Annotated in this window: 58 protein-coding genes and 1 other RNA gene (2 of these 59 running past the window's edge); 28 read left to right on the plus strand and 31 right to left on the minus strand. The window is 60.8% G+C overall.

Features of this window, described 5'->3' with window-relative positions:
- On the plus strand, positions 1–880 hold the 3' portion of the coding sequence (locus D1222_RS13340; RefSeq protein ID WP_119454761.1) for a type II secretion system F family protein. It extends 113 nt beyond the left edge of the window; the window shows 880 of its 993 coding nt (coding positions 114–993); the start codon falls outside the window, past its left edge; the stop codon is at positions 878–880.
- A 97-nt stretch (positions 881–977) separates the two neighbouring features.
- Here the strand turns inward: D1222_RS13340 and D1222_RS13345 are convergent, their stop codons facing one another.
- Complete coding sequence (locus tag D1222_RS13345; RefSeq protein WP_119454762.1) at positions 978–1,889, minus strand: tetratricopeptide repeat protein; 912 nt, start codon at positions 1,887–1,889, stop codon at positions 978–980.
- Between the two features lie 118 nt (positions 1,890–2,007).
- Between D1222_RS13345 and D1222_RS13350 the strand changes: the two genes are divergently transcribed.
- Together D1222_RS13350 and D1222_RS13355 are read left to right on the plus strand one after the other, a co-directional pair.
- Positions 2,008–3,369, plus strand: coding sequence for a leucyl aminopeptidase family protein (locus D1222_RS13350; RefSeq protein ID WP_119454763.1), 1,362 nt, complete (start codon positions 2,008–2,010; stop codon positions 3,367–3,369).
- A 95-nt stretch (positions 3,370–3,464) separates the two neighbouring features.
- The gene (locus tag D1222_RS13355; RefSeq protein WP_119454764.1) at positions 3,465–5,426 is read left to right on the plus strand and encodes a DUF885 domain-containing protein; all 1,962 of its coding nucleotides are present in this window, start codon (positions 3,465–3,467) and stop codon (positions 5,424–5,426) included.
- 255 nt (positions 5,427–5,681) lie between these two features.
- Here the strand turns inward: D1222_RS13355 and D1222_RS13360 are convergent, their stop codons facing one another.
- From D1222_RS13360 to D1222_RS13370, 3 genes are all read right to left on the minus strand, one after another.
- The gene (locus D1222_RS13360; RefSeq protein WP_119454765.1) at positions 5,682–6,377 is read right to left on the minus strand and encodes a class I SAM-dependent methyltransferase; all 696 of its coding nucleotides are present in this window, start codon (positions 6,375–6,377) and stop codon (positions 5,682–5,684) included.
- Positions 6,374–6,772, minus strand: coding sequence for a MerC domain-containing protein (locus D1222_RS13365; RefSeq protein WP_119454766.1), 399 nt, complete (start codon positions 6,770–6,772; stop codon positions 6,374–6,376). The genes D1222_RS13360 and D1222_RS13365 overlap by 4 nt, the downstream gene beginning before the upstream one ends.
- Before the next feature lie 110 nt (positions 6,773–6,882).
- On the minus strand, positions 6,883–7,797 hold the full coding sequence (locus D1222_RS13370; protein WP_119454767.1) for a LysR family transcriptional regulator: 915 nt from the start codon (positions 7,795–7,797) through the stop codon (positions 6,883–6,885).
- A 198-nt stretch (positions 7,798–7,995) separates the two neighbouring features.
- Between D1222_RS13370 and D1222_RS13375 the strand changes: the two genes are divergently transcribed.
- On the plus strand, positions 7,996–8,511 hold the full coding sequence (locus D1222_RS13375) for a hypothetical protein (RefSeq protein WP_233348765.1): 516 nt from the start codon (positions 7,996–7,998) through the stop codon (positions 8,509–8,511).
- 23 nt (positions 8,512–8,534) lie between these two features.
- Complete coding sequence (locus tag D1222_RS13380; protein ID WP_182482021.1) at positions 8,535–8,963, plus strand: YHS domain-containing (seleno)protein; 429 nt, start codon at positions 8,535–8,537, stop codon at positions 8,961–8,963.
- A 185-nt stretch (positions 8,964–9,148) separates the two neighbouring features.
- Here D1222_RS13380 and D1222_RS13385 read toward each other — a convergent pair whose 3' ends face one another.
- Together D1222_RS13385 and nudC are read right to left on the minus strand one after the other, a co-directional pair.
- Positions 9,149–9,307, minus strand: coding sequence for a YqaE/Pmp3 family membrane protein (locus D1222_RS13385; RefSeq protein WP_119378831.1), 159 nt, complete (start codon positions 9,305–9,307; stop codon positions 9,149–9,151).
- Between the two features lie 345 nt (positions 9,308–9,652).
- The gene (nudC, locus tag D1222_RS13390) at positions 9,653–10,579 is read right to left on the minus strand and encodes an NAD(+) diphosphatase (RefSeq protein WP_119454769.1); all 927 of its coding nucleotides are present in this window, start codon (positions 10,577–10,579) and stop codon (positions 9,653–9,655) included.
- Between the two features lie 64 nt (positions 10,580–10,643).
- Here nudC and ffs point away from each other — a divergent pair.
- An RNA gene (gene ffs, locus D1222_RS13395) (signal recognition particle sRNA small type) lies at positions 10,644–10,740 on the plus strand.
- Here ffs and D1222_RS13400 read toward each other — a convergent pair.
- From D1222_RS13400 to D1222_RS13410, 3 genes are all read right to left on the minus strand, one after another.
- Positions 10,739–11,596 carry a putative phage abortive infection protein gene (locus D1222_RS13400; protein ID WP_119454770.1) on the minus strand — a complete coding sequence of 286 codons (858 nt, stop codon included), beginning with the start codon at positions 11,594–11,596 and terminating at the stop codon, positions 10,739–10,741. The genes ffs and D1222_RS13400 overlap by 2 nt on opposite strands.
- Before the next feature lie 786 nt (positions 11,597–12,382).
- Positions 12,383–12,928, minus strand: a complete 546-nt coding sequence (locus D1222_RS13405; protein WP_119454771.1) for a hypothetical protein — start codon at positions 12,926–12,928, stop codon at positions 12,383–12,385.
- A gap of 183 nt (positions 12,929–13,111) precedes the next feature.
- Entirely contained in the window at positions 13,112–14,557 is a 1,446-nt protein-coding gene (locus D1222_RS13410; RefSeq protein WP_182481988.1) for a tetratricopeptide repeat protein, read from the minus strand.
- A 190-nt stretch (positions 14,558–14,747) separates the two neighbouring features.
- Between D1222_RS13410 and D1222_RS13415 the strand changes: the two genes are divergently transcribed.
- Entirely contained in the window at positions 14,748–15,140 is a 393-nt protein-coding gene (locus D1222_RS13415) for a hypothetical protein (protein ID WP_147371879.1), read from the plus strand.
- A 307-nt stretch (positions 15,141–15,447) separates the two neighbouring features.
- Here the strand turns inward: D1222_RS13415 and D1222_RS13420 are convergent, their stop codons facing one another.
- Positions 15,448–16,941, minus strand: coding sequence for a cryptochrome/photolyase family protein (locus D1222_RS13420; RefSeq protein ID WP_119454774.1), 1,494 nt, complete (start codon positions 16,939–16,941; stop codon positions 15,448–15,450).
- A 101-nt stretch (positions 16,942–17,042) separates the two neighbouring features.
- Here D1222_RS13420 and D1222_RS13425 point away from each other — a divergent pair, with 101 nt between their 5' ends.
- The 3 genes from D1222_RS13425 to recR are packed head-to-tail and all read left to right on the plus strand — an operon-like array spanning position 17,043 to position 19,738.
- Positions 17,043–18,797: a DNA polymerase III subunit gamma/tau gene (locus D1222_RS13425; protein WP_119454775.1), complete on the plus strand. Its 1,755-nt coding sequence runs from the start codon at positions 17,043–17,045 to the stop codon at positions 18,795–18,797.
- An 11-nt stretch (positions 18,798–18,808) separates the two neighbouring features.
- On the plus strand, positions 18,809–19,132 hold the full coding sequence (locus D1222_RS13430) for a YbaB/EbfC family nucleoid-associated protein (protein WP_119378823.1): 324 nt from the start codon (positions 18,809–18,811) through the stop codon (positions 19,130–19,132).
- Between the two features lie 6 nt (positions 19,133–19,138).
- Entirely contained in the window at positions 19,139–19,738 is a 600-nt protein-coding gene (recR, locus tag D1222_RS13435) for a recombination mediator RecR (RefSeq protein WP_119454776.1), read from the plus strand.
- Between the two features lie 131 nt (positions 19,739–19,869).
- Here recR and D1222_RS13440 read toward each other — a convergent pair whose 3' ends face one another.
- The 3 genes from D1222_RS13440 to D1222_RS13450 form a co-directional block, all read right to left on the minus strand.
- Positions 19,870–20,490, minus strand: coding sequence for a glutathione S-transferase family protein (locus D1222_RS13440; RefSeq protein WP_119454777.1), 621 nt, complete (start codon positions 20,488–20,490; stop codon positions 19,870–19,872).
- A gap of 18 nt (positions 20,491–20,508) precedes the next feature.
- Positions 20,509–21,720 carry a PQQ-dependent sugar dehydrogenase gene (locus tag D1222_RS13445; protein ID WP_119454778.1) on the minus strand — a complete coding sequence of 404 codons (1,212 nt, stop codon included), beginning with the start codon at positions 21,718–21,720 and terminating at the stop codon, positions 20,509–20,511.
- A gap of 122 nt (positions 21,721–21,842) precedes the next feature.
- Positions 21,843–24,743, minus strand: coding sequence for a TonB-dependent receptor (locus D1222_RS13450; RefSeq protein WP_233348767.1), 2,901 nt, complete (start codon positions 24,741–24,743; stop codon positions 21,843–21,845).
- Between the two features lie 247 nt (positions 24,744–24,990).
- Between D1222_RS13450 and queC the strand changes: the two genes are divergently transcribed.
- Genes queC through D1222_RS13465 form a run of 3 tightly spaced genes read left to right on the plus strand, consistent with a single transcriptional unit; the run spans position 24,991 to position 26,728 of the window.
- Entirely contained in the window at positions 24,991–25,698 is a 708-nt protein-coding gene (queC, locus tag D1222_RS13455; RefSeq protein WP_119454780.1) for a 7-cyano-7-deazaguanine synthase QueC, read from the plus strand.
- Positions 25,677–26,348 carry a 7-carboxy-7-deazaguanine synthase gene (gene queE, locus D1222_RS13460; RefSeq protein WP_119454781.1) on the plus strand — a complete coding sequence of 224 codons (672 nt, stop codon included), beginning with the start codon at positions 25,677–25,679 and terminating at the stop codon, positions 26,346–26,348. Before queC ends, queE begins: the two co-directional genes overlap by 22 nt.
- On the plus strand, positions 26,303–26,728 hold the full coding sequence (locus tag D1222_RS13465; protein WP_182481989.1) for a 6-pyruvoyl trahydropterin synthase family protein: 426 nt from the start codon (positions 26,303–26,305) through the stop codon (positions 26,726–26,728). Before queE ends, D1222_RS13465 begins: the two co-directional genes overlap by 46 nt.
- A 3-nt stretch (positions 26,729–26,731) precedes the next feature.
- On the opposite strand, the gene D1222_RS13470 is transcribed toward D1222_RS13465, so the two are convergent.
- The 5 genes from D1222_RS13470 to D1222_RS13490 form a co-directional block, all read right to left on the minus strand.
- Positions 26,732–27,214 (minus strand): hypothetical protein, encoded by a 483-nt coding sequence (locus tag D1222_RS13470; RefSeq protein ID WP_119454783.1) that lies wholly within the window; start codon positions 27,212–27,214, stop codon positions 26,732–26,734.
- 116 nt (positions 27,215–27,330) lie between these two features.
- Entirely contained in the window at positions 27,331–28,029 is a 699-nt protein-coding gene (locus D1222_RS13475) for a pirin family protein (protein ID WP_119454784.1), read from the minus strand.
- Positions 28,030–28,155: 126 nt separating this feature from the next.
- Complete coding sequence (locus tag D1222_RS13480) at positions 28,156–29,073, minus strand: SDR family NAD(P)-dependent oxidoreductase (protein WP_119454785.1); 918 nt, start codon at positions 29,071–29,073, stop codon at positions 28,156–28,158.
- Between the two features lie 150 nt (positions 29,074–29,223).
- The gene (locus D1222_RS13485) at positions 29,224–30,138 is read right to left on the minus strand and encodes an oxygenase MpaB family protein (protein WP_119454786.1); all 915 of its coding nucleotides are present in this window, start codon (positions 30,136–30,138) and stop codon (positions 29,224–29,226) included.
- Positions 30,139–30,212: 74 nt separating this feature from the next.
- The gene (locus D1222_RS13490; protein ID WP_119454787.1) at positions 30,213–31,196 is read right to left on the minus strand and encodes an NAD(P)H-dependent flavin oxidoreductase; all 984 of its coding nucleotides are present in this window, start codon (positions 31,194–31,196) and stop codon (positions 30,213–30,215) included.
- Positions 31,197–31,375: 179 nt separating this feature from the next.
- Here D1222_RS13490 and D1222_RS13495 point away from each other — a divergent pair, with 179 nt between their 5' ends.
- Positions 31,376–31,714 carry a hypothetical protein gene (locus D1222_RS13495; RefSeq protein WP_119454788.1) on the plus strand — a complete coding sequence of 113 codons (339 nt, stop codon included), beginning with the start codon at positions 31,376–31,378 and terminating at the stop codon, positions 31,712–31,714.
- Between the two features lie 3 nt (positions 31,715–31,717).
- Here D1222_RS13495 and D1222_RS13500 read toward each other — a convergent pair whose 3' ends face one another.
- The 3 genes from D1222_RS13500 to D1222_RS13510 form a co-directional block, all read right to left on the minus strand.
- Positions 31,718–32,503 (minus strand): SDR family NAD(P)-dependent oxidoreductase, encoded by a 786-nt coding sequence (locus D1222_RS13500; RefSeq protein WP_119454789.1) that lies wholly within the window; start codon positions 32,501–32,503, stop codon positions 31,718–31,720.
- A 94-nt stretch (positions 32,504–32,597) separates the two neighbouring features.
- A complete protein-coding gene (locus tag D1222_RS13505) occupies positions 32,598–33,527 on the minus strand; it encodes an aspartyl protease family protein (RefSeq protein WP_119454790.1) in 930 nt (309 codons plus the stop codon).
- Between the two features lie 58 nt (positions 33,528–33,585).
- On the minus strand, positions 33,586–34,059 hold the full coding sequence (locus tag D1222_RS13510; RefSeq protein ID WP_119454791.1) for an NUDIX hydrolase: 474 nt from the start codon (positions 34,057–34,059) through the stop codon (positions 33,586–33,588).
- 50 nt (positions 34,060–34,109) lie between these two features.
- Between D1222_RS13510 and D1222_RS13515 the strand changes: the two genes are divergently transcribed.
- Entirely contained in the window at positions 34,110–35,138 is a 1,029-nt protein-coding gene (locus D1222_RS13515; RefSeq protein WP_119454792.1) for a patatin-like phospholipase family protein, read from the plus strand.
- Here D1222_RS13515 and rsmD read toward each other — a convergent pair.
- Positions 35,135–35,698, minus strand: a complete 564-nt coding sequence (gene rsmD, locus D1222_RS13520; protein ID WP_119455177.1) for a 16S rRNA (guanine(966)-N(2))-methyltransferase RsmD — start codon at positions 35,696–35,698, stop codon at positions 35,135–35,137. The two genes, D1222_RS13515 and rsmD, sit on opposite strands and share 4 nt — an antisense overlap.
- 51 nt (positions 35,699–35,749) lie before the next feature.
- Here rsmD and D1222_RS13525 point away from each other — a divergent pair, with 51 nt between their 5' ends.
- The 5 genes from D1222_RS13525 (at position 35,750) to D1222_RS13545 (ending at position 38,228) form a co-directional block, all read left to right on the plus strand.
- Positions 35,750–36,223, plus strand: a complete 474-nt coding sequence (locus D1222_RS13525) for a nucleoside deaminase (RefSeq protein ID WP_233348770.1) — start codon at positions 35,750–35,752, stop codon at positions 36,221–36,223.
- 60 nt (positions 36,224–36,283) lie between these two features.
- Positions 36,284–36,610, plus strand: coding sequence for a hypothetical protein (locus tag D1222_RS13530; protein ID WP_147371880.1), 327 nt, complete (start codon positions 36,284–36,286; stop codon positions 36,608–36,610).
- A gap of 60 nt (positions 36,611–36,670) precedes the next feature.
- Entirely contained in the window at positions 36,671–37,189 is a 519-nt protein-coding gene (locus D1222_RS13535) for a DUF2975 domain-containing protein (RefSeq protein WP_182481990.1), read from the plus strand.
- Entirely contained in the window at positions 37,173–37,430 is a 258-nt protein-coding gene (locus tag D1222_RS13540; protein ID WP_119454796.1) for a helix-turn-helix domain-containing protein, read from the plus strand. The genes D1222_RS13535 and D1222_RS13540 overlap by 17 nt, the downstream gene beginning before the upstream one ends.
- 165 nt (positions 37,431–37,595) lie before the next feature.
- On the plus strand, positions 37,596–38,228 hold the full coding sequence (locus tag D1222_RS13545; RefSeq protein WP_119454797.1) for a porin family protein: 633 nt from the start codon (positions 37,596–37,598) through the stop codon (positions 38,226–38,228).
- A 64-nt stretch (positions 38,229–38,292) separates the two neighbouring features.
- On the opposite strand, the gene D1222_RS13550 is transcribed toward D1222_RS13545, so the two are convergent.
- Entirely contained in the window at positions 38,293–39,039 is a 747-nt protein-coding gene (locus tag D1222_RS13550) for a sulfite exporter TauE/SafE family protein (RefSeq protein WP_119455178.1), read from the minus strand.
- A gap of 98 nt (positions 39,040–39,137) precedes the next feature.
- On the opposite strand from D1222_RS13550, the gene D1222_RS13555 reads away from it, so the two are divergent.
- Together D1222_RS13555 and D1222_RS13560 are read left to right on the plus strand one after the other, a co-directional pair.
- On the plus strand, positions 39,138–39,740 hold the full coding sequence (locus D1222_RS13555) for an NUDIX domain-containing protein (protein ID WP_119454798.1): 603 nt from the start codon (positions 39,138–39,140) through the stop codon (positions 39,738–39,740).
- A 76-nt stretch (positions 39,741–39,816) separates the two neighbouring features.
- The gene (locus tag D1222_RS13560; protein WP_119454799.1) at positions 39,817–40,503 is read left to right on the plus strand and encodes a hypothetical protein; all 687 of its coding nucleotides are present in this window, start codon (positions 39,817–39,819) and stop codon (positions 40,501–40,503) included.
- 71 nt (positions 40,504–40,574) lie between these two features.
- On the opposite strand, the gene D1222_RS13565 is transcribed toward D1222_RS13560, so the two are convergent.
- Together D1222_RS13565 and D1222_RS13570 are read right to left on the minus strand one after the other, a co-directional pair.
- The gene (locus D1222_RS13565; RefSeq protein WP_119454800.1) at positions 40,575–42,602 is read right to left on the minus strand and encodes a M56 family metallopeptidase; all 2,028 of its coding nucleotides are present in this window, start codon (positions 42,600–42,602) and stop codon (positions 40,575–40,577) included.
- The gene (locus D1222_RS13570; RefSeq protein ID WP_119454801.1) at positions 42,599–42,961 is read right to left on the minus strand and encodes a BlaI/MecI/CopY family transcriptional regulator; all 363 of its coding nucleotides are present in this window, start codon (positions 42,959–42,961) and stop codon (positions 42,599–42,601) included. Before D1222_RS13570 ends, D1222_RS13565 begins: the two co-directional genes overlap by 4 nt.
- Positions 42,962–43,135: 174 nt before the next feature.
- On the opposite strand from D1222_RS13570, the gene D1222_RS13575 reads away from it, so the two are divergent.
- The 4 genes from D1222_RS13575 (at position 43,136) to D1222_RS13590 (ending at position 47,039) form a co-directional block, all read left to right on the plus strand.
- The gene (locus tag D1222_RS13575; RefSeq protein WP_119455179.1) at positions 43,136–43,831 is read left to right on the plus strand and encodes a DUF2270 domain-containing protein; all 696 of its coding nucleotides are present in this window, start codon (positions 43,136–43,138) and stop codon (positions 43,829–43,831) included.
- A 267-nt stretch (positions 43,832–44,098) separates the two neighbouring features.
- Positions 44,099–45,388, plus strand: a complete 1,290-nt coding sequence (locus D1222_RS13580; protein ID WP_119455180.1) for a DEAD/DEAH box helicase — start codon at positions 44,099–44,101, stop codon at positions 45,386–45,388.
- Positions 45,389–45,509: 121 nt separating this feature from the next.
- A complete protein-coding gene (rpsD, locus tag D1222_RS13585) occupies positions 45,510–46,127 on the plus strand; it encodes a 30S ribosomal protein S4 (protein ID WP_119454802.1) in 618 nt (205 codons plus the stop codon).
- Between the two features lie 84 nt (positions 46,128–46,211).
- Positions 46,212–47,039 carry a PPK2 family polyphosphate kinase gene (locus tag D1222_RS13590; RefSeq protein ID WP_182481991.1) on the plus strand — a complete coding sequence of 276 codons (828 nt, stop codon included), beginning with the start codon at positions 46,212–46,214 and terminating at the stop codon, positions 47,037–47,039.
- A gap of 82 nt (positions 47,040–47,121) precedes the next feature.
- Here D1222_RS13590 and D1222_RS13595 read toward each other — a convergent pair whose 3' ends face one another.
- Positions 47,122–47,817, minus strand: coding sequence for a head GIN domain-containing protein (locus D1222_RS13595; RefSeq protein ID WP_119454804.1), 696 nt, complete (start codon positions 47,815–47,817; stop codon positions 47,122–47,124).
- A 107-nt stretch (positions 47,818–47,924) separates the two neighbouring features.
- Between D1222_RS13595 and D1222_RS13600 the strand changes: the two genes are divergently transcribed.
- Positions 47,925–48,308 (plus strand): hypothetical protein, encoded by a 384-nt coding sequence (locus D1222_RS13600; RefSeq protein ID WP_119454805.1) that lies wholly within the window; start codon positions 47,925–47,927, stop codon positions 48,306–48,308.
- A 77-nt stretch (positions 48,309–48,385) separates the two neighbouring features.
- Here D1222_RS13600 and rimO read toward each other — a convergent pair whose 3' ends face one another.
- Complete coding sequence (gene rimO / locus D1222_RS13605; RefSeq protein ID WP_119454806.1) at positions 48,386–49,741, minus strand: 30S ribosomal protein S12 methylthiotransferase RimO; 1,356 nt, start codon at positions 49,739–49,741, stop codon at positions 48,386–48,388.
- A gap of 61 nt (positions 49,742–49,802) precedes the next feature.
- Positions 49,803–50,984 carry an MFS transporter gene (locus D1222_RS13610; RefSeq protein WP_119454807.1) on the minus strand — a complete coding sequence of 394 codons (1,182 nt, stop codon included), beginning with the start codon at positions 50,982–50,984 and terminating at the stop codon, positions 49,803–49,805.
- A gap of 122 nt (positions 50,985–51,106) precedes the next feature.
- On the opposite strand from D1222_RS13610, the gene D1222_RS13615 reads away from it, so the two are divergent.
- On the plus strand, positions 51,107–52,009 hold the full coding sequence (locus D1222_RS13615; RefSeq protein WP_119454808.1) for a LysR family transcriptional regulator: 903 nt from the start codon (positions 51,107–51,109) through the stop codon (positions 52,007–52,009).
- Between the two features lie 35 nt (positions 52,010–52,044).
- Here D1222_RS13615 and D1222_RS13620 read toward each other — a convergent pair whose 3' ends face one another.
- The 3 genes from D1222_RS13620 to grxD form a co-directional block, all read right to left on the minus strand.
- Entirely contained in the window at positions 52,045–53,124 is a 1,080-nt protein-coding gene (locus D1222_RS13620) for an alpha/beta fold hydrolase (protein ID WP_119454809.1), read from the minus strand.
- A gap of 76 nt (positions 53,125–53,200) precedes the next feature.
- Complete coding sequence (locus tag D1222_RS13625; protein WP_119454810.1) at positions 53,201–54,037, minus strand: SDR family NAD(P)-dependent oxidoreductase; 837 nt, start codon at positions 54,035–54,037, stop codon at positions 53,201–53,203.
- 127 nt (positions 54,038–54,164) lie between these two features.
- Positions 54,165–54,424, minus strand: the 3' portion of a protein-coding gene (gene grxD / locus D1222_RS13630; protein WP_119454811.1) for a Grx4 family monothiol glutaredoxin. Its footprint extends 76 nt past the window's final position; the window shows 260 of its 336 coding nt (coding positions 77–336); the start codon falls outside the window, past its right edge; it ends in the stop codon at positions 54,165–54,167.

Genomic DNA, 54,424 nt, shown 5'->3' on the forward strand with positions numbered 1-54,424 from the left:
CAAGCTTGAAACGCGCCTCAAACAGGTGACCACGCAGCGCGAACGCCTGCGCCGCGCAAACCGTGATGCGCTGGAGCGCCGCGGCCTCAAGAAAGACAATTCCGGCAAGATCAGTGAGATCACCGGCAAACTGAACCTTCAGAAGATGCTGGAAGACCCGAATGTCGAGCAAAAGCTCGTCCAGGCCGGTCTGCGCGGGCCGCGCCCGCTCGCCATCTTCTACTTCTGCCGCTTCGTCCTGCCGATGGTGATGGCGCTGCTCGCCTTCGTCTACATCTTCCTCATCAACGATATGGGCCTCAACCCGCAGATGAAGATTGGCGCCGTGGTCTTTGGCGCGGCGGCGGGTTTCTACGCGCCGAACCTCTATGTCTCTAACATTGCCCAGAAGCGTCAGCAGTCGATCATGCAGGCCTTTCCGGACGCGCTCGACATGCTCCTCATCTGCGTCGAGTCCGGCATGTCAATTGAACTCGCCTTCGCAAAGGTCGGCGGTGAGATCGGCGCAGCCTCGCCGGACCTTGCCGAGGAATTCCAGCTGACCACTGCCGAACTTGCCTACCTGCAGGAACGGCGCACCGCCTACGAAAACCTCGCCAAGCGGACTGGCCATGAGGGCGTCAAATCTGTCTGTCTCGCGCTGATGCAGGCAGAACGCTACGGTACGCCGCTCGGCGACGCGCTGCGGACCATGGCCAAGGAAAACCGCGACATGCGGATGTCCGAAGCCGAGAAGAAAGCCGCCGCCCTGCCAGCCAAGCTGACTGTGCCGATGATCCTGTTCTTCCTGCCGGTGCTCTTTCTCGTCGTGCTCGGCCCGGCCTACATCAAATACTCAGAGATGCAGGCCCAGAACCAGATCAACACAGATGTGAGATAGCCGGCACAAGGCCGCGCCCCGTACCTGCGATCACATCAAAGCTTAATCTGAAGAGACAAGGATAGGCCGCTGCGGCCTATCTTGGGGCGTCACCCCCCTAGCGGCTGCTGAGGGATCCGCGAAGTTGCGGCACGCCGCGGCGCTCTGGCTCGCGCTGCTCTGGCGCCTGCTGGATCTGCGGGGCGGGGGTATCGGCCCCGTCCATCACCAGCGCCTCATAATTGCGCGCCGGCGCAAGCAGGCCGCGGATCGTTGTCACATTCGCTTCCATCGTCCGCGTTGGTGCATGCGGGTCAGCTGCGCGCATCGCGTCGAACTCGCCCTGCAGCCCGAGGATCAGCGCGAGGTTCTGGCGCACACGCCCGTCGGCATCCGGCAGGTCATAGGCCTTGCGCAGTTGCGCCTCAGCGCCTGCAAGATCACCCGTCAGCGCCAGCGACAGGCCATAATTGGCCAGCGTTGAGGCCCGCGCCGGATCAAGCTCCAGCGCACGCAGATAGGAGGTCTGCGCATCGCGGTGACGCTCCAGCCGGTCGAGCGCGAGACCAAGCGCGGCATGTGTCGTGGCGTCCTGCGGCGCGATCACGCTCGCCTGAAAGAAGGATTCTGCCGCTTCACCGACACGGCCTTCACTCATCAGCGCGCGGCCCATGATCAGCTGCAGCTCGGCCGATTGCGGATGGGCCGGAATGGCACCGGACAGCACGTCGATGGCCCGCTCATGGCTGCCAATCTCGCGCAGCACGCGGGTAAACTGGATCGTGGTTTCGAGGTTTGTCGGGTCCTTGCGGAATTCGCCAGCCCAGAAGTTCGCGCGTGTCAGCGCATCGGCGCGCTGGACCTCTGCAATCTCTTCAGGTGTCGCGGGCGCCAGCTCCTGCTCGAAGGCCGCCTGCAGCGCCGCTTCGGCGCTTGCCTTGCTGTCGCTCGCCCCGGTCGAGGCGCAAGCAGATGCCAGCAGCAGGACACAAAGAGAAACTGGATAAAGAGCTGCGCGTTGGACAGACATCGGGCAATCTCCCGCCAAACTGATTCACGCTGCCACCTTGCGCGTCCAAGCCTCAAGGATCAGTTAACTGAGATGTTGATTGCCTTAACCAGTTAGACCTTCGGAGTATCGATCACCCATGCACAAAGCGTTCACCGCCAGCGCCGACAGCCCCGCCCGCCTGCACCTCTTCCGGTCTGGCGAATGGAGTGAAGCCTCTGCCGGTCTCTCTGACGCCATCAAGGCGCAGGCCAAGGCACAGGGCTTCAAGGGCAGCAACGGCGATATGGTCATTGTCGCTAGCCCCGACGGTGAGATTGCTGACGTGCTTTTCGGCCTCGGCGAGACATCAGATGCGCTGGCTGTTGCGGCTCTCTCCGGCAAGCTGCCTGCAGGCGACTACAAGGTCGAACGTGATGGCGACATGCCAATGGCGAACATCGCGGCAGGCTGGGCCGATGGCGCCTATCGCTTCGACCGCTACCTGAAAGATAAGGCCAACCCGCCGCGCCTCGTTATCGGCGATGGCGGCGACGCCGAAGCGCTCGATCGCGAAGCTGACGCGATCGCGCTTCTCAGGGATCTCATCAACACCCCGGCTCAGGATATGGGGCCTGCAGGTATCGAAGCGGCGATCCGTATTCTTGCCGAACAGTTCGGCGCAGACCTCTCAGTCATCACCGGCGATGACCTCCTGAAGGAAAACTATCCCATGGTGCACGCGGTTGGCCGCGCCGCACCCGAAGCCCCGCGCTTCATGGAATTGTCCTGGGGCAATCCAGACCATCCAGAGCTTGCGCTCGTCGGCAAGGGCGTCGCCTTCGACACAGGCGGCCTCAATCTCAAACCCGGCGCTGGCATGAAGCTGATGAAAAAGGATATGGGCGGCTCTGCCCATGTCATCGCGCTTGCCAAGCTGGTGATGAGCTCGAACCTGCCAGTCCGCCTCAAGCTCTACGTCCCGGCCGTCGAAAATGCGATCGGCCGCGATGCTTTCCGCCCAAGCGATATCCTGCAGACCCGCAAGGGCCTCACCGTAGAGATCGACAATACCGACGCAGAAGGCCGCCTCATCCTGGGCGACGCCCTGGCGCGTGCCTGTGAGAGCGATCCGGACCTGCTCGTCGATTTCGCCACGCTGACGGGCGCAGCCCGGGTCGCCCTTGGGCCAGAGCTTGCGCCATTTTACACCGATGATGGCGACCTCGCAGACGCCATCAATGCCGGCGGCGCTGTCTCCGGTGACCCGGTCTGGCGCATGCCGCTCTGGGACCCGTATAAATCCATGCTGAAAAGCTCGGTTGCAGACATCCAGAATTCCGGCGGCCGCTTCGCAGGCTCCATTACCGCCGCCATCTTCCTCAAACAGTTTGTTGATGCGCGTCGCTGGGTCCATCTCGACGTCTGGGGCTGGCGCACACCGAAATATGGCCGTCCGGAAGGCGCCGCCGCGTGCGGCCTTCGCGCAATCTGGGCCATGCTGCGCACACGCTATGCCTGAAATGTGCGGGCAGGGGGGTGAATCGCCCTCCTGCCTTGCATAAGCGCAAAAATCCTGCTTCTTAGCGAAATTCGATAAGATCAGGAGTTTTCTTCATGCGCGTCAAGCTGTCAGCGACTGCCACCGCCCTTGCCCTCATCCTTGCTGCCTGTGGTGAAACCTCAGCGCCCCAGCAGGGCAACAATCCGGAAGCGGGCGCCGAAACGACGGAAACAGCCGCCGCGACAGACGCAGAGATCGAGGCTGAAACGGCCCGTCTCAATGCCTGGTTCGACGAGAAGTACGAAGAACAGGTCATGATGAGCCCGATCCGGCTCACCTTCCTTGGCCGCAAGGAACGCAATGACGAAATCGACGACATGTCCTATGAGGCCGCGCAGGAACAGCTCCAGTGGCGCCTCGACACGCTCGCCGAGATGGAAGCCAATTTCGACTATGACAAGCTGACACCAGAGGCGAAGAACTCCTGGGACATCTGGAAGTACCAGACCGAGCAGGCCGAAGAAGGCATGCAGTACTTCTATAACGGCTTCACCTTCGACCAGATGAATGGCGCGCAGAGCTTCCTGCCGACCGTCCTCATCCAGTTCCACCGCGTCGACAATGAAGCCGACATGGAAGCCTACATCTCGCGGATCAGCGAAGGCGCCCGCGCCGGCAACCAGCTTCTCGAAATCGCCAAGGAAAGCGCAAGCCGCGGCGTTGAAACCCCAGACTTCGCGCTTGAAGGCGTGATCGACCAGTCCCGCAAGGTCATCACCGGCGCGCCGTTCACCGATGGTGAGGCGTCCGATCTCTGGGCTGACGTCCAGATGGAAATCTCGAACCTTCAGGAAGTCGGCGAGATCGACGAAGCCCGCGCAGAAGAGCTGATGACCGCGGCTGAAACCGCGCTGACCGAAGACTTCCAGCCTGCCTATGAGAACCTCATCGCATGGGCTGAGGCAGAGCTTGAAGACGCCCCGGAAAACCCGACCGGCCTCACCTCACAGCCGGGCGGCGCAGAGTTTTACAACTACCGCCTCAAGGTCTCGACCACGACAGACCTCACCGCAGACGAGATCCACGAAATCGGCCTCGAAGAGGTTGAGCGCCTGCAGGGCGAAATGGAAGCGGTGAAGGAAGAGTTCGGCTTCGACGGCACGCTGCAGGAATTCTTCGTCTACCTGCGTGAGAACACCGACGAACGTGAACTCTATTATGAGAACAATGACGCGGGCGCTGACCAGTACATCGCCGATGCCACCGCTGCCATCGACAATATCGAAGGCCAGCTGCCGGAATATTTCGGCATCCTTCCGCAGGCCGATCTCATCGTGAAGCGCGTGGAGCCTTTCCGCGAGCAGGACGGCGCCGCCCAGCACTACTATCCGGGCACGCCAGACGGCTCGCGCCCCGGCACCTATTACGCTCACCTCTCCGACATGACCTCCATGCCGAAGCGTGAGCTTGAAGTGATCGCCTATCATGAGGGGCTTCCGGGCCACCACATGCAGATCTCCATCGCGCAGGAACTGCAGGACATCCCGCAATTTCGCACGCAGGCTGGCTTCACCGCCTATTCCGAAGGCTGGGGCCTCTATTCAGAGCGCCTCGCCAGCGAAATGCCGGGCACCTTCCAGACGCCTCAGTCTGAGTTTGGCCGTCTCGGCTCTGAGATCTGGCGCGCCATCCGCCTCGTCGTGGACACGGGCCTCCACTCCAAGGGTTGGACCGAGGAGGAAGCCTGGGAGTACTTCACCGAAAACGCTGCCGTCACCGACCAGCAGGCCCGCTCTGAAATCCAGCGTTACATCGTGATGCCGGGCCAGGCGACCGCCTACAAGATCGGCATGATCAAGATCCTCGAACTGCGCGAAATGGCACGCGAGGAGCTTGGCGATGATTTCGACATTCGCGGTTTCCACGACACCATCCTCGGCGGCGGCGCCCTCCCGCTTGAACTGCTCGAGCGCCGCGTCAACACCTGGATCGAAGACGTGAAGGCAGGCGAAGCCGCGACCCCGGAAACGACCGAGGTCGAGACCGAAGCCGAAACGATGGACGTCGAGCAGTAGGCTTCCGGTCCCATTTGCACTCCCTCTCCCTCATCCTGAGCGAAGTCGAAGGACGAGGGAGAGAGGCACATAGCAAAAGCCCCGCAGTCGCACCTGCGGGGCTTTTCTTCTGAGACTGCGGAGATCAGCACCCGGACCAGCCATCCCGTCACGCGTCACCCTCGACCGCAAAACGGTCTGAGGGATTATCTCCTGACCTCCAAGCACATGTACTGTCAGACATCCGGCGCTGAGCTCTCAGATAAACCGCGCTCATCAAGCGTACCCAACCCAGCCATGCCAGGTGAAGGCGGCATAGAACTGCTCAACCCGGCTGAAGCCTGCTTGCCTCAGAATATCGACATCCTCCTCGGGCGGCAGCATGACATCTGCCGCTGAAACCGCGGCTCTCGCCATCGCTACCTTCTCTGCCGGTGCGCCGGAGGACCGCGCGAAGGCGGCATACCGGTCCAGCCAGGCTTCGCGTCTTTCTGTCTCGCGCGGCAGACAGGCATGTGCCACCACGAAGGGCGCACCCGGTTTCAGCCTGTTGCGAACAGCCTCTTCTGTTCGATTGCGCTCATCTGGCGCAAGAAAATGAAGCGTCAGAAGGCATACAGCGCCGTCGAACGGCCCTGCGGTCGCGTCATCGATATAGCCCTCGATCAGCTGGACGCGGTTTGCATGCTCACCCAGCGTTTCACGGGCGAGCTTCAACATGGGCCCCGCCGGGTCCACGCCTTCAAACGACCAGCCAGGTTGACGATCGGCAAGCGCTTTCAATTCGAGACCCCCGCCGGCGCCCAGAACAAGAATCCTTGCATCGGCTGGCACGACCTCCTCGAGCAGGATCGCAACCATCCTGTGCAAGGCTTCAAGCCCCGGCGTGAATTGCTTCGGCCCGGAATGATAGGCCGCGACCGCTTCGGCGTTCTGGAAGGATTTCAGGAACGGGTTTTCTTCGCCGCTCATTTGGCTGCTCCAGTAGTCAGCGCTGCCTCATGCTGGCGGCGCCAGCGCCGGATATGAGCCGTCGCCAGCAGAAGGGCGCCCACCACGGTCAGCGGCGTTTCGAGGTCATGAAGCCCTTCAATGAATGCGGCGCCGATCAGTAACGCCAGCCCAATTCCAGCCAGCAGGATAAACGAGGTGCGCGCCCCCTCGTGAAACGGGCGGGTCATCGCAAATACGGTGATCGGCAAAGCCGACAGGGCGAAGATCTGGTGGACCCACTCCTGCTCGGCCCACAGTCCTGCCAGTGGCAAAGCGACAGCGAGCGCAGGCAGGGCGAGGCAGTGAACAAGGCAAAGCCCGGACAATGTGATGGCAGACGCGTCGAGCACGCGATTGGCGAGGGTAGAAGACATCAGCGCTCCTGAGTTTGCAGAAGCCGGCATTCACCAGCAGGGAGCGGACACTTAAATGTAATAGTATAACAAAACAAGGGGCGATATACGCCCCAGCCAATTTGCGCTGCTTATGCCGCCTCCGGCTCCTGCAACTCCTTGGCCTTCATCGCTTCGGCAATATGGTCCGCCAGAAGCCGGGCCTTGCCTTTCAGTTTGCCGCCCGACCAGACCACATTCAGCGGCAGGGCTTCGGCCTCCCACTCTGGCAACAGGCGCGCAAGCTGGCCCTCGCGCACTTTCTCACAGACCAGCCAGTCCGGCGCGAGGATATAGCCGAGCGCGTCCTGCGCGCACTGGATCAGCATGTCGCCAGACGAGGCGCGGAACCGGCCGGCCGCGCGCAGACTGTCGGTCTCCCCGCTCTCCTTGTGCGACAGCTCCCACATTGCGGCGCCCGCCTGCTGGCGAAGCGACAGCGCGTCATTCGGCTCCAGCTCGCTTGGCCGGGTCACGGTTTTCTGTTGCGCGATATAGATGGGCGAAGCCCAGAGCTTGCGGGGGCTGAGGGCGATCCGCTTTGCCATCAGGCTTGAATCGGCAAGCTGGCCCAGCCGGAAGGCAAGATCGACGCCCTCCTGCACGATGTCGGTATAGGAATCGTCGGAGATCACATCCAACGACAGGTCCGGATAGCGCCGCATGAAGCTCGCCAGCGCTGGCGCAATCACGACACGTGACAGCGAATGTGGCACGCTGATGCGCAGCTGGCCGACGGGCTCATTGTCGAGCCCGCGCACTTCGGCTTCTGCCGCCTCGAAAGACTCAAGGATCGACTTTGCCCGCGCATAGAAAGTCTGGCCTGCCTCGGTGAGGCTCAGCGCACGCGTCGTTCGCAGGAACAGGTCCGCGCCAAGCTGGGCTTCAAGGTCCTGGATGCGCCGCGACACCGTCGGCTGGCCAATCTCCAGGTCCGCGGCCGCCTTGGAGAAACTTCCCGTGTCGGCGACCCGTATGAAGAGCCGCATTGCGTCCAGCCTGTCCATCGCCGCTCGTCTCCGTCTTGCCCGCGCGTCCCTCCATATAGGCACATGCCTTCCGTAACGCGAGGGCCGGGCGGACCGCACCTATCACGGCGTGGTTCACCCTTTCGTGACGCGCCGTCACGCAGGCGTCATTCGCAGTTGAGAGACTTCGTCTATACCTCTTCGCCACCACAGACGGCAGGCCAAAGGGGGCGCACAATGCTGGACCGTATCAAATCACTCGCGCCGCACATTATCGCGGTCATCGCATCGCTCGTCTTCCTCGACAGCCTGCGCTTCAAATTCACCAATGCACCGGAAACGCAGGTCATCTTCGGCAAGCTCGACGCATGGGCAGAGAGCCTCGGGGCAGGGGGCCTCTTCGCCCAGACCGGCCTCTTCAGCCAGTATGTCATCGGCACCGCAGAACTCGCGGCCGCCGCGTGTCTCCTTCTCGGCATCATGCCAGCCCTCCGACGCCTTCAGGGCCTTGGCGCGCTCATCGCCTTTGCCGTGATGAGCGGCGCGGTGAACTTCCACCTCTGGACGCCGCTTGGCATCGACCCGAACAATGATGGCGGCGGGCTCTTCTTCATGGCCTGCGTCGTGCTCGCGACCTCGCTTCTCCTCATCTTCATCCGCCGCCGGGAAATCACCGCCATTGCGGGCGGTGTTGCCGCCGCCCTGACGGGCCCTGCGCCCTCCCTCACTACTTCGAAAGGTCCAACCCAATGATCAGACACGCCGCCGCCGCGCTCATGCTCGCCACAGCTGGCCTCGCCTTCGCTGCGCCCGCCCATGCCGACAAGGCGCCGGTCTATACCGGCACCTTCTCCAACACCGCCGTCGAAGGCCACGACCCGGTCGCCTATTTCACCGAAGGCCGCCCCGTCAAAGGCAGCCGCGATTTCCGGACCGAGTATCAGGGCGCAGAGTTCCGCTTTGCGAGCCAGGAAAACCTCGACACTTTCCTCGCCGATCCCGAAAAATACGCCCCACAATTCGGGGGTTACTGCGCCTGGGCCGTGTCCGAAGGCTACACCGCAAAAGGCGACGCAGACCACTGGGCGATCGTCGATGGAAAGCTCTACCTCAACTACAACAAAAATATTCAATCACGCTGGGAACAAGACTGGGCGGCGCACATTGTTAAGGCGAATACAAACTGGCCGGAGGTTCTGAAGTAACAAGGCAAAATTCCCTCCTCCCCTCACCCCGCCTTGTCACTTCCGGCTCGAAGACCCCGCACCTCCCCCTCAGTGCGGGGTCTTCCTCGTTTCAGCGTTCCGTTTTTAGCGCCCCCCTGACCACAAAAAGAAACGGCCAGACCCGGAGGTCTGACCGCTCGATCAATCGCTAAACTGGCGCCCCGCTACTTGCGCAGGATGACCCAGACAGCGTGGATGATGCCCGGCACATAGCCAAGCAGCGTCAGCAGGATGTTCAGCCAGAAGTGCAGGCCAAGACCCACCTGCAGGAACACGCCCAGCGGCGGGATCAGGATGGCCAGAAGAATACGGATTACGTCCATGATGGGGTCCCTCGTCTAAAAACAGACAAACGCCAGCTTCGGCATCTCGTTCCGGCGGGTCTCTCAAACCTCGAACGCCCCCTCCGCCCTGCCGGGCACCTCCCCCGCCGGCGGGGGAGGAAGGCACACCATCAGCGTTAGTCCTTCTTCCCCCGTTCACGGGGGAAGTGGCCCGCGTATGCGGGTCGAAGGGGGGGGCAGCCAGTTAGGGTGCAAAGACTGCCTCACGAGATCCCCGCCTGCGCGGGGATGAGCGGTCTAGGAAAGCACCCACGTTTGCGTCACGCCATCCTCCCCCGTGAACGGGGGAGGTGCCCGGCAGGGCGGAGGGGGCGAACCACCAACCTAACTCTCCCGCTCGGCCCATTCCTTCATGATGTGGTGCGCCACAGCAAAGGGCGGGGGCGCGAACATCTCGTCATGCTCGCCTGCCAGCACGCGGCGGATTTCGTCGCGCGAAAACCAGCGCGCGGTCTCCAGCTCATTCTTGTCGACGGCGATCTCATCGCTCTCGGCCGGCAGGATCAGCCCGATCATTAGCGAGGACGGAAACGGCCAGGGCTGGCAGAACAGATACTCTGTCTTGGCCGGGTCACAGTGGATGCCCGCCTCCTCATGCACCTCGCGCGCAGCCCCCTGTTCCAGCGTCTCGCCCGGCTCGATAAAGCCAGCGAGGCAACTCCACATCCCCTTCGGCCACATCTTCTGACGCCCCAGAAGGCACTTGTCGCCCTTCACGGCCAGCATGATGGCGACCGGGTCAGTGCGTGGGAAATGCTCAGCCGTGCATTCGGTGCAGGCCCGCTTCCAGCCAGCCTCGGCCCGCACGCTCTCTGCGCCGCAGCGCGAACAGAACCGATGCGAGCGGTGCCACTCAAACAGCGACCGCGCGGTAGAGGCGAGGTTGGCTTCCATCTCGCTCATCAGCGCCATCGCCTGGCGAAAATCGGTAAACTCCCCCGTCCCGGCGATCAGCGACGCCTCAACGTCAAAGTCCCCCGGCATCTCCACCGCGAAGACGGGCGTCCCGTTCTTGTCGAGGCCGAGAAACAGCGGCTCAGACCCGGGCGCGAGCTTTGCCACCTCAGGCCCCAGCCAGACAAGCCCGCCATCCCTGACCAGCAGAGGCAGGCCCCCCTGCATCAACAGGACAAGCACATCATCGCGCGCATAGGCAGACGCCAGCCAGTCAGCATCGGTGCGGTGATGGCCCGCCCGGTCAATCGGGCGCGCGCCCAGCGGGATGAAATCGGAATTGGTCGTATTAGCCATGCCGATATCCCTATCAGCATCCGCCCCCTTGTCACCCCGCTTTCAAAACGCGATATGGGGGTCAGGAGGCTGGCGGTGGACGAAGTCCTCGCCAACCGGGTCAGGTCGGGAACGAAGCAGCCCTAACGAGTTTCGCTTCGGGTCACTGTCCAGTCTCCGCTATTTTATTATCTTGTTGCGAAGCTTGATAACCTCGGCGTTGTCGCCAAATGCATTTTCAGAATACTGCGCGACGGCATCTTCAAATTTGATATACCGTAACGGAAGGTTGTCAAAAAACGCATACGTTTCCAGCAGTGGCTTGAATTTTTCAGCCCCGTTTGACGACAACCCATTGTATAAAAGAAGGTGAAGCTCTGCATTTGATAATTGAGCTCGAACTATATTTGTATAAAATTTTTTATCATCGATTTCTGATCGATCTACAAACTTAACGATGTTGTATAGTACTCTAAAATAGTGCCCCAAATCATCTTGGTGTTTTAGGTATACTTGATTGAAAACAGGTCCGTATTCAGATGACCTATTGTTTTGTCTATTGCTCATCGCCTTGGAGCTTAGTTCATTGGAGATGGTTCGAAACACATCTTTCCCGTGAATTTCATTTCGACCAACCAAGTCTAAATTAGATGTCAGGTCAGTGAACACTCTAAGTATTTGAAAAAAAGTGTTCTCAAATATTTGCTTTTTTGTTTCTCTATTTTGTAGAGATAGGCTTGCGGATTGCTCCTCAAATATCTTCTTCGTTCTTTTCAATTCTTCCTTTGCTAACCTGATTTCAGATCTTTGAAGTAGGATCGCATAGATTACGCCGGCTAGAGCAAGACCGGAAAATAGTGAGTTGGAGACTCCAAATACGTCTCCAAATGTTCCTCTGGCAGCAGAAAACTGTGGGACTAGCCCAATAATGAGATTGAGAGTCCACAAAATGAGTATTGTGACGACCGCGATGATCACGAGGCGAACTTGAGGAAGTGGCCCTATATCTGCTTCTTCGCTGTTTTCCTGATGCATCATGTCCTCCCTGATTATAGCCCTAGTTGATTTTGGTCGATTAGAGAAATTACTATCGCCCGAACGGCGGACCCCGCCATTCGGCCATAGCCAGCCAAAGACCGTCCGGTTTCAGGCGGTCAAGGCTGCCGCAGGCACCGCGCAGCGGCCCCGGCCTTGAGGGCCTGAAACAGGGCCGTCACTCGGCGTCTCAAATAAGAACCAACGTGCCGAAGACCCCTGCGCAGGCAGGGGTCCATAATGGTCCGTTTGAAGCGGGGTGCTTCGGTGCTGGTGGTGCACCATAGATACCTGCCTTCGCAGGTATCTCCGGTAAGTGGGCGCGTTGTTCTTGAGGGTCTGAAACAGGGCGGTCACTCGACATTTCAAAATGAGAACCAACGCTCCGAAGACCCCTGCGTGGTTCGACTTCGCTCACCATGCGGGCAGGGGTCCATAGTGGCCCGGTTGAGACGGGGTGCTCCGCTGCTGGTGAGCCACGCTACTGCCGTGGCCTTCTTCGCTAAAATCAGTCCACCGGACTGATTTCCGGGCGCTTCGAAGGGATACCTGCCCCTCATCCTGAGCGAAGTCGAAGGACGCAGGTATCTCCGGGAGGTGGGTAAAATACTGCGGCATTCCCCTCTCCTTGGGGAGAGGGGTAGGGGTGAGGGGGAGCTACGTTTGGGCAAAGTGGTTCCGTTTCAGTGATGCCATCACCTCGCATCACTGAAACGTAAGTGATTGGCCGAACACCCAGTCCCCCCTCATCCCCGGCCCTTCTCCCGAGGGAGAAGGGAGAAGCCCCCCCTACTGCGCCGCCGCGACCGGGTCGATCTTGTAGAGCCGGCACAGCGGATGTTCGGCGCCGTCGTAAAAATAGGCCGAGCCTTCCCAGCCCTGCTGCAGCGGCGCCGCGCAGACCGGGTGGGTGAGAAAACTCGCATCATCCTCACTGCCGCCGGCCGCTTCCCAGTCCGCAACGAGGCCCGGAAACGCCAGGCTAAAGTCCGCCCACCCGGCCCAATAGGCGCCTGACTTGAAAGCAACCGGGTCGACCTCTGTGCCATAGGAGGCATAGAGCCGGGCGAGGTCTTCGGCGTGGGCGTCGCAATCTGGCAGGTTCGGCGCGGTGAAATCGGCGGCCGCCGCCCACGCCTCGAAACAGGCCTGTGCCGGTTTATAGTCGCCATTCTGCTGCCAGCCGAGCATCGCAAAGGTCTGCTGGGCCCCGAGCCGATCGATCAGGTCGCGCGCGGCCCTGTCCGCTGCATTCTGGTCGGCTGCGGCCGGGGAAGCGGCGCATGCGGTGAGAAACAAGGCTGCAATCAGGGTAGAGGGCAGGGGGCTGGGCATGTGTTTTTTCTAAAGCGCTCCGCTCACCGCCCTCCTCCTTCGACAAGCTCAGGATGAGGGCGGGGGGCTCGGCACAATCTAAGCTCCGCTCATCCCCGCGCAGGCGGGGATCTCAGCCAGTCTGAGCGCAACCATAGCCTCACGAGATCCCCGCTTTCGCGGGGATGAGCGGATGTATCATTATCAACAATAAGGATTGCTCGCCGGACACGGCGCGGAATACGCCGTTCCGATGGAGTTCACTGCCCGCAGATACTGGTTGAAGTCCCGCATGCTGCCGGTGGAGCTCTGGCTGCTTGATGCGCTCGAATAGGATGAGCCGGAATAGCTGCTCGAACTCCCGCTATTCGCCGCATAGGCCTCTGCCCCAGCGGCCAGCCCGCCTACCACGGCGGTCAGCGTATTGCCGAGGAAATTGCCAAAGCCGGAGCTGCTTCGCTCGCGCGGCACGGCCGGCAGCGAGGCGTTGAACATCGGCATCCAGACATCGCAGGCAAACTGGTTGCCGCCCTGGATACAGCCGCGCGCGCCATACTTCATGATCCGGTCGCGGCTCGAGAGGCCGAAATAGGGATAGTAGTTGAAGAAGACGACGCCCGCGCAGGCATTGTAGTTCTCCTCATGGTCGCAGGCGGCGGCGTAGCTATTCTCCGCTTTCCTGAATAGCAGGCGCGGATAGATCTCCGGCGTGCGCTGGCTGCCCTCGGCGACCGCATGGGCAAAGTTGACGCAGGCTTCGTGCACATTGGCGTCGCAGGCTCTTTCCAGCGACATGGACGCATTGAAATAGTTGCGCGCCACACCGTCCGCGCCGAGCAGTTCATAGCGCCCGGCCAGCTCGCAGGCATAGACATCATCCCGGTGCCAGCAGAGGTCATAGGCCACGTCAAACGCCTGCCTGTGGCGGCCCTGACGCATCAGCGTGGTCGCAAATTCAATGTCGAGCGGGGGCAGGGAGGCAATGGCGCTCGCCGCCATCGGATGGCCCATGGATTGGGCCTTCTCATACCATTCGCGGGCAGAGAGGAGGTCGCCCTCCGGATTGAGGCCAAGCTCATCGAACTTGCCCATAGTGAGGAAGGCGTTCGGATGCCCAAGGTCTGCAGACAGGCGCAGCAGCCTGTGGCCATCCTCGAAATTGACGGGCACACCCTCGCCATTGAAGGCCATCTGCGCGGCGACGTAGGCTGCCGTTTCATTGCCCGCGCGCGCCGACATCACATAGGTCTCAAACGCCTTTTGCGGGTCTGCCGGATGGCCGGGCCAGCCCTCACGGTAAAGCGCGGCGAGGTTATAGAGCGCCGGCGGGAAGTTCTGCGCCGCCGCCACCTGCCAGAGAGCGACTGCCTTGTCATAGTCGGGCGTGACGGCTTTGCCCTGGCGATAATAGACGCCGAGATTGGTGTGCGCCTCAAGGCTCCCATAAGGGATAAGGCTCTCCCAGATCTGGCGCGCCTCCTCATATTGCCCGCTGGCATAGAGCGTCTTGGCGCGCTCATTCTGCAGGTATGTGACGCTGCCGGGCTCTGCCCACGGCGCTTCGGGCACTGGCGTGATGACCAAATTCTGGGCATGCGCCGCGCCGAAGAAGGACGCCGCCAGAAGCGCTGCCTTGACCAATCTGAGCATGAAGAGGCCTCCCACCACAAAAGCCTTGGAAAATTGTCCCGCCTGATTTTCACCCCGGCGGGGCGAATGTCCAGCGCCTACACCAGCATCCCTCTTAAACACCGTGGCTGCACCGCCAGTACACCGGCAGATGCACCGCCCTTGCACCGAATTTATCCGCCCCCCTGGCGGCCCGACTATGGTCGCCTCCATGGTCAAGCGCTCCTTCATCCTCAGCACGCTTGCGGTCCTGGAAGTCTGGCTCTGGCCGGTCTTCTTCTGGGACCTTTACCGGCTTGAGGCCTATCTGAAGGCGCGCCGCGCCGAAGGCGGCTCCGGCCTTGTCGGTTATGCGGTGGCCCGCAATGGGCGGATCTATATCACGCTGGATGTCCGCGAGGACGCAAAGGACCCATGCGACTGGACGGCCTACGCCGCCCGCACCCCATGGGAAAAGCTCGATCCCGACGCCCGCGCGCAAGCGCTGATGGCGCGTGCTGGCGAGGGCTTTGCCCTGTTCGTGTTGATGATGGGTATTGGCGGCGTTTTGGCAGGGCAGGGCGATGCCATCGCCGGCCTGCCACAGGTGATGCTCCCGCCTTAGCCTGCAATCCCAAACGCCCTCATCCTGAGCGAAGTCGGAGGACGCGGGCGTACGCGCTGACCTCAGGTGAAATCGATTGAAAAGCCGCACCCGACCGGGCCTGCGGCCGCTGGTGCTGGCAGACCTTTAAGCGAAACGCATTCCCCTCTCCCGATTGCGGGAGAGGGGGCAGGGGTGAGGGCGCCCAGGTAAGTGGTCGCTGCCAACCGTCGGCCAATCAGTGCCGTTTCAGCCCTCATCCCCGGCCCCCTCATGGTGAGCGAAGTCGAACCACTCCCGCAATCGGGAGAAGGGAGAAGAGAGAGTCCTACCCCAATCCCCGCAAGAAATTGGCCGCAGTCTTCAGATGCCGATCCCGCTTTTCGCCGTCCATCTTCTCGGCCATGGACACCATCATCGCCCAGCGTGGGTTGCCAGCCAGCTGCTCGCGGTTGCGCCAGATCCAGCGCCAGTAAAGGCCATCCCAGATATCGCACCAGTCGCCTATCTCATGGTTGCCCATCTTGCGGATATAGGCTGAGCCGGAGAAGTAAGGCTTCGTCGTGATGCGCCCGCCATCGGCATTCTGGCTCATCGCATAGGCGTTCGGCACCATGACCCAGTCATAGGAGTCAGCGAACATCTCCATGAACCATTTGTAGATATCGTCGGGGTCGATCTCGCAGATGAACATGAACCCGCCGAGCACCATCAACCGCTCGATATGGTGGCAGTATCCGGTCTTCAGGATGCGCTTGATGACATCGTCGATGGGGTCGATCCCCGTCTCGCCGGTCCAGAAGCTTTCCGGCAGGCGGCGCGTATGGCCCCAATGGTTGGTCGTGCGCATTGGCACGCCGATATCCTCATAGGTCGCGCGCATGAATTCCCGCCAGCCAATGACCTGACGGATAAAGCCCTCGGCCGAGTTCATCGGAATGTCTTTCGTCTCGATGAAGGCTTTCGCCGCATCCAGAACCAGCTGCGGGGTGAGCAGACCAATGTTCAGCATGGGCGTGATCGCCGAATGCCAAAGCAGGCTTTCGCCCTCCAGGATGGCGTCCTCATAAGGCCCGAACAGCTCGAACCGCTCATTCAGGAATGCGCCAAGCCAGCTCTCCGCATCCTCATGGCTGGTCGGCCAGTAGAGCTTGTCGAGGGAGCCATAATTATCGGGGAAGTCCTTTTCGACTGATTGCCGGGCCTCTTCCTCGATGTCGTCGGGTTCTCTTGGGGCAAGCTGGGGAACGCTGTCTCTCAGCTTTTTCGGCACCTTCTTGCGGTTCTCACCGTCAAAGCTCCACTGGTCGCCCTTTGGTTTGTCGCCATTCATGAGGACATCGAAATGACGGCGCTGGCGCTTGTAGAACTCGGCCTGGAACCAGGACTTGTTATCTTCCCGCCACGCCCGGTTCTCGCCCGGCGTATTGAGGAAGAGCGGTGTATTGATCAGGGTGAGGTCGAGGTCATGATCCTCGCAATAAGCCTTGAGGCGCTTTTCCAAGATGAAGTCAGACGGGTCGCAGGTGACGATCTCCTTGATCCCCGCCTTGGCAAGCCGTGCTATAAGAGGTTTCAGCAAAGGCTTGCCAGCCTCATAGCGGACATATTCAAATTCCGGCTTCAACCCTTCAAGCCGTTTGGCATAGCGCGCCATGCTTGCGCGGTGCAGCCAGAGCTTCTGCTTGTGAAAGGCCATGGGATATTGCCGGTCGCCGAAGAACAGTGTGTCCTCGACAAGGCAGATCCGGTCCGGGCGCTTGTCGAGCCCCGGATGGTGGTTGAACAGATGGTGCGGAAAGATCAGGAGTGCCTTGGTCATCGCAGGCTGGAGCTAGGTCGATCGGTTCACAGGCAAAGGCTGCAAAACCGCTGGCGCGCCATTGCCGAGATCCCCGAGTCCCTGCCATTAGTAAGTCACCGATGACTGATGAAACTGACCTTCCCGGCGACGATGAGCGCGATGACGCGACTTTCTCCATGTTTGCGGAGGAAGAAGCTGCCCCCGGTTCGGGTGGGCCGTCCTATCAGGTGCTGGCGCGCAAGTATCGCCCGAAGCTTTTCTCTGACCTGATCGGTCAGGAGGCGATGGTCCGCACGCTGCGCAACGCGTTCGAGCTTAATCGCATCGCCCACGCCTTCATGCTGACCGGCGTTCGCGGTGTCGGCAAGACGACGACGGCCCGGCTTCTGGCGCGCGCTTTCAATTATGAGGGTGAGGATCATCCAGGCCCGAGCCTCAAGCTCGACCCGACTGGTGAGCACTGCAAGGCGATCATGGAAAGCCGCCATCCCGATGTGCTGGAGCTTGATGCCGCTTCCCGCACGGGTGTGGCAGACATGCGCGACCTTCTCGACGGGGTGCGCTATTCGCCCGTCTCGGCGCGCTACAAGGTCTATATCATCGACGAAGTTCACATGCTCTCGACGGCGAGCTTCAATGCGCTTCTGAAGACGCTGGAAGAGCCGCCGCCGCATGTGAAGTTCATCTTCGCGACGACTGAAATCCGCAAAGTGCCCGTAACGGTGCTGTCGCGCTGTCAGCGCTTTGATCTCAAACGCCTCGATACGGGCGAGCTTGCCGCCCATCTCGGCAAGATCGCTGGCCGCGAAGGCGCGAAGATTTCCGAAGAGGGCATCACACTTATTGCGCGGGCCGCTGAAGGGTCCGTCCGTGACGGTCTTTCCATCCTCGATCAGGCCATCGTGCAGGGCCTCGATGGAGGCGAGATTACAGGCGCTGCGGTGCGCGACATGCTGGGCCTCGGCGACCGGCTTCGCCTGCTCGATGCGTTTGAATATGCGGTGACCGGTAAGGCGAGCGAGGCGGTGAGCGAGATCACTGACCAGATACAGATCGGCGCCGACCCGCTGATCCTGATGAAGGACCTGCTTGAGATCGCTGCTGATGTCGCGACGGTTCAGGCCATGGGCGATAACTATACGCTGCCCGGCCCGTCTGACTGGACGACGCGGACCCGTCAGATCGCCGATAGCGTCACCCCGGCGCAGGCCCAGCGCAACTGGCAGATACTGCTATCGGGCTATCGCGACACGCAAAGTGCGCCAGAGGCGGACGTCGCCCTGCGCATGGTGATCCTGCGTCTCGTGACGGCGGCGGGCCTGCCGTCGCCAGAAGATGCGGCCCGGATGATCGCCGAAGGCGGCGGCAGCGGCGGCTCCAGCGCGCGCGGTAAGGGCGGCAAGTCCGACCCGAATGTCGTGCCTGTGGGCGGCGACCCGGGCGCGCGCCTCTCAAAGTTCGAAGACGTGCTCGACCTTCTGGAAAAAGAGCGCGAGCCTGTCCTCTGGGGCGAGGCGAAGGCCTATATCCGCCCATCCGTTTTTGCCGATGGTACGATCAGCTGCGACCTGAAAGACGGCGCACCGGTCGATCTGCTGCGCCGGCTGACAGACTTCCTCGAGATTGCCACCGGCCATGAGTGGGACGTCAGCACCAAGCGCGGCGAGACGCCGGGCGAAACCATCAGCGAGCGCGAGGACCGGCTGAAGCGTGAGCGGATCGAAGCAGTAAAGGCCGACACGGATGTCGCCGCCGCGATCAGCGCCATTCCCGGCCTCACGATTCTGGACGTGCGCGGCAGCGATACACTTGAAGAGCCCGTCGCTGAGGACAATGTCGTCCCCTTGCGCGTTGCCAATCAAAGGAAAGGCTAGGTCCCGTGGGTATGAAAGACCTCTCAAAGATCATGCAGCAGGCCCAGGAGATGCAGGCCAAGATGCAGGAAGCCCAGCAGAAGATCGAACAGATCGAAGCTGAAGGCATTGCAGGCGCTGGCCTCGTCAAGGTTCGCCTGCGCGGCAAGGGCGAAATGGTCAGCCTCAGCATCGACCCGTCCCTTCTGGAAGACGAAGCCGAGATCATCGAAGACCTGGTCAAGGCGGCGCACGGCGATGCGCGCAAACGCCTCGACGAGGAAATGGAAAAGGCCATGAAGGAAGCCACATCCGGCTTTGGCGGCATGATGCCCGGCTTCAAGATGCCGTTCTAAGCTTCAATGAGCCAGAAGAGCGCCGGACCTGAAATCCTGAAAATGATCGAGCTGATCGGGAAGCTTCCCGGTCTAGGCCCGCGCTCGGCCCGGCGCGCGGCGCTGCACTTGTTGAAACGCAAGGACCAGCTGCTGATGCCACTCGCGGATGCGCTCGCCGAGGCCGGTAACCGGATCGAACAGTGCAAGACGTGCGGGAATTACGACACACTGCAGCCATGCGCCGTGTGCCAAAATACAGGCCGGGACGACAGCGTCATCTGCGTGGTTGAGGATGTGCCGGACCTCTGGGCGCTGGAGCGCGCGAGCGCCTTTCGCGGGCGCTATCATGTGCTTGGCGGCGTGCTCTCACCGCTCGACGGCGTGGAGCCTGAAGACCTGACCATCGGCATGCTGGTCGACCGGGTCAAAGGCGGCGAGGTCAAGGAAGTGATCTTCGCGCTAAGCGCCACGCTCGACGGGCAGATCACTGTCGACTATGTGCGCGACCAGCTGGAAGGCCTGGACGTGACCACCACGCGGCTCGCCCAGGGCGTGCCGCATGGCGGTGAGCTTGATCATCTGGATGAAGGTACGCTGGCAGCCGCAATGCGCTCGCGGCGTTAGGTGCCGTCCCACCCTAACCCTTCCCAGAGGGGAGGGAATACCGTTTCGCAGAGCTTTGAACTTGCGCCCCCCATTGTGAGCATCGCCCCCTCCCCGCGGGCGGGGAGGGTCGGGGTGGGGAACCGAGTGCGCTACTCGACAGCGCGTTCCTTGGCGCGCTTCCAAGCAGGGCGTTCCATGTTGCGCTGATAATAGGCCTGCAGGTTCTTGTAGGGGCCGAGCTCGCCAAGCCGCTCGGCCATGTTGCAGATATAGGTGACGCCGATATCTGGCGCCTGGAAGGTATCGCCGAGGATGAACTCACGGCCTTCAAGCTGCTTGTCGAGCAGGCCGAGATGGAGTGGCACCTCGCCATCGGCAAACGCCTTGTGAACCGGAGAAGGATTGTCGCCTTCGCGCGCCTGCAGCATCCGCATGAAGAGCGGCAGGAAGGCAGAGCCCTCCGGATAGTGCAGCCAGCGCTGGAATTCGGCCCAGGCCTGCTTGTCGCTGCGCGGCGGGGCGAGTTTGCCGTCCGGGTCGTAATGGTCGACGAGATAGGCAGCGATGGCGCCGGACTCGGTCATCATGACGCCGTCGATTTCGAGGGTCGGCGACTTGCCGAGCGGGGTGGCTTCTTTCAGGTCTTCCTGCGCACGGAAAGTCTGCGGATGGCGATGATAGACCTTCAGCTCGTAGTCGAGGCCAAGCTCTTCCAGCAGCCAGACAGTGAAGATCGAGCGCCCGATGCGCAGGTGGTGGAGAATGATCATAAAAGTGGCTCCTGTGGCCTATTCGTTTCGGTCGATGCGGTAGACGACGCCGTCCATATTGGCGGTCGCCGCATAGAGATTGCCGTCCGGGCCGATGGCGACATCGCGGAAGGGAATTTCGAGATCGGCCATGAGGTCGGCCTGACCGGTTACGTTGCCTTCCTCGTCCAGCATGATGTGGACGAGCTTCTGGCCGCGCGGGCCGTTCATGGCGCCGACGATGAGGTCGCCGTCCCACTCAGACCAGACATCGCCGCTGACAAGCGCCATGCCCGACGGGGCGATCGAAGGCACCCATTTGACGACAGGCTGCTCCATGCCGGGCGCTTCAGTGTCTTCGGTGATGATGGTGCCGTCATAGTTCACACCATAGGTGATGGCCGGCCAGCCATAATTATTGCCGGCTTCGATCCGGTTCAGCTCATCGCCGCCCTTCGGCCCGTGCTCATGCGCCCAGAGCGTCTCGCGGGCTTCATCCCAGACGAGGCCCTGCACGTTGCGATGGCCATAGCTCCAGACGCCCGGCATGCCGCCTTCGCCGTCGATGAAGGGATTATCCTCCGGGAAAGAGCCATCCGTGTTCAGGCGGACGATCGTGCCGTGATAGTTCTGGGGGTTCTGGGCTTCTTCCATATAGCGGAAGCCCTCGCCGAGCGTGATGATGAGCGTGCCATCGGGCAGGAAGGCAAGCCGCCCGCCATAATGGTGGGAGGTTTCGCGCGGCGCGCCGGTGAAGATTTCCTGCACATCGGTCAGCTCGCTCGCATCATCCGACAGGACGCCGGAGACGACGGCGGTGGTGTTCTCTTCGGCCGTGCCCTTGGCGAAAGCGAGGTAGAGCTTGCGATTGCTCGCGAAGTCCGGGTCGAGCGCCATGGCGAAATAGCCGCCTTGTGCATTCACATGCGCTTCGGGCGTCCCGGCGACAGGCTCTGGCAGAAGCTCGCCATCGCGAACCAGGCGAATGGCGCCGCTGCGTTCGGTGACGAGCATGGAGCCATCAGGCAGGAAGAGCATGTCCCACGGGAATTCGAGGCCTTCGGCAACCGGCGTCAGGCGGAAGCCATCTTCGCTAATGATGGCTTCGGGGGAGGCGTCGCCTGCCTCGGCGTTTTCGCTCTCAACCGCTGAACTGTCTGCGTCCTCGACCGGGGTTGTTGGCTCGCTGTCGGGCTGGGAACAGGCCGCTGCGAGGATGAGGGCGCTCGCCGTCAATGCCAGGAATTTCATGGTCTCTCCGATGACTGTCTGGGGCTTAATCTAGGCCCTCGGGCGGGCAACGCAAATGAGGGACGCAAAGAAAAAGGGCGGCCCTTTCGAGACCGCCCTTCCTGTTTGGGTTTCAGACCTGACTACCAGCTCTTGCGGAGACGGACACCGTAGAGGCGCGGCTCGGTCAGGAAGATGTTCGAGAACAGGCCGGAGCTGTCATCGGTGAGGTAGCGGCCGGTGATGACCTCCTCATCGGTGACGTTCTTGCCGAAGATCTCGAACTCGAGGCCTTTCTCGTCATTGAAGAAGACGAGCGCCAGGTTGAGGTTGTTCCAGCTTTCCAGCTCGTCACCCGTGGTGTTCCAGACGCGGCTGAAGCTGTCGCCCTGGTAGTAGTAGTCACCGCGGATACGGGCATCCCATGCCCCGCCGAAGATACCTTCGAAGGTGTATTCGGCACCGAGGCTGAACGTCGTTTCCGGCGCGCCTGGGATGGAGTTGCCGTCAAGGTCCTTCGCGTCACCATCGAATGGCGTGAGGCCACCAATGGTCCGGGTCACACCGTTGGAGTCGGTGTAAGTGACCGTTGGCACACCGAAGGCGCCTTCAGCGCCAGCGAACGCGCCGACACAGAGACCTGCGGTCGAGCCAGGTGCGAGGGCACCAGCCTGGATTGCGCCGAGGATGGTCGCGTAACCCTGCGCCGAGACAACACAGTTCGAATAGGTCTGTGCGTTCTTCAGCGTGATCAGGTCAGCGCGGCCATTGGTGCGGTCAAGCACGTCGATCGCGAAGGTGTCCTGGATCTCGGTGTCGAGAAGGCCGAGATTGGCATTGATGACGAAGGTCGATGCCGGGTTCCAGATCGTCTCGACTTCAAAACCTTGCAGCTTTGCGTCGATGTTGAAGTTCGCAGATGAGCGGTTCACGATCTGCGTGATCTGGTAGCCTTCATAGTTGTAGTAGAAGCCCGTCGCGTTCAGCTGCAGGGCACCTGAAGCAAGCGTGTTCTTCGTACCGATTTCGTAGGAGTCGATGAACTCCGGATCGAAGGTCTGCGGGAAGTTCGACGCACCGGCTGGTTGCGGTGGGTTGATGCCGCCGCCCTTATAGCCGCGCGAGTAGAAGCCGTAGATCAGCGTGTCATCGGTGAAGCTGAAATCAGGCTGCCAGTCGAGACCGATACGGCCGGTGGTTTCCTCGAAAGCGACATTGTAGGTGCCGTCGCCAGCATCATCATTGTCGTTGCCAGGAATTGGCTGCGGCGCGAGGTTGGCTGGCGCACCACCGGTCGGCACGAAGAGCGCCGTCGGGATGTTGTCCTGCTCCTTCTGGTCATCGGTATAGCGAAGGCCGATGGTCAGCTGAAGATCGTCCGTCAGGTCGAAATAGCCTTCACCGAAGACGGCGAAAGATTCGAGGCGGTAAGGTGACAGCGAGCGGAAGTAGTTACCGCCGAAGCCGCCGAAATTGCTGACCGGGCCAACCGAAGGACCGGCCGTATCGATTGGAACGATGCCGCCAAAGACGCCGCCGCCCGTTGCATTGTTGAACTGCGTCAGGGCTGTCAGCGTGTTCGAGAGAACGACGTAGCCAGCGGTCGGATCAGCTGGGTCGATGGCTTCAAAGTCGACCGAGATGGCGCCGAGATTGAAGTTGAAACGACCATCGAAGTCCGACTGGAGGCGAAGCTCGTGGGTGGTCTGCTCGCTGCCGCCGCCGGAGATGTCGAAGGTGCGGAAGGTATTCGACGCGCCAAGCTGAGGGTCATTCACGACGCCGCCCGGGAAGAGGGCGTTGTAAAGGTCAGCCGTCGGGCTGAGGCCCGGAGGAATCGCGGAAAGATCGTTGAAGGCAACGTTTGGCGCGATCTTGTTATAGTCCTCAACGGACACTGCCGAGGTCTCATTATAGCTGCCGAGATAGGTCAGCAGGAGAGAATCGGTGAGATCGAACTCAGCTTTCCAGGTGAAGAGTTCCTGGTCAGCCTTGTAGACCGGGTCGAAGGCCGACTCGATCTTGCGAAGATCCTGGATTAGAGGTGTGGTGAATGCGTCGCCGCTGAGGAGACCAGCAGCAATACCGAGGCCACCGCCGAGCGTACCGGCAGAGTTCACACGGTCTCTAGACTGGCTGAGGGAAGCCTCCTGACAGCCAAGGGTCGTGTAGATCTGGTCAGCACTGTTGATTGGGATGTTTGCAAAGCTCGTGAGGAACGGGTCCTTGTCACAGAGCTGCTTGCCGGAACGAAGACGCGAATCGTCTTCCTCGAAATAGTCGTAGGAGACCCAGCCGCGGAGGCGGTCGGTTGGCTCTACGGCGAGCGTGGCGCGGAAGCCGTAGAGATCACGGTCATCAATGTCGTTGCCGGTGATGACGTTGTCGACATAGCCGTCGCGCTGGAGGAGCGAGCCTGCAACGCGGAAAGCAGCCTTCTCACCGAGCGGGATGTTCAGCATGCCCTTGGCTTTGAAGGTGTTGTAGTTGCCGTAGGTGAGGTTCAGGTCAGCCTGGAATTCCTCGAAAACCGGCTTTGCGGTGATGACGTTGATCACGCCGCCCGTGGCGTTACGGCCGTAAAGCGTACCTTGCGGGCCGCGCAGGGTTTCGACGCGTTCTACGTCGTAGAATTCAGCCTCGAAGAGGCGGTTGGCGGTCAGCGGCACATCGTTCTGGTGGACACCCACGCCAGCGTCACCGGACTGGGCGACGAGGTCGGCGCCGATGCCGCGGATCTTGAAGTTGTACGAGCCGCCGAAGTTGCCCTTGGTGAACGAGACGTTCGGGATAGAGCGGACAAGGTCAGGGCCGCCGGTCAGCTGAAGCTTTTCGAGCGCTTCTTCATCGAAGGCCGACACTGCAATTGGAACGTCCTGAATGGATTCTTCAGTCTTCTGCGTGGTCACGAGAACCGTACCAAGCGTGCGGCGGACCTCAACGTCGCCGCCTTCCTGCGCGGCCGCGACCGGCGCAAGCATGCTGAGCGCGATCGCCGAGGCGCCGGCCAGCATCAGATACTTTTCGGGTGTCTTTTTAGTCATCTCAACTCCTCCCAGATGAGCGGCCATTCTGGTCGACCGTCTCATTGATTGCGTTTCCTCATGGGCCGACTTTTTTGTTTTTGGTCGTGCCCCACTGGATAGTTGATCGGTAGATGTGACAATTTGTCAACAACTTACTCGGCGTACGGGAAGTTGAATATTCGCCGTGTTTTTTAGGTAACTGGGGGCTGACCTTAAGGAAGGTTTAGCTTGGAGCGACATGGTGGCTCTGCTATCTGCCCGGGTTATGAGCCAGTCATCATCAGCACTTGTCCTGTTTTCCGGCGGACAGGATTCCACGACGTGTCTCGCGTCCGCCCTCAAGCGCTATCGTCACGTTGAAACCGTGGGATTCGATTATGGCCAGCGCCATCGCGTGGAGCTGGATGCGCGAGAGCATGTGCTGACCGCGATTCGTCAGGACTTTCCGCAATGGGCAGATCGGCTCGGCGAGGACCATCTGATCGACCTTGGCGTCCTCGGCCAGATTAGCGAAACCTCGCTCACCCGCGAGACCGAAATCACAGAGGATGAGGACGGCCTTCCATCGACATTCGTGCCGGGTCGCAATCTCATCTTCCTGACGCTTTCGGCCGCGCTGGCCTGGCGCCGCGGGATCGACGTGATCATCGGCGGCATGTGCGAGACGGACTATTCCGGCTATCCGGACTGCCGTCGCGACACGATCGATGCGCAGCAGAAGGCGCTGTCGCTGGGCATGGACCGGCAGTTCACCCTCAAGACACCGCTCATGTGGCTCGACAAGGCTGAGACATGGCAACTCGCCTATGACATAGGCGGCGACGCGCTTGTCGATCTTATCGTCGACAAGACCCATAGCTGTTATATGGGTGACCATCGCACCCGCCATGACTGGGGCTATGGATGCGGTGACTGTCCAGCCTGCGACCTGCGTGCCAAGGGCTATCGCAAATGGCGGGAGCGCCAGAAGTGAAAACCTATTCCGTGAAAGAGGCCTATGTGACCTTGCAGGGTGAGGGCGCACAGACCGGGCGTGCGGCTGTCTTCCTGCGCTTTGCTGGGTGCAATTTGTGGAGCGGCCTGGAGCGCGACCGCGACAGCGCGGTCTGCAAGTTCTGCGACACAGATTTTGTCGGCACGGACGGCGAAAATGGCGGCAAGTTCAAAGGCGCAGATGCGCTGGCCGATCATGTTGTTTCCGTGTGGCGGGAGAAAACCGGCGAAAGCGGCGCCCAAGGCTACGTCGTCTGTACGGGCGGCGAGCCGCTGCTGCAGCTGGACGAGGCGGCGATTGCTGCGCTGCATGCCCGCGGCTTTGAGGTTGGCGTAGAGACAAACGGGACCCTGCCTGCGCCATCAAGCCTCGACTGGGTCTGCGTGTCGCCCAAGGCGAATTCTGATATCGTGCAGCTTCGCGGCAATGAGCTGAAACTCGTCTATCCGCAGCCAGAGCTGGAGGCGCAGCCGGAGCGTTTTGCTGCGCTGCAGTTCGAACACTTCTTCCTTCAGCCCAAAGATGATAACAGGCAGGCCGAAAACATCGCGGCTGCGGCCGATTACTGTATGAAGCATCCGGAATGGCGACTGAGCTTACAAACCCACAAACTGATCGGGCTGCCCTGAGCCCGTCAGGCGAAGTGTTCGAGATCTCGAAGGCGGTGACCTTTGAGGCTGCGCATTTCATGGGCGGAAAGCCTGAAGGGCATCCGTATCGCAACCTGCATGGGCATTCCTTTCGCCTAGAAGCTGCTGTCAAAGGCCGCGTGAAGCCGGGTGAGGAATGGGTCGAGGATTTCAGCAAGCTGACCGAGGCGCTTAAGGCGACGGCAGAGAAGCTGGATCATTCGCTTCTGAACGAGATCGACGGTCTGTCAGTGCCGACGCTGGAGCGCATCTGCCTCTGGGCCGCGCGTGAGATCAAGGCAGAGCTTCCGGGCCTCAGCCGCATCACCCTGTCACGGCCGAGCCTCAATGAAAGCTGCACGCTGGAGCTTGGCCAGTAGCGCCTAGTCGAACGAGCCGGACAGCTCTTCTGCAAATTCCCGGGCAAAGCGGCGCGAGGCCCGTCCGGCATCACTCCAGACGCCGGCGGCGACGACCTGCGTGATGTCGTTTTCGAACCAGTCATATTCAAACTCACCAACCGGTGCGCCCGATGCGTCATAGGCAACGCCGTGAAGTTCCATGCCGCCCAGTGATTTGGAGCGCAGCATGTCGAGGCCCGGCCGGCGGCTCATCTGCTCCATGGTCGGGCGGTTCGGTTTCGCATCAATGATGGTCACGGTCACGCGGGCCGGATCAAGGTTTGCCTTGCCGAACTCGCGCTCAAGGTCGCCGCGAATGTCTTCGCTGAGCTTGTCGCCTTCTTTGACGCCATAATCGTCCTGAAGCTTCTCCTGAAACTCTGGCGAATAGGTGATCTGGATGTCGGTCGCCGCCGCGAACGGGGCGATCGCCAGTGCGGACAGGGCGATAAATGCGGTTTTCATGGGCTGACCTCCTTTGAAAGGTGCGCGCTGAGTATAACAGAAGAACGCGCCCGGCGAAGAAGGGGTTGCCGTGGAAGCTGCCACCCGCTCTCGCAGGCAGCAGCTTCTCGGGGGCTTTAGACAGTGTCGACGAACACAATCTCTGCGTCAGACACGCCGTTGATGGTGATCTTCTCGGGGCCAGTGATAGCGACGCCGTCGCGGGCATTGAGGCGGTCCTTGCCGTTGAGGTCGACCGACCCGTCTGCGAGGACGAGATAGCCATGGCGGCCTGCCGAAACGCTGTATTCCAGCGTCTCACCGGCCTTCACGGTTGCACCAAGCACCTTGGCGTCCTGACGGATTGGCAGAGCTTCGTCGCTCTCGTCGCCGCTCGCGAGGACAGCCCACGACCCCGACCGGTCCGCCTTCGGGAATTTACGCGCACCCCAGCCGGGTTCGCCGCCTGCCGTGGCTGGCTCGATCCAGATCTGGAAGAGGGTGGTTTCCTCATTTTCGGCATTCCATTCAGAATGCTGCACACCGCGCCCGGCACTCATCACCTGGACGTCACCGGCTTCGGTGCGGCCCTTATTGCCCAGGGAATCCTGGTGCGTGATCGCGCCAGAGCGGACATAGGTGATGATCTCCATGTCCCGGTGGCCATGCGGCGGGAAGCCGGTCTGGGGACGGATCTTGTCGTCGTTCCAGACGCGTAGCTTGCCGTGGCCCATGCGGGACGGGTCGTAATATTGCGAGAAAGAGAAATGATAATGGGCATCGAGCCACTCATTCCTGAATGCACCGAGCCCTGTGAAACGTCTGATATCGATCATGGGTCATCTCCGGTTTTGTGTTCCGGACACAGAAATGGCGCGGCATCGCTGCCGCGCCAATGGGGTGCTGGGCACATGACTTATGCAGCGTCCGAATGAATGGACGCTGCCAGGAAAGCCAGGGCCTTAGATTGGTTCGTATGGGAAGACCGTGGTCGTGGCGCCCATGTCCATGAAGCTACCCTTCATGCTCGGCAGACCCTGATCGAGCAGCGTCTCTGGAGTCCAGCCTTCGAGACGGGCAACTGATTTCACCGGACGTGGCTGGTCGAAAAGGATGACCTCATTGCCGCGAACCGAGAAGATCTGACCGGAGACGTCCTTGGACTTGTCGGCGCAAAGGGCGACAGCGAGCTGAGCGACCTGATCGGCGCGCATGCCGTTCTTCATGCGCTCAACGCGTTCCCGGCCTGCTTCATCCTTTACAGGGATGGAGGCGATCATGCGGGTCCATGCGAATGGCGCGATGACGTTGGAGCGAACATTCTTGCGCTCACCTTCCATGGCGATGATGCGCGACAGGCTGGCAATGCCGAGCTTGGCGGCGCCATAGTTTGCCTGGCCGATATTGCCGATGAGGCCGGTCGTCGAGGTGAAGAGGACGTAAGAGCCGTCTTCCTGGTCGCGGAACTCGTTAATCGACGCGCGGGTCACGTTGAACGAGCCGTGAAGGTGAACATCGATGACGGCTTTCCAGTCGTCTTCCGACATCTTGTGGAACATGCCGTCACGCAGGATGCCGGCCGGGTTCATGATGCCGTGCAGGCCGCCAAACTCATCCTTGGCCTGTTCGATCATGCCTTCGACGGCCTTATAGTCGGTCACGCTGTCGGAGTTCGAAACAGCTTCGCCGCCTGCTGCGCGGATTTCCTGAGCAACCTTCTCGGCCGGGCCGGCACTGCCAGCATCGTCGCCCGTAAGCGTGCCGCCAAGATCGTTGACGACGACTTTTGCGCCTGCCTTAGCTGCGAGCAGCGCACATTCCTTGCCGATGCCATTACCGCCACCGGTGACCAGGATCACTTTTCCGTCGAGTACGCCCATGAATTTCCTCCTCAATCGCTTTGTTCAAAAGGGTTGGATGCGTTCCAACACCCTCAGGCAAAACTTGGCAAGTCGATTGAGGGAGACCTATCGCCGCTGCAGGCAAAAAGGGTCAGGGCTGCAGCGGCGATTTCTCCCCCGGAGAGAGGCTTATTCGGCGGCGACCTGCGCGGCGCCATGTTCCGCCATGAGGCGAGCCTTGGCGCTCTCGCTTTTCCAGGCGAAATTCCATGGCAGACCGAGCCGGACGGCAGCGTCGGCAGGCGGGCTGCCTTTGACGGGCGTATGCTCTGCCACCCGGCCCATGGCTTTCACGGCAAGGGCTGAGACGGGGTTGAGGTTGTATTCCTTGCCGAGCTCCAGACGGTCGCGCACCGATGATGGCAGGATGGAGACAGAGGCATTCGCGAGGGCCCGGTGCAGCGCCTTTGGAACGTTGCGGGCGGCCTGCCCAGATTTGATGATGTCGAGGAACTCGGTGTTGATCGGGTGCGGTTCAAACCGGGGCAGGAGGCCAGCCAGCATGGCGTCGAAATCTTCGGGTTTGCGCAGCGGGCTCTCGACGCCGTAGAGGCGAGCGACGTCAACGCCTTCCTCGTAGAAGCGGCACTTTTCTTCATAGGAAAGCGGTTGCACGAAGCGGTCATAGGCTGTCAGGAAGCCGTAGCCAGCGGTCGCGCTGACCCAGTCGAGTAGCTCCACGTCCAGTGCCTTGTAGGCCTCACCGGATGGGGTCGTGCCCTCGACCTTGGCATGCATGTTGGTCACGCCCTGAATGATGCGACGTGCGGCGCTGGCCGGGCCGTACACACCGACCATGGCGGCCATGCCGGTCCGTTGAGAGCGGCCGATAGGGTCGGTCTTGAAGACCGAATGATCCCAGACACCAGAGCGGATACGGGCATCTGCGAATTCGAGAAGAACAGCAGCGACACCGCCAATGGCAAGCGCGATCGGGTTCTTGAAGACGCGCCAGGAAACGGAATCAGGTGCGGCATAGGCCGCTTCGCCCTCAGGCGTGGTGAAGTCTACTTTCCAGCCCAGATACGATTTCAGTTTCTGCATGGGTCCTGTCCTTCCGGCGATTGGCACCGTTCAAAATTAGAACGTGTACTAAATAATCGCCGGAAGGGTCAGGCTCAAGCTATCACTTCTGAGCGGTAGCCCGCGACTTTCGCGATGCTGGCATCGGCTTCGGCGATAATGCGCTCGACGATATCCTTTACAGGCAGGACGTCTTTCACGCCGCCTGCGGACTGGCCCATGGCGAAGCAGGACGTGTCCGCATTGAGCTTGGCTTCGTCAGTGATGCCGCCAATACCGCCGATCACGCCGGTCTTGTTGGAGTGGATTGCCTGATGCGGGAAGGGCTGGATGTCCTCCGGGCGGCTTTCCCAGTCGAGGATATAGTCATTGGTGCGGCAGCGCATCGGCTTGCCGGAATAACAGCGCGTGCGGGTCGTATCGGTATCGCCTGCGCCAACGACAGTCTGCTTGTAGAGGTTTGCCGCGTGCGCCTCTTCCGAAGCGATGAAGCGTGTGCCCATCCAGACGCCTACAGCGCCAAGGGCTAGAGACGCCGCAAGGCCGCGGCCGTCATAGATGCCGCCTGCGGCAATGACGGGAATGTCGACAGCTTCAACGGCTTGGGCGACCAGCGGCATGGTGCCGACAAGACCGGTATGGCCACCACCTTCGCCGCCTTGCAGGATGACGGCGTCACAGCCTGCCTGCTCGGCCTTGATGGCGTGCTTCACGGCGCCGCCAACGACCATGACTTTCAGGCCGGCCTTTTTCAGCTTCTCCATGATCGGCATGGGCACGCCAAGACCAGCAACGAAGCTGTCGGCGCCGCCATTGATGATGACATCGACGGATTCTTCGAGGCTTTCCGGCGAGGCGGCGAGAAGGTCTACGCCGAAAGGCTGGTCCGTCAGCTGGCGGACCTTCTTCATCTGTTCAGCGATGAAATCCGGCGTCGTGCCAGCCATGCCGAGGACGCCATAGCCACCGGCATTCGACATGGCGGCGGCAAGCTCGGCGTACGAGACGCCGCCCATGCCGGCGAGCATGATCGGGTATTTCACGCCCAGAAAATCGCAAAGCGGTGTGTGCAGGCTCATCGTATGTTCTCCCAAAGTATCTTGGGCGCCATCAATGCGCTCTCAGGCCGGTTTGTGAAGTCGTCTCGCGACGGCAGGATGAGAGTGTTAACGCCGCCGCCCGGAACCAATCGCCGCTTCACCGATTATTTACACAGATTAACCCGAGCAGCCGTGGCTCAGCGCCACAGGAGTTTAGAATGAACTTCAAGATCGTACTTCTCGCAGCGTCCGCGCTATTGATGGGCGCTTGCGGTAACACTGAGCAGGACGTCAACGACCAGGTCGGCGTCGAGAATAATTCGCCTGACTATGTCTATAGCGAAGACGGCACGACGTCTGAGACGCCTGACCTCATCGAAGGCGATGGCTCGGAAGAACTGAATGACAACACGGTTGTCGATACCCGTGTCGATGCTGGCCCAGCCAATATGAACACGGAAGGCGGCATGATGTCGGAAGACGACATCGATACGGACACGATGACGCCAGAGCAGGATGGTTCGCCCGAAACGATGGACGAAACCACCCCGCAATAAGGCCTAGAAGATGTTGTAACCGCCATCGATCAGGAACGTATCGCCTGAATGGTAGGACGAGGCATCCGAGGCAAGATACACAGCAACACCGCCAAAATCTTTCGGCTCGCCCCAGCGGCGGGCCGGAACGCGTGAGATCACCTTGGTCTGGAAGACTTCGGTGTTCTGTGCGGTTTCGGTCATGTCGGTGGCAATCCAGCCCGGCAGGATCGCATTGGCGCGCACGCCATAGCGCGCCGTTTCGACCGCAATCGCTTTCAGCATGGAGATTAGGCCGCCTTTGGTTGCTGCGTAGGCTTGGTTGCGTGCAGCACCAGAGATGGCTGCGAGCGAAGCCACACCGACGAGGGAGCCGCCCGGGTCACCGGCCTTCGCGCGCTCTGTGATGTGCTTGGTCGCTTCGCGAAGCGTCCAGAATGCGCCGTCGAGATTGACGGCCATGTTCTTGTTCCAGGTTTCGGTGGTCATTTCCATGAAGCTGGAAGCGCCAAAGCCGACGCCCGCATTTGCGATACATGTGTCCACGCGGCCAAATGCGTCGACGGTCGCTTTCATGGCATCGACGACAGCCGTTTCATCTGCGACGTCGACGCTCCAGGCTTTCACGTCGCCTGCGCCTAGTTTCGACAGTGCTTCCACTGCTTCCTTGTTCGCCGCTTCCTTGCGGCCCCAGATCGCGACATGTGCATTGGACGCGGCCAGCGCCTCTGCCATGCCATAGCCGATGCCGCGATTGCCGCCCGTGACGAGCGCAACTTTGCCGGTCAGATCAAAAGGTGCGTAGGCCATATTAGTCTCCCTGAATGTTTGACCGGCATAAAGCTGCAGAGCTTTGCCGGATGCAATCATGACGAGGGGGAAAGTTGTGAGCCGTTGACCGGGATTAGCGCGCCCGCAGCGATACGCCTGCGCCGGGGCGCCGTCCACGGTCGGGCAGGGCAAAGCGCGCAAGATCTTGGTCTCGGTCTATCTGCACGCGGAATGCCTTCAGGATATCGAGGCCGAGGATCATGACGGGTGTGTCTGACAGCCCGAAACGGTCCAGAAATTCCGGGTTCGAGACGATGACATTGAAGCGGTCGACTTCGAAGTCGCCAATTTCAAACCGGCGGCTGAACAGGACTTTCACAGGCGTGACGTTCCCGGTCGCCCCGACGAGTTCGATGTCGCGGACAGAGTGGCGTGCGCGGCTCGCGCCCTCAGCGAAGGCTGAATTCACGACCGAGACGCTGGCACCGGTATCGATGAGGGCGAGCCCTTTCGTGCCGTTCACGCTCACCTCGATAAAAGGCAGGCCGCCAATTCGTATAATTTCGAGCCGGGTGATGAGCGATCGACTGATATGCGCTGGTGCGCCGTCATAGACCCTCAGCTGCGACCTCTCAAAATCGAAGTCGAGCGTCCTGTGCGGCAAGCTGCTCGCCGGGATGACGTTGCCGGTCGAGGGGAACCTCACCTTGTTGTTGTAGGCGGCCTGAGCGGCGTTCACCCGGACTGGGCCGACGCTCATGCGGTCAACCTCGATCACCGGAAAGGTGCGCACGTCTCCAAGACCGATGATTTCGATCAATGCCGGGCTGGCGGGCGGGGCAATGCCGATAAGCGAAGCAGACTGGCTGTCGATAATGGGGAAGGTCGCGCCGGTGTCGACGATGGCGTCCACATCTTCGCGCCCGTCGAGGCGAAGCGTAACCACCATATGGCCGGACTCTGTGATCTGGAACGGGATGTTATCGCTGACAGAGGCGTGCGCGCCGAGCGGCGCGAGCGTCAGCGCGGCCAGTAAAGCTGCGATGGTGGAGGTGAGTTTCACCTCATGTCTCCCTCCTGCGCTCTCTGTGGCGGAGCGCTTCGATCAGGAGATTATGCCATCAATTGCCATTTTGAGGAAGCGAGGCCGCAAGCGCGACGCCCTCATTGATGATCCGGCTTGTCTCATCCCAGAGTTTGAGGCCCGGGATTTCGGCAAGATCAAAGAAGCGCGCCTCTGCTGCATCGTCGCCAGCGACCGGCTCGCCCGCCGTCCAGATGGCGAGGTAATCGCACAGGACATAGTGGCGGGTGATCAGCGTGCCTTCGCGGTTCCTGATGATGGCATCGACGACATCGAGAAGGCCCGCAATGCGCGCATCGACCCCGGTCTCTTCCTTCAGTTCGCGCAAGGCGGCGTCTTTCGCGGTTTCACCCGCCTCGATCCGTCCGCCGGGCAGCGACCACTCACCCGTCATCGGCGGCGTCCCGCGGCGGATCAGAAGGACCTGATCACCGCGCAGGCACACAATGCCCGCAGCTGGCTGGGGCCGGACGCCGTCGGCAAGTTTTGGTGAATTTTCTACGAATGGCATTGAGCAAACCTCAAGTGCAATTTAATCCAGGAACGCCTGGGGGACACAGTATGGCGCGCGCGTCGGGCAAAAAGCGGATAAGTCTCGCCCTGCAGGGCGGCGGATCGCATGGCGCCTTCACCTGGGGTGTACTGGACCGGTTGGCCGAAGAGGACAAGCTGGAGATCAGCGCAATCTCGGCGACATCGGCCGGCGCCATGAACGCTGTGGCCTATCTTTCAGGTCTGCGGAACAATGGACGCAAGGGCGCACGTGTCGCGCTGGAGAACTTCTGGAGCGACATTTCCAAGAAGGGGGCGCTGTTCCGGGCCGCGCCGTCCAATCCGATGGCGCAGGAACTGATCGGTAGCCCGTTCGGCTTCTGGTCGACAAATGTCGCCAAGGTCATGACGACCTTCTTCAGCCCGTACGACCTCAACCCGGCGAACATCAACCCGCTGCGCGATATCCTGAAAACCATTGATTTCGATGCGGTCAGGTCGAGCGGTGTCGATCTCCACGTCGCGGCGACCAATGTGCAGACCGGGCAGTTGAAGGACTTCAGCGGCCTGGAGCTGACCTGCGATGCGGTCCTTGCCTCGGCCTGCCTGCCGCAAGTCTTCCAGGCGGTCGAGATTGATGGCGTGCCCTATTGGGATGGAGGATATGTCGGCAATCCGAACCTGGAGCCGCTGCTGAAGCGGAAGGATACGCGCGACATCCTTCTGGTGACGCTGAACCCGATCAAACGGACCACGACGCCGCGAAGTGCGGCGGAGATCCAGGACCGGCTTAACGAGATTATCTTCAACACGTCGCTTCTGAACCAGCTTCGAAAAGGTGACGCCCAGGATGCGAAGCCTGCGCGCTGGTCACTTTTTGGGTCGCGTAGGCCGAGCGGCCCACTCATGCACGCCATTCAGGGCGATGATGTGCTGTCATTCCTGAGCCTCGACACGAAGTTCGACACGAGCTGGCAGTTCCTGACCGGTCTGCGGGACAAAGGGCGCAAGGCGGCGGCTGACTGGCTGAAGAAGTGCGAAGACAAGGTGGGCTATAGCTCCACTGTCGACATTGAGGACGTTTTCTTCAAGACCTAGGCGCCAAAGCGCAGCATGGTGATTTTTGCCTTGCCGGCTTCGCGCGTATCGACCTCTGTGAAGCCCGGATGCTCAAAGGTTTCGCGGGCCTCGGTCTCCACGACGACAAGTGCGTCAGGGGCAAGCCAGTTGCCGGTTTTGAGTGTCGCGAGGCATGGCTCGACCAGCCCTTTATTGTAAGGCGGATCCATGAAGGCGAGGGTGAATGGCTCACCGACGCCTGCGGGCTTCGGCCCGAGATCGGTGGCACTGCGGCGATGGATGCGTGTGTTTCCAAAGAGCTGGAAGCTTTCGATATTGTTGCGGATCGCGCCGCGGGCCGCGCTTTCGGTTTCAACGAATAGGCAGAAGGCTGCGCCGCGCGAGATCGCTTCGAAGCCGAGCGCGCCAGAGCCCGCAAACAGGTCTATGACACGTGCGCCTTCGAGGTCGGGCGCCCAGGGCGCATGGGCCAGCACATTGAACAGGCTTTCGCGCGCTCTGTCAGAAGTGGGCCTCGTGTCCCGGCCCGCTGGCGCAGCGATGGCCTGACCTTTGAATTTTCCAGATATGATCCGCATGGCCGAGGCGCTTAGCATCATGCAGGGGTGGCGAAAAGCGCGGGCGGCTGTATGAGCGAAAGCATGGTGCCAGACTCCAGACATATGACGCGCGCGCTTGAGCTTGCGCGCGAGGCTGCCGCCGATGGCGAGGTGCCGGTCGGCGCCGTGGTCGTGGACCCGCGCACAGATGAGGTGGTCGCCGAAGGGCGTAACGGACCCATCGGGATCCATGACCCGACGGCGCATGCCGAGATTGTTGCGATCCGTCAGGCCGGCATGAACCGGAGCAATTACAGGCTCACAGGCCTCTCTCTCTATGTCACGCTGGAGCCATGCGCGATGTGCGCTGGTGCGATCTCGTTCGCGCGGATCGGCAAGGTGATCTATGCCGCAGAAGACCCAAAGGGCGGCGGAGTGGTGCATGGCCCGCGCTTCTTCGACCAGCCCACATGTCACTGGCGGCCAGAAGTCTATCAGGACCTTAGTCATGCCGAGGAAGCCGGCCAGTTGCTTCGCGATTTCTTTCGCGCGCGCCGGGCATGATCTCGCCTTGATCGGGTGGCAGCTTTCGGGGAAGCATCGCTTATGAAGGGGGACCACATCATGAAACTAGCACTGATCCTGACGGGGCTCGTTGCCCTGCCGCTTATCGCGAGCGCGGCCCTGCCGCCGCAATACCAGCGCCAGCGCGAGCTGGTCAGCATCATTGAGAGCGGTGAAGTCTCCGATGCGCTGGATGGCCGGCCAATCGACGCCATCGAGACGGACGGGTTTGATACCTACATCGTCACGGCTGGCGAATGTAAGCTTACCGTGGAAATCACCGGTACCGGTGAGCGCATGCCCGATGGCTGGGTCGGACCACGGCAATATGACCTCAAGGTCGGCGAGGCTGAATGCGCTGACCTGGGTGACGATGAGAATAAATAATTATTGCATGACAATAATTATTTGATATAAGGCGTCCATCTTTTCTTGATGGGGGCCGCTATGACGGGTGAAAGTAATTCAAGTGGTGCTGGCAAGGCGGGGTCTTACGACACGCTGTCCATTCTGGCGTGGGTCGCCGTCGCGATCCTGGCGGTGAACGTGTCCTACTTCGTCGGTGAGGAAGTGGGCGGCCAGTACTTTGAGAGCGGCGCGGACATTCTTCCGCTTCTCAATGGCTTCTTGATCGGCCTTCTGAAGGCAGGGCCAACAATCTTCATCGCCTGCGCGCTCGCTGATTTCGCGTCTTTCTTTGGGCGTTGTGGCAAAGGTGACGTTTTCACAGCGAGGAATCTGAAGACATTGCGCCAGGGCGCGGACAGCCTGATCTGGGCAGCGGTCACGAGCGCGGTGATCATCCCTGTCGTGCTTGGCTGGGTCGGCGAAGAAAACAGCCGCAACATATTTAGCTTTACCGATCTCGCGCTTGGTGTTGGCCTAATGGGGTTTGCCCTGCACGGGCTGGCGAGTGTCTTCGAGGATGCTATCGCGCTCAAGGATGACAATGACCAGTTCGTCTGAGGAGAATGCCCTGCCGGGAGAGATCATTGTCCGGCTGGACGTCATGCTGGCGCTGAGGAAGCGCCGCGCCAAGGATGTGGCGGCCGAAATCGGCATGACGGAAGCCAACCTCTCGCTGCTCAAATCCGGCAAGGTCAAAGGCGTCAGATTCGATACGTTGATCCGGCTTTGCGATGCGCTTTCCTGTACGCCCGGAGACCTTCTGGAATATGTCGGGAATGAGGCAGAAGAGGGCCGTTAACACTTTGGAATTGTTAAATTAAATTACAGAAAGTGATGCCCGATTACCACACATGCATCTGGCTGCATGCAGGGCAGGAACGGGGTTCTTTTCGCGTCGTTTCCCTTCCCGTTCCGGACATAAACCGGAGCGGTAGAGTTACAGAACGTAAAAAGGATACCTCCCATGTTGAAGACCATGCTTATTGGCACCGCCGCAGCAGGTGCAATGATCGTCGCTGCTGGTTCGGCTTCGGCGCAATCCTATTCCGACGAACAGGGTTTTTACCTGCAAGGTGGCTATAGCTATCTCGATATTCAGCCAGATGGTGCCGATAGCGGCGTCGACACGAACGCCATCACGGCCCGTGCAGGCTATCAGTTCAATGACTGGTTCAGCCTTGAATCCGATATCACGACCGGCATCGATGATGGCGAGTTCGACTATAATGTCGACGAAGACGAGTTTGACCTCGACGACAACAATGACGGCGACTTCAACGACCTGATCGCCGGTTCCGGCGATATCGGCCTGAACTATCTGGTCGGCATCTACGGCAAGGCTGAAGTGCCGGTCACCGAGCGTCTCGACGCCTTTGGCCGCGCTGGTTACGCCTTCATCGACCTTGACGCTGAGATCCAGACGCCGGGCGGCACCCCGATCACCACGATCGAGGACTCTGAAGACGGCGCAGCCCTTGGTGGCGGTCTCGACTATGCGCTGACGGACAACTGGAACCTGCGGGGTGAGTACACCTGGTATGGCTTCGGCAATACCGACACGCACGCTGCGATGGTCAGCGCAGGCTACAAGTTCTAGGGCCTGGTCTGGTTCGATTGACAGGGAACGCCGGTACCGTTGGGTGCCGGCGTTTTCTTTTGCGCTAGAGAAATCCGGCCGCGCGGGCGAGATAGACAAGGCCAATGACCGTGACGAGCCAGCGCATCCAGCGCTTGAAGTTGATGTCGCTCATCTGTTCAAGCACCAGCCCGCCAAGCCAGGTGCCGCTCATGGAAAGCGGGATAGCCAGTGCAAAGAGCCAGAGCGGCGGAATGTAGATCTCGCCTGCTGCGGCAAGGATCGGCAGGCTCCAGAAGGCGATTTTCACAAGATGAGCAAGCACCTGCGTTGCTGACTTGGTCGCCACGATGGCCTGACGGGTCATGTCGGTGCGCACGAAGAAGAGATCGAGAAGAGGACCGGCGACGCCTGCCAGCGTGTTGAGGGCCTGCACGATGAAACCTGCCACCTCTGCCTGCCCGCGTTTCTGGATGTCGAGGTCGATGACCTTTCGCGGCACCCAGACCATGAGCGGGGTGAGGCCGAGCAGGAGGTAAACCACGGTCTTGTCCGGGCGCCAGGCGAGCAGGACAAGCAGAAGGACCGCGCCAACCGAGCCTGCTGCATAGCGGGCGAAGATCACCCTGTCGATTTGCCCCCGAAGGAGCCAGGCCCGCCAGCCATTGGACACCATCTGGATAGCGCCGTGCACGATCATCGCCGTGGCGACGGGCAAAAGCGCCGCCAGCACGCCCATCAGGATCAGCCCGCCTGCCATGCCGAAAATGCCCGAGATGAAAGCCGTCACGAGAGTGGCGAAAAGGATTATGGCGGCGCTAAGCGGGCTCATGCGGTGTTGCGATACGCCGATTGTCGGCGATGCGCCAGCATCTGGCCGATCCTGCCTTTTCCTTTCCAAGCGACAAGTGAGGGCCTAATCGCTTTGTCATGTCTGATGATGCACATCCCCGCCGAAATGGCCCATGGACAGTTCACGAGACCGAGCTCTCCTATGAGAACCCCTGGATCCGCGTAGAGACCAGCAAGGTCGCCCATCCGGACGGAAGTCCGGGCATCTATGGCGTGGTGCGCTATGCCAACCTCGCCATTGGTGTGCTGCCGATTGATGAGAGCGGTCATACCTGGATTGTTGGCCAGCACAGGTTTCCGTTCGATGCCTATAGCTGGGAGCTGCCCGAAGGCGGCGGCCCGAAGGCGGAAGATCCGCTGGATTCGGCGAAACGCGAGCTGGCTGAGGAGACCGGCCTTCGCGCCGAGAACTGGCAGGCGCTTGGCCGATGGGACGTGTCCAATTCCGTCAGCGATGAGAAGGCGATTGGCTATCTTGCCTGGGGGCTGAGAGAGGGGGAGGCGAAGCCTGAGCCGTCCGAGGCGCTGACGGTGAAACGTGTCTCTTTCCCTGACCTGGTCAGCATGTGTCTCGATGGTGAGATCACGGACGCGTTCACGCACCTCATGGTGTTTGCCGCGATCGAACGCGCAAGGCGTGGGCAGTTGCCCGAAGAGATCGGGAGCCTCCTGCGTCAATAAGGGCTGAGGGCCTGCTCTCGACACGGCCGTGACTTCGCCGTTTCTGGGGAGCGGGAAGAGTGCAGGGGATTACCGAATGTCGAAGCGGGCAAGGCAGATCAGCCGGGCGCACAAGCTGCTGGGGCTTGTTGTCGGGGCGCAGCTTCTCTTCTGGACGCTGAGCGGTTTCTATTTCACGCTCTTCCCGATCGAGACCATTCGCGGCGAGCATCTGCGTGCAGGGGCCCAACCGATTGACATGGCTACGCTGGAAGAGGCGTCGCCGCCGCAGCTGGATGCTGCACCGACCAAGCTCGAAGTGCGCCGCGTGCTCGGCGAGACCGTCTGGATGGCCACTGGCGAGACCGGCGCGTCACTTTATGATTTCGAGACGGGTGAGCCGCTCGCCCCGTTCGGGGAAACGGAAGTTCGCGAGATTGCGCTGCAAAGCTGGCGGGGGCGCGGGGAGATCGTTTCTGCTGAACTGGTTGAGACGCCGCCGCGCGAGGCGGGCAGTTCATCGCCGCTCTGGCGGGTCGATTTTGATGGGCAGGACAAGGCGACCTTCTGGGTCGACGCGACGCGCGGCGAGGTGCGGGCGGTGCGCACGGGCAAGTGGCGGCTCTTCGATGTGCTCTGGCGTTTCCACATCATGGATGTCACCGGCGAGGACCGTTTCGACAGCTGGTGGCTGAAGCTGGCGGCGTTTCTGGGCCTCACGACGGTTCTGTTCGGCATCGCCTTGCTGGTCCAGCGGGCCCTGCGTGGCAGACTGCTGAAATGAAGAAGGCCCCTGCCGGGTCGGAGCAGGGGCCTTTATCCTGTCGAGAACATCTCGCCGTGTGAGAAGAAAGATCAGTCCTCGGACCAGGAATAGCTGTAGCTGTAAGAGCGGCTCTCACCGAAGCGTGCCCGCTCAGCCTCGGTCAGCTCGTCGCTATTTGCGATGAATGCGGCGATGTCCTCGTCGCTCAGGCGCTCACTCGACCCGTTGACGCAGAGTGCGCGATAGGTCTCGCCGTCGCTATCGGTGAAGCTGATGATGGTCGGGGTGTTGAGATCGGCTTCGCGCTCTTCGCACTCGTCGGCCATTTCCTCGACGATTGCGCCGGCTGCTTCGAGATCTTCTTCGAGACCGTCCTCAAAGGCGCGCTCGATACGAAGCTCCATCTGCTCGCCGATTTCCTCCATACGCTGGGCGCGGGCTTCGACGCGTTCCTCGATAACGAGGGCGATGCGTTCGGCCTGGCGTTCTGCGTGGCGCTCAGCGCGTTCTGCATGACGTTCGGCCATATGCTCGATTTTTTCTGCATGGGCTTCGATGAAAGTCTCCAGCTCTTCGACATTGAGCGAGAGGGCTCCTTCGCCATTGCGCGACAGCATCAGCTCACGGCCGGGAATTATGATTTTGACGCCGTTCTCGGTTTCCACGGTCTCGATGCCGAACTCGTCCAGATCTGACACGGTGAGGTCGAAATCGAATGACAGGTTTCCAAGTTCAGCAAGGCCGCTGAGCTCGGACAGCTCACCCATGGCGGCAAGGCCTTCGAGCTCATGAAGTTCACCGAGGTCGTTCAGCTCGAGGGCGAGCACGTTCATTTCTGCTTCGAGGTCAGAGAGGTCCAGCTCTTCAAGCTCTTTCAGGCGCGGGCCAAGCTTCTGGAATGGGTCGCTCAGCAGCACAAATTGATGGTCTTCATCGCTGCCATTCGAGTTGAAACGATAGACCTTGGTGCGGCGCTCAGTGGTTTCGGTGCCACCTGCAAGTTCGTTGCTGGACGTCTCTTGCGGGGACGCGTTTGCTGCGCAGGAGGCGGTTGCCACGATGGCGGCAGAGCCAAGGGTCAGGGCGAGCGTTGAGCCGAGCAGGCGGCGGCGGAGCGTCGGGGCGGTGTTCTGCATCAGTATAAGTCTTTCTTTTATGGGATGCGTCAGGGTGAGATTGGCACCTCGAAAGGCACCATCGGCCGGTCCTGCGAGGCGCGCCGCCTTCACAAGGGTTTGGCCATAGGAGAACGCCGACGATGTTCCCGCCCGAAGCACATCGGCGTCACAGGCTGCCTCCTGGTCCACGCGGAATGCCCGCATGGCGAGGTGAGCCAGTGGGTTGAACCACTGCAGGGCCAGCACGAGCTGGGCTGCCTGCAGGGCAAGGAGGTCATTGCGCTTCACGTGCGTCAGCTCGTGGGTCAGCGCGTCACGCTGTTCGCGCGGAGAGTAGTCGTCCTCGAACCAGGCTGGCAGGAGGATGACAGGTTTGACGAGGCCCGTGACCAGCGGGCTGCCATTCAGAAGGCTGGAGCGCACATCATAGCTGCGCTTCACGCCAAGCTCATTCGCGATTTTGGCCGTCAGCTCTGCAACGCGGTCCGAGGCAGGCTCGGAATCGTCGCGGATGAGGCCGTGGAAGACCGCCTGCTTGCGCCATGCGGTCGCGAGCACAAGCACGCTGCCAGCAATCCAGACCGGAACGATGAGCTGGGGTGCGATCTGCATCAGTGCATCGAGCAGGCCTGGCTCAGCGGCTTCGACCGGGGCTGGAAGCGGCGCGGCAGGGACTGCAGGCGCCTCAATCACGCGGGCATGCGCGGCCGTGCCAGCATCGACGGCGACGGTGTGTACCCGCTCGGTGATGCTCGAAACGGTCGTGGTCTGCTGTGGCTCGGTCGGGGCCAGAAAGCCGAACAGGGAGATATTCGCAGGCAGGGGCGGCATGGCGAGACGTGCGAGCGGCACGAGCCAGAGCGCATAGGCAGCCTTGGCGCCGAACTGGCGAGCGAATGGGCGCCTGACGACAAGGACCAGCCCGAACAGGAAGCCAACGGCGAGGCTGGTCTGAATGCTGTTCAGCAAAAGTGGATGAAGCTCGTTTAAAAAGGTCATTTCTTCAGTTCCCCCAGAAGTGCTTCAAGTTCGGCAATGTCTTCGGCGCTTAGCCCCTTGCCGTCGGCGAGGTGCGCCACCAGCGGCGCCGCGCGTCCGCCGAACATGCGATCGACAAACTGGCGCGCTTCCTTGCGGCGATAGTCACCGCGCTTGACCAGCGGCCGGTAGAGATAGCGCCGGCCCTCAGCCTCAGTCGCGAGCGCGCCCTTCTCGACAAGGCGGCCGAGCATCGTCTTGATGGTCCGGATGTTCCAGCTCTTGTCGGAAGCCAGGACGTCCGCAATCTCGGCAGCGCCGATTCCCGGCTGGTCCCAAAGGACATTCATGATTTCGAGTTCGGCAGGCGCGATCTGCATGGATACAGCCTCTTTTGATTACGGATGTAGTCGATATTCTCGATTACAGTTGTGGTCAATAGAAAAGTTGTGACAATTGCAAGGCAGGTCGCTTTACGCAGGGCGGGCCCAATCGGGGCATATGGACGCCCTCTCAATGGTGACGTCGTGCGCGAAGCAGCCTATGATCCTGTCATGTCAGACGATGAAGTCCTCCAGAAGTCAGGCGAACCCATAGCCGGGTCGAAGGAAATTGGCGCGCTTGCGCACCTTTACCGCGCTGAAGTTTATCGCTCGACGATCTGGCGCCAACGTCTCGACATGACGACAAACTGGGCCGTGGTTTCGACCGGCATCGCGCTGTCCGTCAGCTTTGCGAGCGCAACCGCCTCACCCCTACCGATCGTGCTGGTCGGCATGCTGACGGTGATGTTCCTGTTCCTTGAGGCGCGCCGCTATCGCTATTTCATGGTCTGGAAGTTTCGCGCGCGCCTGCTTGAGCTGGCCGTCATGGTGCCGATTCTGCGCGGCCGGGGCGCCATGATCCCTCAGGACCGCGGCAGCGCACTGTCAGATGATTATATACATCCGCGCCATCGCATCTCATCCTTCCGGGCGATGGGGCAGAGGCTGCGGCGCAACTATCTCTGGATCTTCATTATCCAGTATGCGGCCTATCTCGCGAAAATCTGGATCCACCCGATCGAGGCGTCTTCGATCGAGCAGGCGCTGGAGCGCGCGCATATCGGCGCCATTCCGGGTTGGCTTGCCATCATATTGGGCACGTGCCTCCTGATCTTCTTCATCACGCTGACCGCCTGGGCGTGGGTTTCGGAGAAGGCTGACAAGACAAAGATGGCCGATTATCTCGATCCTGAGCCAGGTGTCTGACGCGCAGATTTGCTGCACTGCAGTGAATTCAGGTTGCGCTTTGTAGCGGAAGCCTTATCTCGACCTCCAGACGCCTCAGGCATCGATCTTGTGATCCGAGAGCCAGACAGCCCGGATCGAGCGACTTTCCCAACCGATCGTTGCCTTGACGAAAGCAAGTCCTGATCAGCGCAGAACCCGAACGCGGCAGACTGGTCTGCTGCGAGCAAGCCTATTGCGCCTTCGCGGAAGATGACCGCGGTCAGGCCACAACTGAAAGATATTCTTTTGACCAATTTCAAAGACCTCGGCCTCGCCGAGCCTCTCCTTCGTGCACTCGCAACTGAAGGCTATGACCAGCCGACGCCAATTCAGGCGCAGGTCGTTCCAGCGATGATGAAGGGGCGCGACGTGCTGGGCACGGCGCAGACCGGTACCGGTAAGACGGCTGCCTTTACCCTGCCTATCCTTCACCGCCTGCTGGGTGTCGGCACGCGTCCGTCGCCAAAGACCTGCCGCGCGCTGATCCTGGCGCCAACGCGTGAGCTTGCTGCCCAGATTGCAGAAAGCGTGCGCGCCTATGGCAAGCATGGCCATCTGTCTTCGACCGTTGTCGTCGGCGGCCTCAAGATTTCAAAGCAGATCCGCGCGCTGGAGCGCGGCGTCGACATTCTTGTCGCGACGCCGGGCCGCCTGCTGGACCTCAAATCGCAGGACGCTGTGCGCTTTGACGATATCCAGACCGTCGTTCTGGATGAAGCCGACCACATGATGGACATGGGCTTCCTGCCGCAGATCAAGAAAATCCTCCAGCAACTGCCGAAGGAGCGTCAGACCGCGCTTCTCTCCGCAACCATGCCGAAGGATATTCGCGCGCTCGCAGACCAGTTCCTCAACGATCCTGTGAACGTTGCCGTCGCGCAGGTGTCCAAGCCTGTCGACCGCATTGATCAGACGGTCCGCTTCGTGCCGCACACCCAGAAGCGTGATATCCTCGTCGACATTCTTCGGGACAAGAAGGTCGAGAGCGCTATCGTCTTCACGCGGACCAAGCGCGGCGCTGACCGTGTTGCCCGCCATCTGGAGCAGGCCGGCCTCGCCTCTGCGGCGATCCATGGAAACAAGAGCCAGAACCAGCGCATCAAGGCGCTCGACGCCTTCAAGAATCGCAAGCTCCTTGTGCTCGTGGCGACGGATATCGCGGCGCGCGGCATCGATATCGATCAGGTCAGCCACGTCGTGAACTATGAGCTGCCCAATGTGCCGGAATCCTACGTCCACCGCATCGGCCGTACGGCGCGCGCAGGCGAGAGCGGTACGGCAATCTCGCTTTGCGACGGCGAAGAGCGCAAGCTGCTCCGCGACATCGAAAAGCTGATCGGGTCCAAGATCCCGACCGAAGGCATGGTGCCTGAGTTCAACGAACAGGGCGGCGGAAGCGACCGCAAGAACTTCGACCCGACGCGCGGTGGTGAGCGGTCGAAACGCAAGCCTCGCTCGCGCAACCGGAACCGCAATCGCGGCAATGGTGGAAACGCCAATCAGGGCCGGCAAAAGCAAAGCAGCGCGTCCTCTTGACCTGACGGGGCTTTTCGCATTTAACCCGCGCCTTCAGGACGGGATGGTGTGGTGCCGCCGTTGTAATCGTGAAGCTCGTTAGGGACGCTTCACCGGCCCACGTCGTAAAAGGAAGACTACCATGTCACGTCGTCACTCGACGAAGTACAAGATCGACCGCCGCGTCGGTGAAAACATCTGGGGCCGCCCCAAATCACCAGTCAACAAGCGTCCGACCAAGCCAGGCCAGCACGGCCAGGGCCGCCGTCAGAAGACGTCTGACTATGGTCTTCAGCTCATGGCGAAGCAGAAGCTGAAGTTCCACTATGGCGACATCACCGAGAAGCAGTTCCGCCGCACCTATGACGAAGCAAACCGTCAAAAGGGCAACACGGCAGAGAACCTGATCGGCCTGCTCGAGTGCCGTCTCGATGCATTCGTCTACCGCTCGAAATTCGTGCCGACCGTCTTTGCGGCTCGCCAGTTCGTCAATCACGGCCACGTCAAAGTGAACGGTGTGAAAACGAACATCGGCTCCTACCGTCTGAAACCAGGCGACGTTGTCGAAATTCGCGAGAAGTCGCGCAACATGGCGCTGGTGCTCGAAGCACTTGGTTCGCCAGAGCGCGATATCCCAGAGTACATCGAAGTCGATCCGAAGGCGATGACCGCTACGCTGGTCCGCGTCCCTGAGCTCATCGACGTGCCATACGCCGTCAAGATGGAACCAGCTCAGGTGGTCGAATTCTATTCGTCCTAAGCCGTTTCAGGCACTTGAAGTTACGATCAAGCCGCGCTCCTCTGGGCGCGGCTTTTTCTTTGACCGGAATGTAGGAGACCCCTGATGTCATCACCTGAAATCGAGGAGGTCCGCCAGCGTTTCCTGGCTGCGCCGGAGCAGGGCTTTGATCTTTCATCGCGCGATAGCGGCGACCGGGCGCTCTTCCCTGACAAGAAGCATGCCCGCAAACAGCTGGAGACGGACGCGGCCGCCATCGATGAGCTTCAGGACCTGCTCTATGCCTCGCAACAACGCGCTTTGCTCGTCGTGCTTCAGGGCATGGATACGTCTGGCAAGAGCGGTGTGATCCGCAACGTGTTTGCGCAGACCTCACCGCTCGGCATGAAGGTGAAAGCCTTCAAGGCGCCGAGCAAGGAAGAGCTGGCCCACGATTATCTCTGGCGCGTGCATGAGGCGGTGCCGCCCAAAGGCTTTATCGGTATCTTCGACCGCTCACACTATGAGGATGTGCTGGTCGTGAAGGTTCGAAACTTAGCGCCTGCCGAGATGGTCGAGCAGCGCTATGAGCAGATCAACCAGTTCGAAAAGCTGCTGAGCGAGAATGGCGTCACCATTCTGAAATTCATGCTTCACGTTGGCCATGAAGAGCAGGGCATACGCCTAAAAGAACGGGTGACCGAGCCGCACAAGCGCTGGAAGTTCAATCCGGGTGATCTCGAAGACCGCAAGCTCTGGCCAGACTTCATGGCGGCCTACGAGACGATGGTGGACCGTTGCTCGACCCCGTGGGCGCCGTGGTATGTGATCCCGGCTGACAGCCGTACCCGCCGGAATGCGGCGATCGCGCGTATTGTGCGCGGCACGCTTGAAGACATGAAGCTGGACTGGCCACAGCTGGAGCTTCGCGCCGAGGACTATGATTTCAGCTAAGGCGGGGCCTGTTTTCCGGACCGCAAAAGAAAGAGGCCTTCCAGATGGAAGGCCTCTCGCATTCCCCGGGGTGGGGCCGGGGTCAGCTGACGACGCGGACAGATCCGCCTGACGATTTCTCGGCCGACACGTCACTTGCGCCGCCGAAGGCTTTCACGCTGCCGCCGCTGGACGCGTCAGCGCGCACGCTCTGGCTGGCATGAGCTTCAATCGATGCGCCTGAAGAAACGTCTGCCGTAAGACGCTCACAGATCAAGTCGCCTGCGTCGAGGGTCGCTCCGGACGAGGCATCAGCGTCGATGCTCGTGCAGGTGCCCGCGATCTCCATGCTCGCGCCGCTGGAGGCCTGGGCGATCACAGTCTCGGCGTCGATGCCGCCAATCTCGACATCTGCGCCTGAGGACACCTCGACACTGGCGCGCGGGCCAGAGAGACCTTCGCCGGAGACGCTGGAGCCGGATGAGGCTTCGATCGAGTTGAGGGACGGTGCGCCGACGGTGACCGTGTAAGGCGCGCGGCGACGGCCCCAGCCCATCTTGCGCGGGCGTTTCAGGACGAGTTCACCGCCTTTTGATTCCACGATGATATCGCTGAAGTCGCCGTCCTTGTTCTCGACGATGACTGACTTCGTCGTGCCGGTTTCAAAGATGACTTCGATGCCTGCGGACACGTCGATGCCGTCGAAATTGCTGACGTCGTAGGTGCGGGTTTCGGCGAGTGCCGGCAGGGCGGCGGCGGTGCTGAGGGCGATGGCGGCGATGGCAATGCGGCGGGTCATTCGGGGTCCTGTCTGACTTCTGTGTGGGCTGGCGAACTATTCGCTTGACTCTTGATTATCGAAAAACAATACGAATAATTATCGCAAGTCAATAAGGAAATTTCGAAATGAAGCTCAACAACGCCCTTCGCCTGTCCATCGCAGCTGCTGGTGCCGCCCTTTTTCTGGGCGGCTGCGTGATCGTCGATGCCGATGAACATGTCCGCGCCGACTGGAGCGGCGACCGCTCCTATGGTGAGCTGATGGGCGCCGATGTGAGCAATGGAATCGTCACCGCCCGCGTGACGTCGAATGGCTGCACGACCAAGGACTTCATCGGTGCCGACGTCGACAAGACGGGCGACAACCGCTTCTCCGTCGGCTTCTACCGCGAGCGTCAGGACTATTGCGAAGCGTATGTGCCTGAAGGCGTTGAGCTGAGCTGGACGTTCGAAGAGCTCGGCATTCCGCAGGAGGCTGCTGTCCGCATTCGCAACGATATCAGCAACTAGGCTGGAAAACCCTCAGCCATAGGGCGCCCTCGTCCTTCGACTTCGCTCAGGATGAGGGCGTCGGCGGCGCTGTGAGCTTAGGCTGGTTCGCCGTAGAGGTCGTATTCGTCGGCGTCCGTAATACGCGCGCTAACGATGTCGCCTGGTTTCAGGTGGCGGGCATTGTCGAGATAGACCATGCCATCGACTTCCGGCGCGTCGGCCTTGGTGCGGGCGAACATCTCACCATCAGCTTCGCCCGGTCCGTCGATGATGACGTCCTGCACCGTGCCGACCTGCGCTTCAGCGCGCTCAGCAGAAATCGCTGCCTGCACGGCCATGAAGCGATGCCAGCGCTCTTCCTTGACCTCTTCTGGCACATGACCCGGCAGGTCGCGGCTCTCTGCGTGCTGGACGTTCTCATATTTGAAGCAGCCAGCCCGGTCGATCTTCGCCTCGCGAATGAAATCGAGCAGGATCTCGAAATCCTCTTCGGTCTCACCGGGAAAGCCGACGATGAAGGTCGAGCGGATCGTCATGCCCGGCACATCGCGGCGCCATTGCTGGATACGCTCCAGCACGCGGTCCTGCTTGGCCGGGCGCTTCATCGCTTTCAGCACATTGGCGGAGGCATGCTGGAACGGGATGTCGAGATAGGGAAGGATCGTCCCGTCAGCCATGAGCGGGATGACCTTGTCGACATGCGGGTAGGGGTAGACATAGTGCATCCGCACCCAGGCACCGAGTGAGCCAAGACCGCGCGCCAAATCAAGAAAGCGCGTCTCATACTCGTCGCCTTTCCACATCTGCGGCGCGTATTTCACGTCGAGGCCGTAAGCAGACGTGTCTTGGCTGATAACGAGAAGTTCGTTCACGCCGGCGCGAACAAGCTGTTCAGCCTCTGTCAGCACATGGTGAATCGGGCGGGAGACGAGGTCACCGCGCAGCTTGGGGATGATGCAGAAGCTGCAGCGATTGTTACAGCCCTCTGAGATCTTGAGGTACGAGTAATGGCGCGGGGTGAGCTTCAGGCCGGTCTCCGGCACGAGGTCAGTGTAGGCATTGGCAGGCGGCGTCAGATGCGTATGCACCGCGTCCATCACCTGTTCGTACTGGTGAGGCCCGGTGACGGCGAGCACTTTGGGGTGCGCCTTCTGGATCACCTCGGGTTCTGCGCCAAGGCAGCCGGTCACGATGACTTTGCCATTTGCCTCGATCGCTTCGCCGATCGCCTCAAGGCTCTCATCGCGCGCACTGTCGAGGAAGCCGCACGTATTCACGAGGACGAGATCTGCGCCGGCATAGTCCGGAGAGATTGCGTAGCCCTCTGCGCGCAGGCGCGTGATGATGCGCTCTGAATCGACCAGCGCCTTAGGGCAGCCAAGCGAGACGATGCCCACTTTCGGCTGGGGCTTTACAGGCGCGATCGGCGGATTTTCCACAAGTGTGCTCATGGGGCGCGCGTTTACCAGCGGCGCGCCCCGATGAAAAGCGTGATAGCGCGGTTGCGCAGCTCTACGCGTCAGCTACTGGTCGTGCTGAAGCTGCAGGTCTTTGGGTGCCCTGCGACAGCAGCAAGACCGCGATAAGGCCCAAGGCTGCCATGCCCGCACCTGCAAAGGCCACTGCCGGCAGGCCAAGACCGAGTGCAATGACAGCGCCGCCCAGGCCCGCGCCGATCGCGTTGCCGAGGTTGAAGGCGCCAATATTCACGGCGGAAGCAAGGTTCGGCGCATCGTGTGCCGACTGCATCACACGTACCTGCAGTGGTGGCACCAGGGCGAAGCTTGCGACGCCCCAGACGAAAATGAGGAGCGCGGCAGGGATCGGGAAGGCCATCATGGCGCCGAAGGCGATCAGCGTAACGGTCAGGCCGCTTAAGGTAACAATGAGCGTCATGTTCACGGACTTGTCTGCATAGTGACCTCCGAGCCAATTGCCGACCGTCAATCCCAATCCGTAAGTCACCAGCATCGCCGTGATGAACCCAACGCTAGCGCCCGTCTCTGTCTGCAGGATGGGGGCGATATAGGTAAATACGGTGAACATGGCGCTCGAGCCGAGCACGGTCAGTCCGAGGGCACCAAGTACGGATTTGCGACCGAGGGCTCGCAACTCGTTTATTGGGCTGCCGTCTTTTGGGGCGGGGTTGTTTGGCAAGGTAGCAACCAGTGCCATCATGGTCAGCACGCCAAGGGCTGCGATGCCCCAAAAGGCAGCGCGCCATCCGAGTTGATCGCCAACCCAGGTTGCGAACGGGACGCCGACAACGTTTGCGATGGTCAAACCCATGAACATGGCCGCGACTGCGCCCGCACTTTTGTCTTTCGGTACAACGCTCATCGCGACAATGGAGCCGACGCCGAAAAAGGCGCCATGATTGAGTGATGTTACAAGGCGAGCGGCCATCAACATCTCGTAGGAGTTGGCAAGAGCGGCCATTAGATTGCCCAGGGTGAATATGCCCGCGAGGCTTATCAGCAGTGTCCTGCGACGCACTCGTCCCGTTGTGAGTGTCATCAGCGGCGCGCCGAGCATAACGCCGATCGCGTACGCACTGATCAGAAGGCCTGCCGTCGGTATCGATACACCGAGGTCTTCTGCAATGATTGGCAGCAGGCCCATTGGAGCAAATTCGGTGACCCCGATGCCGAAAGCGCCTGTTGCAAGCGCCAGGAGTGGAGGATTGAGTTTCATGGGAGCGGCTCTTCAAGTTCGAGTGTGTTCTATGCGGTGCCGGGATGCCCGCTCGCTTCAGGCGCAAAAATAAGGAGTGTCAGGTATGGTTTTAGGTGACATCACGGCATAAGATCTTTGCGATGAACGCAAAGATGAGCGCGGCTACTGATCGCGCGCGAGAGCTGGAAGTATTTCTGTCGATCGCGGAGCGGGGCAGTTTTTCAGCCGCAGGCCGGACGCTGGGGCTGTCGGCGTCTGCGGTCAGTCGAACCGTGGACAGGATAGAGGAGCGGCTTGGCGTGCGGCTGTTGCTTCGCACGACCCGGACGTTGACGCTTACCGCAGAGGGACAAGCCTATCTGACCACGGCGAAACGCGTCCTTACCGACCTCAATGATGCCGAACAGTCGATTGCAGATCAGGGTGTTCCGAGGGGACGGCTGCGGGTCAGCGCAGCGATCTCACACGGCAGGCTTTGCATTGTGCCGGTACTCAGAGAATTTTCCGAGCGCTATCCCGACATCCTTCTGGACATAGGTATGTCTGATGCGCTCGTAGATGTCATGAGCGGTCAGGCTGATGTCGCAATCCGCTTCGGGCCTCTGGCAGATAGTCTGCTGACAGCTCGCAAGCTTGGCGAGAGCGGGCGGGTCATTGTTGCCTCACCAGCCTACCTGGAGCGCTTTGGGACCCCGCTGCTTCCGGAAGATCTCCACCAGCACAACTGCCTGAACTTCAACTTTCGACGAGCTGAGCCTGTCTGGCCGTTCCAGAAGAATGGTGAGCATTTCGCGTTGAGCGTCCGGGGAAATGTCGAGGCCAATAACGGTGAAACGCTCGGCCAGCTGGCCGCTGATGGGGTGGGCATAGCCCGGGTGGGCAGGTTCAGCGTTGCGCAGGAAATCGAGGATGGCCGCCTGGTCCCGCTTCTGGAAGAGTTCAATCCCGGCGACATAGAAGAAATCCACGCGCTATTCGTCGGCGGGGTAAACATGCCTGCCCGGGTCAGGGTGTTTGTCGATTACCTCGTCGAGGTGCTCTGAGTGGCAATCGGCGCGCTGGATGCTCGCGTCAGTCGCTAGCGTCCCTCGTCCAGAAACGCGACCAGCTCATCCTTCCAGATGGCGGCGGCCGTGTGCGTGCCGTGGCCGCGGGTTTCTTCGCTGGCTGGAATGAGCACGAAGCGGGCGTTTGGCATCCGGGCGGCGAGGACTTCAGGATCGCCGAGGCCGGGCGGGTTGATGAAATCGTCAGCGGAATTGATCCAGAGCACGGGCACCTCGATTTCAGAGAGGCGCGGGGCAGGGTTGTAGGTGCGTGACGCATCGAACTGGTAGATCGTGTCGTTCGGGTCGACGGCGCGGGCTTTCAGCCCCTCCTGCGAGGCGTGCAGGGCCTCAATCGCGGCTTCCCGCGTCGGGGCTTCAGCCTGAAGGCGGTAAGGGTTTCCACCCGCCAGAATGAGCGTGTTCGCATAGATGAGCTGGCCCGTTTCCAGGTCAGCGGCGTCTTCGTAATTGCCACTGTCATAGTCGGGGTCGTCCTCAAAGCCGTCGATGATCATCTGGCGGAACATGCGGTTGCGGCCCGCGATCTCGATGGCGTTGCAGGCAAGCGGGACGAAACGGTCTACGAAGCCTGGATACTCAGGGCCCCAGACGAAGCTGTGCATGCAGCCCATGGAGGTGCCGATGATCATGTCGAGGCCATCGACGCCTGCGTCCTCTGTCAGCATGCGGTGCTGGGCGCGGACCATGTCGTCATAATCATAGCGTGGGAAATCGAGCCGCATGCCGTCGCTCGGCTTGGAGCTGTCGCCGTGGCCGAGATTATCGGGCGAGATGATGTAAGTGTCTGCGAGGTCCAGCGGTTGGCCCGGGCCGAACAGTTCATGGCCGAATAGGGGGCGTAGAAGGGATGTGCCGCTGCCGCCCGTCCCGTGGAGCAACATGACGGCATTGGTGATCTTGCCCTCGGCATCCCGCTGCGGTGTGCCGAGGGTGTAATAGGTCATGGTGATCGGCATGGTTTCGCCGGTGCCGAACTCAAAGGCGTCGAGTTCAGCGGTGTGCTTCTGCGCCTGCGCGGCCCAGTCTTCGGCGGATGCGGCATTTGAGACGGCAAGTGCGCCGAGGGCAAGCAGTACGGCTTTTAACATGATGGCGAGCCTTTCGCTGGCGGATGTGGGCGGCGTGGCAGATTGACAGCAACGGTAGTTGAGTCAGCGTTGACGGCTAGTCCTGTACGAATTTCTTGTAGGCTTCCTCATAGTCTGGATGCCAGCGCGAGAGAGCAGGGCGGTTCTTTATGATGTCGTCCGCCGTCCACTGGATGCGCTTCTCGTCCAGACTGCGCGGCGTCTCATTGTCCGGGCAAATGATGTAGAAGTCACCGTCGCCGAGACGGTCCATCATGAAATCGACGGTCTCCTCGGCTGTGGCTGCAAATGGCGGCTTTTGTGGAATGAAGCGACTTATCATGGGCGTGTAGACAAAGCCGGGCACGAGCAGATGGGCAGCCAGTTTGCAGTCCTCTTCGGCGCGAAGCGCGTGCGCCACGCTTTCGGTGTAGGCTAGCACGCCAGCCTTGGAGAGATTGTAGGCATAGTTTCCAGGAGGACGCGTGATTCCCTGTTTGGACGCGGTGTTAATGATGGCGCCCGGCGATCCGTGCGCCAGCATTGATGGAATGAAGGCGTGGCAACCCTGCACCACGCCCATGAGATTGACATCCAGCATGCTTTTAAAAGCGTCGATATCCTCCCAGGGCTTTGTGCCCATCCGTGCGATACCCGCATTATTCATCAGGCAGTGGACCGGTCCGAACTCCGTCGTGGCGGTTTCAAAAAGGGAATGTACTGAGGTAGGGTCTGCGACATCGCAGACCTTGGTAAGAAGGCCGCCCCCAGAATTCGGGATAGACGCCTTCGCCTGTTCAAGTGCTTCGGCATTCACGTCGGCCAGAACGACGTTCATACCGGCCGCTGAAAAACGTCGAGCCGCCTCGAGCCCAATCCCTCCCGCTGCGCCGGTTACGACCGCCGTATTCCCGTCTTTCAGCCAAGCCGTCATGGGTGTCTCCTCCGCCCTTTTTGGAGCAGCCTAGCAGCTTGAGCCGGAGTGGCCATGAGGAAGAAGGCATAAAAAACGCCGCAGTCCAGAAACTGCGGCGTCCAAGTGTCCTAGGTGTTCGAGGCCGTCAGGCCGCTTCCATCTCGATGCCTTTTTCGGCCATGAACTCTTTCAGTTCACCGCTTTCGAACATCTCTTTGATGATGTCGCAGCCGCCGACGAATTCGCCTTTGACGTAAAGCTGCGGGATGGTCGGCCAATCGGAATAGACCTTGATGCCCTCACGGATGGCCTGGTCTTCGAGCACGTTCGTCGCGGCGTAGTCGACGCCGAGATAGTCGAGGACCTGAACGACCACCGAGGAGAAGCCGCATTGCGGGAAGGTCG

The sequence above is a fragment of the Henriciella algicola genome (assembly GCF_003576245.1).
Lineage (GTDB): Bacteria > Pseudomonadota > Alphaproteobacteria > Caulobacterales > Hyphomonadaceae > Henriciella > Henriciella algicola.

Coding starts and splice junctions, on each gene's coding strand:
- D1222_RS13345 (WP_119454762.1), bottom strand. CDS start 1,889: ATGTCTGTCCAACGCGCAGCTCTTTATCCAGTTTCTCTTTGTGTCCTG.
- D1222_RS13350 (WP_119454763.1), top strand. CDS start 2,008: ATGCACAAAGCGTTCACCGCCAGCGCCGACAGCCCCGCCCGCCTGCAC.
- D1222_RS13355 (WP_119454764.1), top strand. CDS start 3,465: ATGCGCGTCAAGCTGTCAGCGACTGCCACCGCCCTTGCCCTCATCCTT.
- D1222_RS13360 (WP_119454765.1), bottom strand. CDS start 6,377: ATGAGCGGCGAAGAAAACCCGTTCCTGAAATCCTTCCAGAACGCCGAA.
- D1222_RS13365 (WP_119454766.1), bottom strand. CDS start 6,772: ATGTCTTCTACCCTCGCCAATCGCGTGCTCGACGCGTCTGCCATCACA.
- D1222_RS13370 (WP_119454767.1), bottom strand. CDS start 7,797: ATGGACAGGCTGGACGCAATGCGGCTCTTCATACGGGTCGCCGACACG.
- D1222_RS13375 (WP_233348765.1), top strand. CDS start 7,996: ATGCTGGACCGTATCAAATCACTCGCGCCGCACATTATCGCGGTCATC.
- D1222_RS13380 (WP_182482021.1), top strand. CDS start 8,535: ATGCTCGCCACAGCTGGCCTCGCCTTCGCTGCGCCCGCCCATGCCGAC.
- D1222_RS13385 (WP_119378831.1), bottom strand. CDS start 9,307: ATGGACGTAATCCGTATTCTTCTGGCCATCCTGATCCCGCCGCTGGGC.
- nudC (WP_119454769.1), bottom strand. CDS start 10,579: ATGGCTAATACGACCAATTCCGATTTCATCCCGCTGGGCGCGCGCCCG.
- D1222_RS13400 (WP_119454770.1), bottom strand. CDS start 11,596: ATGATGCATCAGGAAAACAGCGAAGAAGCAGATATAGGGCCACTTCCT.
- D1222_RS13405 (WP_119454771.1), bottom strand. CDS start 12,928: ATGCCCAGCCCCCTGCCCTCTACCCTGATTGCAGCCTTGTTTCTCACC.
- D1222_RS13410 (WP_182481988.1), bottom strand. CDS start 14,557: ATGCTCAGATTGGTCAAGGCAGCGCTTCTGGCGGCGTCCTTCTTCGGC.
- D1222_RS13415 (WP_147371879.1), top strand. CDS start 14,748: ATGGTCAAGCGCTCCTTCATCCTCAGCACGCTTGCGGTCCTGGAAGTC.
- D1222_RS13420 (WP_119454774.1), bottom strand. CDS start 16,941: ATGACCAAGGCACTCCTGATCTTTCCGCACCATCTGTTCAACCACCAT.
- D1222_RS13425 (WP_119454775.1), top strand. CDS start 17,043: ATGACTGATGAAACTGACCTTCCCGGCGACGATGAGCGCGATGACGCG.
- D1222_RS13430 (WP_119378823.1), top strand. CDS start 18,809: ATGAAAGACCTCTCAAAGATCATGCAGCAGGCCCAGGAGATGCAGGCC.
- recR (WP_119454776.1), top strand. CDS start 19,139: ATGAGCCAGAAGAGCGCCGGACCTGAAATCCTGAAAATGATCGAGCTG.
- D1222_RS13440 (WP_119454777.1), bottom strand. CDS start 20,490: ATGATCATTCTCCACCACCTGCGCATCGGGCGCTCGATCTTCACTGTC.
- D1222_RS13445 (WP_119454778.1), bottom strand. CDS start 21,720: ATGAAATTCCTGGCATTGACGGCGAGCGCCCTCATCCTCGCAGCGGCC.
- D1222_RS13450 (WP_233348767.1), bottom strand. CDS start 24,743: ATGACTAAAAAGACACCCGAAAAGTATCTGATGCTGGCCGGCGCCTCG.
- queC (WP_119454780.1), top strand. CDS start 24,991: ATGAGCCAGTCATCATCAGCACTTGTCCTGTTTTCCGGCGGACAGGAT.
- queE (WP_119454781.1), top strand. CDS start 25,677: ATGGCGGGAGCGCCAGAAGTGAAAACCTATTCCGTGAAAGAGGCCTAT.
- D1222_RS13465 (WP_182481989.1), top strand. CDS start 26,303: ATGGCGACTGAGCTTACAAACCCACAAACTGATCGGGCTGCCCTGAGC.
- D1222_RS13470 (WP_119454783.1), bottom strand. CDS start 27,214: ATGAAAACCGCATTTATCGCCCTGTCCGCACTGGCGATCGCCCCGTTC.
- D1222_RS13475 (WP_119454784.1), bottom strand. CDS start 28,029: ATGATCGATATCAGACGTTTCACAGGGCTCGGTGCATTCAGGAATGAG.
- D1222_RS13480 (WP_119454785.1), bottom strand. CDS start 29,073: ATGGGCGTACTCGACGGAAAAGTGATCCTGGTCACCGGTGGCGGTAAT.
- D1222_RS13485 (WP_119454786.1), bottom strand. CDS start 30,138: ATGCAGAAACTGAAATCGTATCTGGGCTGGAAAGTAGACTTCACCACG.
- D1222_RS13490 (WP_119454787.1), bottom strand. CDS start 31,196: ATGAGCCTGCACACACCGCTTTGCGATTTTCTGGGCGTGAAATACCCG.
- D1222_RS13495 (WP_119454788.1), top strand. CDS start 31,376: ATGAACTTCAAGATCGTACTTCTCGCAGCGTCCGCGCTATTGATGGGC.
- D1222_RS13500 (WP_119454789.1), bottom strand. CDS start 32,503: ATGGCCTACGCACCTTTTGATCTGACCGGCAAAGTTGCGCTCGTCACG.
- D1222_RS13510 (WP_119454791.1), bottom strand. CDS start 34,059: ATGCCATTCGTAGAAAATTCACCAAAACTTGCCGACGGCGTCCGGCCC.
- D1222_RS13515 (WP_119454792.1), top strand. CDS start 34,110: ATGGCGCGCGCGTCGGGCAAAAAGCGGATAAGTCTCGCCCTGCAGGGC.
- rsmD (WP_119455177.1), bottom strand. CDS start 35,698: ATGCGGATCATATCTGGAAAATTCAAAGGTCAGGCCATCGCTGCGCCA.
- D1222_RS13525 (WP_233348770.1), top strand. CDS start 35,750: ATGAGCGAAAGCATGGTGCCAGACTCCAGACATATGACGCGCGCGCTT.
- D1222_RS13530 (WP_147371880.1), top strand. CDS start 36,284: ATGAAACTAGCACTGATCCTGACGGGGCTCGTTGCCCTGCCGCTTATC.
- D1222_RS13535 (WP_182481990.1), top strand. CDS start 36,671: ATGACGGGTGAAAGTAATTCAAGTGGTGCTGGCAAGGCGGGGTCTTAC.
- D1222_RS13540 (WP_119454796.1), top strand. CDS start 37,173: ATGACCAGTTCGTCTGAGGAGAATGCCCTGCCGGGAGAGATCATTGTC.
- D1222_RS13545 (WP_119454797.1), top strand. CDS start 37,596: ATGTTGAAGACCATGCTTATTGGCACCGCCGCAGCAGGTGCAATGATC.
- D1222_RS13550 (WP_119455178.1), bottom strand. CDS start 39,039: ATGAGCCCGCTTAGCGCCGCCATAATCCTTTTCGCCACTCTCGTGACG.
- D1222_RS13555 (WP_119454798.1), top strand. CDS start 39,138: ATGTCTGATGATGCACATCCCCGCCGAAATGGCCCATGGACAGTTCAC.
- D1222_RS13560 (WP_119454799.1), top strand. CDS start 39,817: ATGTCGAAGCGGGCAAGGCAGATCAGCCGGGCGCACAAGCTGCTGGGG.
- D1222_RS13565 (WP_119454800.1), bottom strand. CDS start 42,602: ATGACCTTTTTAAACGAGCTTCATCCACTTTTGCTGAACAGCATTCAG.
- D1222_RS13570 (WP_119454801.1), bottom strand. CDS start 42,961: ATGCAGATCGCGCCTGCCGAACTCGAAATCATGAATGTCCTTTGGGAC.
- D1222_RS13575 (WP_119455179.1), top strand. CDS start 43,136: ATGTCAGACGATGAAGTCCTCCAGAAGTCAGGCGAACCCATAGCCGGG.
- rpsD (WP_119454802.1), top strand. CDS start 45,510: ATGTCACGTCGTCACTCGACGAAGTACAAGATCGACCGCCGCGTCGGT.
- D1222_RS13590 (WP_182481991.1), top strand. CDS start 46,212: ATGTCATCACCTGAAATCGAGGAGGTCCGCCAGCGTTTCCTGGCTGCG.
- D1222_RS13595 (WP_119454804.1), bottom strand. CDS start 47,817: ATGACCCGCCGCATTGCCATCGCCGCCATCGCCCTCAGCACCGCCGCC.
- D1222_RS13600 (WP_119454805.1), top strand. CDS start 47,925: ATGAAGCTCAACAACGCCCTTCGCCTGTCCATCGCAGCTGCTGGTGCC.
- rimO (WP_119454806.1), bottom strand. CDS start 49,741: ATGAGCACACTTGTGGAAAATCCGCCGATCGCGCCTGTAAAGCCCCAG.
- D1222_RS13610 (WP_119454807.1), bottom strand. CDS start 50,984: ATGAAACTCAATCCTCCACTCCTGGCGCTTGCAACAGGCGCTTTCGGC.
- D1222_RS13615 (WP_119454808.1), top strand. CDS start 51,107: ATGAACGCAAAGATGAGCGCGGCTACTGATCGCGCGCGAGAGCTGGAA.
- D1222_RS13620 (WP_119454809.1), bottom strand. CDS start 53,124: ATGTTAAAAGCCGTACTGCTTGCCCTCGGCGCACTTGCCGTCTCAAAT.
- D1222_RS13625 (WP_119454810.1), bottom strand. CDS start 54,037: ATGACGGCTTGGCTGAAAGACGGGAATACGGCGGTCGTAACCGGCGCA.